Below are 56,749 nucleotides of genomic sequence, written 5' to 3'. Positions count from 1 at the left end.
ATGGTGTGCGCCAAGCCGCCGCCATCTGGTCGGTGCGCGATCCTGCGAAATTTGCCGAAATGGAACCCGGCATCCGCGCAGCCTGGCCAGAACTCACTGATTTCTGCGCCGATTATACCGGCGAATTCGCGGCCATCGCGCGAGCTGGCGGCAAGAGCCATGTAGTTATTTCTCGCGGTGTGCATGAGAGGCTCGATACGGCGCTCGAAGCCTATAAGCCCGCACCGTACGTCTGCCCCAGCACCGGCCTCGTTGCCATTGCCCATGTTCTTGAAAATGTCAGCGGCGATGATGACGAGGTGACGATTGCCGGTTTCAGCCACCAGGGCTGGAGCGGCCATCCCTTTACTGCCGAACAACAGCTGGTCGATGCCCTTGCGGGAACGGGCCGGCTGGCACGATTTTCCCCCATACCGATTTTCTCCGCGTCCGAAGGAGCCTGAACCCATGCCATACAAGATTTCCCGCGCCGCCTATGCCGGCATGTTCGGCCCGACCGTTGGCGACAAGGTGCGTCTTGCTGATACCGAACTCTTCATCGAGATCGAGAAGGACCACACGACCTATGGCGAGGAAGTGAAATTCGGCGGTGGCAAGGTCATTCGCGACGGCATGGGCCAGAGCCAGGCGACGCGGGCAGAGGGCGCTGTCGATACCGTCATCACCAATGCCGTCATCGTTGACCATAGCGGCATCTACAAGGCAGATGTGGGCCTGAAGAACGGCCGCATTCACGCCATCGGCAAGGCCGGCAATCCCGATACGCAGCCCGGCGTGACGATCATCGTCGGTCCCTCGACGGAAGCAATTGCCGGCGAAGGCAAGATTCTGACGGCCGGCGGCATGGATGCGCATATCCATTACATCTGCCCGCAGCAGATCGAAGAAGCGCTGATGAGTGGTGTGACCTGCATGCTTGGCGGCGGCTCCGGCCCGGCGCACGGCACGCTTGCCACCACCTGCACCGGCGCATGGCATATCGAGCGGATGATCGAAAGCTTCGATGCTTTCCCGATGAACCTCGCGCTTGCGGGCAAGGGCAATGCCTCTCTGCCGGCTCCGCTGGAGGAAATGATCCTCGCCGGTGCCTCCTCGCTGAAGCTGCATGAGGACTGGGGCACGACGCCCGCCGCCATCGACAATTGCCTGACGGTGGCCGACGAATATGACGTGCAGGTGATGATCCATACCGACACGCTGAATGAAAGCGGTTTCGTGGAAGACACGGTTGCGGCTATCAGGGGCCGCACCATCCATGCTTTCCACACCGAAGGCGCCGGCGGCGGGCACGCGCCTGACATCATCAAGGTCTGCGGTAAGCCCAACGTCATTCCGTCCTCGACCAACCCGACGCGGCCTTACACCGTCAATACGCTGGCGGAACATCTCGACATGCTGATGGTATGCCACCACCTGTCGCCGTCCATCCCCGAAGATATCGCCTTTGCCGAAAGCCGCATCCGCAAGGAAACCATTGCGGCGGAGGATATTCTCCACGATATCGGCGCGTTTTCGATCATTTCCTCCGATAGTCAGGCCATGGGCCGTGTCGGCGAGGTGGCGATCCGCACCTGGCAGACCGCTGACAAGATGAAGCGCCAGCGTGGCCGCCTGAAGGAAGAGACCGGCGAAAACGACAATTTCCGTGTTCGTCGTTACATCGCAAAATATACCATCAACCCGGCCATCGCCCAGGGTGTCAGCCACGAGATCGGCTCCATCGAAGTCGGCAAGCGTGCCGATCTGGTTCTTTGGAACCCGGCGTTTTTCGGCGTGAAGCCGGAAATGGTGCTGCTTGGCGGCTCGATCGCTGCCGCGCCAATGGGCGATCCTAATGCCTCCATCCCCACGCCGCAGCCGATGCATTACCGGCCGATGTTTGCCGCCTATGGCAAGCTGCGCACCAATTCCTCGGTGACCTTTGTCTCGCAGGCGTCGCTGGATGCCGGCCTTGCCCAGCGCCTTGGCGTCGCGAAGAAGCTGCTGCCGGTGAAGAATGTGCGCGGCGGCATTTCCAAGGCCTCGATGATCCACAATTCGCTGACGCCGCATATCGAGGTTGACCCCGAGACCTATGAAGTACGTGCGGATGGCGAGCTTCTGACCTGTGAACCGGCGACCGTGCTGCCGATGGCGCAGCGTTATTTCCTGTTCTGACGGCAGGCGCTCTTGAGACGCCTCACACGATGGATCGGCGGCGGCCTGCTGCTGCTCCTCCTGCTTCTTGTGCTGGGCACGGTTGCGCCGCGCCCGTTTTTTGCCGAGCAGGTGGGTGAAGGCGAAAAGAGCAGGGAAATCCTGCTCTTATCCAACCCGATCCACACCGATATCGCCCTGCCGGTTGATGACGATCTGCGGCGGGTCTTTGCCGCGTTGCAGGAGGGTGGGATCGCGGTCAATCATCCAGCTGCGGCCTATCTGGTGTTCGGCTGGGGCGGCCGCTCGTTTTACATTCAGACGCCCACCTGGGCCGATTTGAAACCGATGCCGGTTCTGCGCTCTTTCACGCTGGACAGCTCCGTCATGCATGTGGATGTGACAGGTGATTTTCCCGCTGATCTCGCCGGAGTGAAACGGCTTCGAATTTCCGAAGCGGGTTATCAGCGTCTCGTCGCGGGCATCCGGGCGAGTTTTGCCGGAAACGATGACGGTGTTAGTCCGATACCCGGCGCTGGCTACGGCCTGACGGACGCTTTTTTCGAGGCGAATGGCCAGTTCAATGCGTTCGCCGGCTGTAACACGTGGTCAGCCGCGATGTTGCGGGAAGCGGGCGTTCAAACCGGTTGGTGGACGCCCTTGCCGCCGCTGTTGCGCTGGTCGATAGACCTGCACAATTGATCCCCAATTCCGTGCGGCATTTCGCGCATTTGGTGGCTGGAATCCCATTTTTATGTTGCACCGCAGCGCGTCTTGCGCTATGGAAACGGCAAAAGAATTCCGCGCGGATCGATCCCAAGCGATGCCTCGCAAAACGCCAGAACAGGAGACAAGACATGCTCGGCAAAAAAGTGCCCGCCGTAACCTTCCGCACGCGCGTTCGCGATGAGGCCGTTGGCGGCCCGAACCCCTTCCGTTGGCAGGACATGACCTCCGACGATTATTTCAAGGGCAAGAAGGTCGTCCTCTTCTCGCTGCCCGGCGCTTTCACGCCGACATGCTCGACCTACCAGCTTCCTGATTTCGAAAAGCTGGCGCCGGAATTCCGCGCGCTCGGCGTCGATGAAATCTATTGCCTGTCGGTCAATGATGCTTTCGTCATGAACGCCTGGGCCAAGGGTCAGAACCTCGAAAACGTCAAGGTCATCCCTGACGGTTCGGGCGAGTTCACCCGCAAGATGGGCATGTTGGTCGCCAAGGACAATCTCGGCTTCGGCATGCGCTCCTGGCGTTACGCCGCCGTCATCAACGATGGCGTCGTCGAGCAGTGGTTCGAGGAAGAAGGCTATTCGGACAATTGCGATAGCGACCCCTACGGCGTTTCCTCGCCGCAGAACATTCTGGAAAACCTGAAAAGCCGCGCTGCGGCCTGATTTTGGTTTTGTTGTTTGAGAAAGGCCCGGCAGAGATGCCGGGCTTTTTGTTTTCCGAGGCATTGCCGCCCTGAAAACACACCTTGAAATCCCCCCGCCTATCCGTCAAAAATCAGACCCCAAAGACTGTTTCTGAAACGGATCATCCCATGCTGCGCGTCACCTCCTATCACCCGGCCGGAACCCCTGCCGACGAGCCCTCCGGCTATGTCACGCTGGCGCATGACCAGCGGCATCTGCGCCGCAAGCTTCTGCATCTGCAGAATGACGAGATGGTGATGCTGGACCTGAAGGAAGCCGTGCTGTTTGCCCATGGTGACCTTTTGATGGTCGAAAACGGCGATCTGATCGAGGTTCGTGCGGCGGATGAAAAGCTGTTCGAAATCAAGGCGAAGGACCGCCTTCACCTGATCGAGCTCGCCTGGCATCTGGGCAACCGGCATCTTTCGGCGCAGATCGAGGAGGAGCGTATTCTCATCCTGCGTGACCATGTCATTCGCGCCATGCTGGAAGGTCTGGGCGCCACAGTGCGCGAGGTGGAAGAGCCGTTTCAGCCGGCGCGCGGCGCTTATCACGCCCATGGCGGCCACTCGCATGGCCATGATCACGGGCACGGGCATGGCCACCACCATCATGATCACGGCTGAGGCGTGAGCGGGGAACGCGGCGTCGCCGCGCTGCTGCGCCTGATGGCCTGGATGTCGCCGGCGTTTCCTGTCGGCGGCTTTTCCTATTCGGGCGGGCTGGAAAAGGCGGTGGAGGACGGGCGTGTGCGTAATGCCGCCGAGTTGAGCGGCTGGGTGGAAACGCTGCTGCGCCACGGCAGCCTGTGGAACGACGCGGTTTTTCTGGCAGATGCTTGGCGAAGCTCGCAGGATGCCGCAGCACTCGGCGAAACCGCTGATCTTGGCCGCGCGCTCGCCGGCTCGGCGGAGCGTTATCGGGAGACCGTGCTTCTGGGGGACGCCTTCGTTTCCGCCGCCAGCGCCTGGCCGCATGCGGTTCTGGAGCTGTTGCCGAAAGAGGCTCCCTATCCCGTCGCCATAGGCGCTGTGGCCGCTGGCCACGGCGTGCCGCTGCGCGAGACGCTTGCCGCCTTTCTGCATGCAGGTGTTTCACAGATCGTTTCTGCCGGTATCCGTCTCGGCGTCGCGGGCCAGAAAGATGGCGTTGCCATTCTCGCCGCAAGCGAGGCTGGGATTGCCGAGGTGGCGGCACGGGCCGTCCAATCCACGCTTGATGACCTCGGCAGCGCCACGATCATCGCCGATACGGCGGCAATGCGTCATGAAACACAGGGGACACGGCTTTTCCGGTCGTGAAAGCGACGGCAATCCATGGGGCGAGCGCGTGCCACTTGTTTCTTCTCCCCACCGCGGAGAAGGTCGCGGCAGCGGGATGAGGGGGCTCCGGTAGAGATATACCGAGAGCCAGCCCCCTCACCGACCCTTCGGGCCACCTTCTCCCCGGCGGGGAGAAGAAACAAGTGGCATGATCCTTGCGTATATTTGAGCTGTTGAGTGGTTGTCGTAAGATTGGACCACAGCATAGTGAAGGGAACAGAGTGATGAAATCGGGTAATGGTCCGCTGCGCGTTGGGATTGGCGGGCCGGTGGGTTCCGGCAAGACGGCGCTGACGGAAAAGCTCTGCAAGGCGATGAGCGCCGATTATTCGGTCGCCGTCGTCACCAATGATATCTATACCAAGGAAGATGCCGAGGCACTGGTGCGCATGCAGGCGCTGCCTTCCGAAAGGATCGTCGGGGTGGAGACGGGTGGTTGCCCGCATACGGCCATTCGCGAAGATGCCACGATCAATCTGCAGGCGATTGCCGGGCTCAACCAGCGCTTTCCCGATCTCGACGTGGTCTTCATCGAATCCGGTGGCGATAACCTCGCCGCGACATTTTCACCCGATCTCGCCGATATCACCATCTATGTGATTTCCGTCTGCCAGGGCGAGGAAATTCCCCGTAAGGGCGGGCCGGGCATCACCCGTTCGGACCTGCTCGTCATCAACAAGAAGGACCTTGCGCCCTATGTCGGTGCCGATCTGACTGTCATGGACAGCGATGCGACGCGCATGCGCAACGCCATGCCCTTCGTGTTTACCGACATGAAACGGGGCGATGGCGTGGACCGCATCGTCGGTTTCCTGAAAGAGCAGGGCGGTTTCTGAAATATGACGATGCCCCGCCGTTTCGGCGCTTACGAAGTTTCCCGTTTTGTCGACGGTGTCTACAAGGCACCGGTCAGCCATCTCATTCACCGCCAGGGTGCCGAAGCGCTGGCTGCGGCCCTTGCCGGCCATCACGGCGAAACAGTGAATATGGACGTCAACTGCTTCACGCTTTCGGGACCTGAGGGCATCTGGCTGATCGATGCCGGCTGCGGCACGGCCTGGGGCGAGGCCTATGGCCATGCCCGTGCGGCTATGATTGCCGCCGGTATCCAGCCCGATGATGTCAGCCGTGTCATCCTCACCCATATTCACGGTGATCACGCGCTGGGCCTCATCGATGGCGACCGGCCTTATTTTCCCAAGGCGGAGATATGGGTGCCGGAGGCCGATCTTGCCTTTTTCACCGATGCAGAGGCGCGAAAGGCATTGCCGCCCGCCCGGCAGGGCGGTTTCGATCTGGCTGCCCGCCTGATCGATATTTGCGGCGCGATGTTGCGGCCGATCTCGGTGGGGACGGTTGCCGAGGACATAGAGGCAATCGCGGTGCCCGGTCATACGCCCGGACAGATGGCTTATCTCATAGGAAGAGACGATAAGCGGTTGATGTTATGGGGCGATGTGCTGCATGTCGGGGACATGCAGGCGGCCGATCCCGGAATTGCTTTTGTCTATGATATCGATTCCGAACTCGCCCATGCGACGCGTCTCGAAGCGTTGTCGGCGGCGGCTGACCATGGTTGGCTGGTGTCCGGCGGCCATCTCGGCGGCTTTTTTACGGTCGAGCGGCGGGGCGACAGTTTCGGTTTTATACCGCAGCCTGGATGACTTCCGTGCAATACCCCGAAGGGCGGAATGCCTGATGGCCTCCCGCCCTTCGTCCTCTCCCCGTATTTTCAGATCTGTTTCAGCGCCGCCACGTCATTGACCTGGACGATGCGACCGCGCACCGTGACGCCCGACTTTTTCAGGGTGGAGAAGGCGCGGGAGAGGGCCTCCGGCGCAAGGCCGAGCTTGCCGGCGAGCAGGCTTTTCTGGAACGGCAACCGCAGCGAGAAGGATGTCGCGTCGCGCGGGCCCTGATTGATGAGGTAATGGGCGACACGCTGCGGTGCCGTCTGCAGGCGGTCATTGGCAACGCAGTCCATGGCGGCCAGCAGGCTGTTGGACAGGCAGCGCATGACGGCCTTGGCGATGGCCGGTTCCTGATCGATCAGGCTGCGCAGCCTGGTGAGTTCGAAACGCGCCACGGTGCAGCTTTCCGCCGCCTGCGCGCTGTAACGATAGGTGTCGCTACCGAAGATCAGGCATTCATTGAAGGTATCGCCGGGGCCGCTGACGCGCACGTCCGCCTCGCGCCCGTGCCTGTCCAGCCGGTAGAGCCTGACGTAACCCGACAGCACGCAATAGAAATGCTGGGCCAGTTCGCCTTCCTTAAAAAGCACATGGCGGGCATTCACATTGGCAATGGTCGCCGCCTCCATCAGCTTCAGCGCCACCGCGTCATCCGCGATCCCGATCAAGGGCGCACGCAGCAGAATGTTCCTGTCCCTGTTGCTCAGCTTCACGGTCTTGTTCACGTCCATTCGGCTCCCGCTCAAACCTTTTGCCGGGCTGTCCGAAGCGATACGAAACCGGGGATGTTCCTTGCCCCTCACGCCCATCTGCACTGAACTCATCGCATTATCCTCGACCGGCAATTCCCGATGCGAGGGAGACTAGCAGTTCAGGTGGAAAGCGAATTGATTTCGATCAAACGGGGGTGCGGCCGTTGTGAGGAAGGAAATGATGGGGCTGCTCATGCTTCCAATCACAAGGGAAATATGGAGCGAGCGCGTGCGGCATATTTCTTCTCCCCGCCGGGGGAGAAGTCCGCGGCAGCGGGATGAGGGGGCGAGGGTCGAGATATCAGGAGAGCTTGCCCCCTCATCCCGCTGCCGCGGACCTTCTCCCCGGCGGGACCCGTTGCAAAATTCCGTGGTTGTGATTCACTCGGTCGAGGATAGCGGGCGAGGTTACGATGTCGGTGCGAGACAACAGGCAGTTCAGTTTCGTTGAGGCGCTGATGCCGCAGGCGAAGGGTTCCGGTCGGCTGGAGCGCTTGTCGGGCGTTGTGAAGTGGTATCGGTTCGAAAAGCTTCTGTCGCGTCTTCGTGATGAGAAAAGCGCCGGTCGTCCGGCCTATGAACCGCTGGTGATGTTCAAGGCCCTGCTGTTGCAGTCACTCTATGGGCTTTCCGACATGGAGCTCGAGGAGGCGCTTGGCGACCGGCTGTCGTTCAAGCGTTTCGTCGGCCTGACGCTTGAGGAGGCCGTTCCGGATCATTCCACGCTTTGCCGCTTCCGTAACCTTTTGATTGGCGAAGGTCTGCTGGAGAGGTTGTTTGGAGAACTCGACCGGCAGCTCGATGCCGCGGGCCTGATCCTGCGGCGCGGCACGATGCTGGATGCGACGATCATCGAAACGACGGCGTCGCGGCCACCCAGGGGGCGCAATGGTGACTTCGATGCGGCCGCTGGATTTGCAGATGGGCGCAAACCGGAAGAGCCGGATCATCCTGGTGCTGCCGGGAGCGATGAGCGGACAATCGATCCGGATGCCCGCTTTGTCCGGCATAAGGGCAAGCACGGCTCGGCCTATGGCTACAAGGCGCATGTCGGTGTCGATGAAGGGTCTGGCCTGATCCGCAGGATTATCACCACGCCTGCCAATGTGAACGATACGGTCGTCGCCGATCGGCTGATCGTCGGCGACGAGGCCTGCGTTCTGGCAGATGGGGCGTATCATACCCATGCGCGGGAGAAAGCCTTGAAGGCGAAAGGCATCAAGCCGCGGCTGATGCGCCGTCCGAACCGGCATCACCGCGTTCTGTCGCCGCGGCTTGCCCGGCTTAACCTGTTGATATCGAAACGGCGGGCGGCCGTCGAAACGACGTTTGCCACACTCAAGAACCGCATGGGGCTCGACGTGATCCGCTACCGTGGGCTGATCAAGGCCAGGGCGCAGGTGCTACTGGCAGCCATGGCCTTCAACATGCGCCGCTGGGTGACTTTGACAACACCTGCAAGGCCCCACTGCGCCTGAAAACCACCGAAAACATCCCCAACCCACCCAAAACCCGCCAAAGACAGAGGCGGGACGGGAAATCACGGCTGAAAATCTCCCGAAAGGGTCCCGTGATGAATTTTGCAACGGGTCCCGGCGGGGAGAAGAAACGATCCGCGATGTCGTGCTCTCCCAAAGTATATGGAAACGCCGGGCACATGACCCGGCGTCTCAATCTTCAAGCTGCAGCATTCACTCCGCGGCAAGCGGCGGCAGTCGCAATATATTGCTGCCCTTGTCCGCGGCCTTGTCGCCGCTGCCCTTTTCCATACTGGCCACCCGTGCCTCCAGCGAGGAAAGCGCGAGGCTGTTTTCGCGGGCGATCTCCGAGAGTTTCTCGTTGGAGAGGGCCTCTTCCTCCTCTTCCTTCTTGCCGACGAAACGGCCGAAGAGGTGGGCGAGCAGACGCGACAGGTCGTCCATGATCAGGAAGAAGGCCGGCACCACGATCAGCGACAGCACCGTGGAAACGATGATGCCGCCGATGACCGCAATCGCCATCGGTGCGCGGAACGAACCGCCTTCGCCGACGCCGAGCGCGGAGGGCAGCATGCCTGCCGACATGGCTATGGAGGTCATGATGATCGGGCGGGCGCGCTTGCGGCCGGCCTCCACCATGGCATGCACCCGCTCCATGCCGTGACGGCGCATTTCGATGGCGAAATCCACCAGCAGGATGGCGTTCTTGGTCACGATGCCCATCAGCATCAGAATGCCGATGAGAACCGGCATGGAGAGCGCGTTCTGGGTGATGATGAGCGCGACTGCCACGCCGCCGATGGCAAGCGGCAGCGAGAACAGGATTGTGAAGGGCTGGATCACATCCTTGAACAGCAGGATGAGCACGACCAGCACCAGCATCAGGCCAAGCAGCATGGCGTTGACGAAGCCCTGCTGCATTTCGCCCTGCACCTTGGCGTCACCGCTTTCGGCAAGCCGAACGCTTGCCGGCAGGTTGGTTTCCGAAACGATGCGCTTGAACTCGGCCGTCGACGTATCGAGCGCCGTGCCGAAAGGCACGTCCGAGCCGATGGAGACGACGCGGTTGCGGTCGTTGCGCTTGATCGAGCTCGGGCCTTCCGAGTAATCGATATCGGCCACGCTGTAGAGCGGCACCAGCGAACCGGAGGCGGTCTTGATCTTCAAGGCGCGGATGGTGGCGAGATCGCGGCGGGTATCGAGCGAAGCCTGCACGCGGATCGGGATCTGCCGGTCATCCAGCGAGATTTTCGTCAGCTGCGCATCGATATCACCGATGGTGGCGACACGCACGGTCTGCGAAATCTGCTGCGGCGTGATGCCCAGGCGGGCGATCTCATCCTTGCGCGGGCGGATCTGCAGTTCGGGACGGGGCAGAGCGCCTTCCGAACTGACATTGGCAAGGATGGGCGAAGCGCGCAGGCGGCTTTCGAGAATGCCCACGGCGTCGTTCAGATCCTTCTCGTTGGTTGAAAGGAAGTTGAAGGAAAGCTCGCGTTCCGCGCGGTCGTTCAGCTTGATGATGCGAACATCCGCAATGCCACGCACCTGCGCGAAAATATCCCGCTCGACATCCCATTGCGGACGTGTACGGCCCTTCTCCTCCAGCTTGGGAAGATATTGGCCTATGAGCGGAATGGAGCCGAGCCCCTTGTTCACGAGGGTTTTCAGCAGCGAGTGATCGATATGCTCAAGGATGACATTGACCGTGGCGCGGCGCAGCTCCAGGTCCCCCTTGGGCGAAGCGCCACCGAGGATGAAGACGCTTTCCACGCCGTTGATGTCACGGATCGCCTGGTAGATCTGCGTCGTCGTGCGGTCGGTCTCATCCAGCGTCGCATTGGGCGGCAGTTCAACGGACAGGGTGACGCGCGAGGCGTCATCAGGCGGCAGGAAGCTGCCGGGGACCTGGCTCAACAGCATCACCGAGGCGATGAGGAAGGCAATCGCTCCCAATAGCGTGAGATAACGCGCCCACCATTTCCGCGTGGTGGCGGTCACCATGCGCGTATAGGCCTTCATCAGCCTGCCGTCATTGTCGTGGTGATCGTCCATCGCGTCTTCGGCGCGCATCAGATAGGCCGCCATCAGGGGTGTGATGAGACGGGCCACTGCCAGCGAGAAGAATACCGAGAAGGCGACAGTGAGGCCGAACTGGATGAAATACTGGCCCGGAATACCCGGCATGAACGAGACGGGCACAAAGACGGCGATGATGGTGAAGCTGGTCGCGATGACGGCAAGTCCGATTTCATCGGCTGCTTCGAGGGCCGCGCGATAGGGCGTCTTGCCCATCTTGATATGGCGGGCAATGTTCTCGATTTCCACGATGGCGTCATCCACGAGAATACCCGTGGCGAGCGTAAGCGCGAGGAAGCTGACGAGGTTGAGCGAAAAGCCCATGATATCCATGATCCAGAAGGTCGGGATCGCGGAAAGCGGCAGCGCCACGGCGGCGATCAGTGTCGCGCGCCAGTTCCGGAGGAAGAGAAGGACCACGATAACGGCGAGGATCGCGCCTTCGATCAGCGTGTCGAGTGCGGCCTTGTAGTTGCCATAGGTGAAATAGACGGCGTCATCGACCATCTCAATCGAGACATCGGGGTGGTCCTTGCGGACCTGATCGAGACTTTGCGCGACGGTTTCGGCGACCGAAACCTCGCTCGCGCCCTTGGAGCGGAACACTGCAAAGGTGACGGCCGGATTGCCGTTGAAGCGCGAGAAGGACTTCTGCTCTTCATATGTGTCCGTAACCGTGCCGAGTTCGGAAAGCTTGACGAAGCGGCCGTTGGAAAGCGCAATCGTGGTGTTGGCAAGCTGGCTTACATCGCGTGTATCACCCAGCGTGCGGATGGTCTGCTCGTTGCCGCCCACCTGGCCGCGGCCGGAGCCGAGGTCGATATTGGTGCCGCGCAGCTGGCTGTTCACCTCTGTCGCGGTGATGCCATAGGCATCGAGCTTTTCGGGGCTGAGCGAAACGCGCACCTCGCGGTCCGCGCCGCCGTAACGGTCGACCTTGCCGATGCCGGACTGGCCCTGCAGCGAGCGCTTGATCGTGTCATCCACGAACCAGGACAGTTCCTCCAGCGTCATGTTCGGCGAAGAGACGGCGAAGGTCTGGATCGCCTGTCCCTCGACGTCGATCTTGCTGACGACGGGCACTTCGATATCGGAGGGAAGATCGCTGCGGATCTTGTCGATGGCGTCCTTGGTGTCCTGAACCGCTTCTTCCGTCGGTTTTTCGATGCGGAACACGACCGTTGTCGTCGATTGGCCGTCGACCACGGTGGACTGAATTTCGTCGACGCCACTGATGGCGGCAACGGCGTCCTCGATCTCCTTCGTCACCTGCATTTCCAGTTCGGAGGGCGAAGCCCCGCTCTGGGTCACGGTGACGGCGACGACGGGCACGTCGATATTCGGGAAACGGGTGATCGGCAGCGTATTGAACGCCTGCATGCCGAGCATCATCAAAAGCGCGAAGCCGAGAAGCGGCGCAATCGGGTTACGGATTGACCATGCGGAGAAGTTCATTTCATTCCCTCAGTCAGTTGGACGCAGCCGTCTGGGCTTCCACCGGTCTTATCCGGTCACCATCACGCACGAATGCTCCAGCTTTCTCGACAACCTTGTCTCCAGCGGCAAGGCCGCTGACGATCTCGATGAATCCACCGTCTTCTATGCCGGTCTCGATCTTCACCTGCTTGACGACGTCGCCCTCCACCTTGCGGGTGGTCGAGCCTTCACGCCCTGAAGTGACAGCCGAGAGCGGCAAGGCGAGCGCATTCGTCTCCTCGATCACGATCTCTGCGCTGGCATACATGCCCGATCGCGCCGGGCTGTTTTCCGGCAGCACCACATGAACGGAACCGAGGCGCGTCGTCGGATCGACGGTCGGCGAAACGAGGCGCACCTTGCCTTCTATTTTCGCTCTTCCGCCAGCAACCGTCAAATAGGCTTTCTGACCGACTTTCACGTTTTGAATGTCGGTTTCGGAAAGATCGGCAACAAGTTCGATGGCGCCGTCCTTGATAACGGTGAAAAGCGGGTTTCCGGCGCCGCTGGCAATCGCGCCCACCTTGGCGTTCTTGGCTGAAACGATGCCGGCGACCGGAGTTTTCACGCCGGTGCGCGTGAGCTTGAGATCGATATCGGCGATCTGCGCGTCAACCACCTTGATGTCGGCTTCGCCGGCGGAAACGGCCTGCTTGGCCGCATCGAGGCGAGCCTGCGCCACCTGCGCGAGGGCTTCGGTCTTTTCCGTTTCGGAAATGGAGCCTGAACCGGTCTGGCTGAGCTTGGCGGCGCGGTCGCGCTGGCGAAGGGCGTCGGCCAGATTGGCCTGCGCCTCCAGCACCTGCGCCTTGGACTGGGTGACGGAAGCTTCGGCCTTGGCCTTGTTGGCTTCGAGCTGGCTCTTTTGCAGGACGAGGCTATCGGAGGACAGGACGGCCAGAACCGCATTCGCCGCCACCCGGTCGCCGATATCGGCATTCAACGTGTCGATCGACAGGCCGTCGACCAGGGGCTGGACGTAGATTTCATCCACCGGGCGGATTGTGCCTGTCGCGATTACACGGTCCACGAGGTCGCGCTTTGCGACATGCGCGACGATGATCGAGGGCACGTTCTGCTGTTTCACCGGCGCCTGCGCCTCTCCCTCCGCGGCTGCTGGAAGGGGAAGCGCCGTTGCGGACAGAAGAAGAAGTAAAAGAATGCGGTTAAACGTGACTTTATGCTGCATATGTCTTGGCTCGCGCAATATCCGCTCACATGTCCTGCAGGCTGCGGCCCGTATCTTAAAAGGTCATGCGATGGCGAATGTGAAACAAGGGATCACAATACTCCCTTTTCGATCCTCCCGATTCGAACGCCCCTCAACGCGAATCTCAAGCACCTTTGCCCTGTGCTTTTTCTACAAGATCAAATTTGGCAGTCTTGTGGGCGGGACTGTAATTCTTGTTGTCGTGCAAATCAATCCGCATAGCCACGAGGGTTGATATACATTTTTGTATAGGCCGAGGTGTTGTAATTGATTTGATGGGTTACCAATGCGCGACGCGGCCTGGAATTCTGAGAACGCTTAATACGCCGTCATTCTCGGGCTTGACGCGGATCCAGGCACATCGCCGCAATCGAAACGTCGGTAGATCCTCGGGTCAAGCCTGAGGATGACGGAAGAGAGGTTGTCATTCAAGAAAATCGCGCGGTCATCGCCGCGCGATACAATCTTTTCGCCTGCGCCTACTTCAACGCAGCGTCGGTAATTTCGGTCGTATATGCGCCCGAGGGCTCCTTGGTGATAACGGGGTCGGAGCCGCCGCCGAGCAGGGTCTTTACTGTTCGCTCGTAATCCGCCTTGTCGAGAGCACCCTTCGAGCCGGCCGTCAGCTTTGCCACTTCGCCCATCATGCGCTTCTGGTGCTTTTCGGTCTGCGCGCCGGAGGCGTCGTTTTCGAGAACGATATCGGCGGCCTCGTCAGGGTTTTCCTCGGCCCATTTCCAGCCCTTCATGGAGGCACGGACGAATTTGACCATGTCCTCCTTGAACTTGGCGTCCTTCAGCTTGTCTTCGAGAACGTAGAGCCCGTCTTCCAGCGTCGCCACGCCTTCGTCTTCATATTTGAAGGTGACGAGGTCATCAGGCTTGATGCCGGCATCGAGGACCTGGCCATATTCATTATAGGTCATCGTCGAAATGCAGGCGGCCTGTTTCTGCAAAAGCGGATCGACGTTGAAACCCTGTTTCAGCACGGTAACGCCATCGGCGCCGCCGGTGGTCGGGATTTTCAGATGCGCCATCCACGACAGGAACGGATATTCATTGCCGAAGAACCAGACGCCCAGCGTCTTGCCCTTGAAATCCTCGGGCTTCTTGATGCCGGTTTCCTTCAGGCAGGTCAGCATCATGCCCGATGATTTGAATGGCTGGGCGATATTGACCAGCGGCACGCCCTTTTCGCGGGTGGCAAGCGCAGACGGCATCCAGTCGACGATGACATCAGCACCGCCGCCGGCCAGAACCTGCGCGGGCGCAATATCCGGGCCGCCCGGCTTGATATCGACATCGAGGCCCTCGGCTTCATAAAAGCCCTTGTCCTTGGCGACGTAATATCCGGCGAACTGCGCCTGGGTGACCCATTTCAGCTGAAGGGTGATCTTGTCGGCTGCCTGAGCGCTAAATGCGGTCAGCAGTGACGCCCCGGCAAGAAGCATGGATGCAAGTTTCATTTTCATCGCTGTTCCCTTTTTCGTTATTTACGTTCGTCCCCCACGGACGGACGGATGCCAGAAGGTGACGGCCCGTTCTGCGAGCGCCACAAGACCGTAAAAGCCCGAACCTGCGAGCGCCGCCACGGCAATCTCGGCCCAGACCATATCGACATTGCTGCGGCCCATTTCCGCCGAGATGCGGAAACCCATGCCGACGATGGGCGTGCCGAAGAATTCCGCGACGATGGCGCCGATCAGGGCGAGCGTGGAATTGATCTTCAGCGCGTTGAAGATGAAAGGCCAGGCGGCGGGCAGGCGCAGCTTTATCAGCGTCGGCCACCAGCCGGCAGCATAGGTGCGCATCAGGTCGCGCTCCATGTGGCTGGCGGCAGCAAGCCCCTGCACCGTGTTCACCAGCATCGGGAAGAAGGTCATGATGACGACGACGGCGACTTTCGACTGCCAGTCGAACCCGAACCACATCACCATGATGGGTGCGACGCCGACGACCGGCAGGGCGGAGACGAAGTTGCCGATGGGCAGAAGCCCGCGTTGCAGGAAAGGCGAGCGGTCGATGAGGATGGCGACGAGGAAACCGAGGCCGCAGCCAAGCACATAACCCGTCAGTACGGATTTGATGAAGGTCTGGCGGAAATCCGTCCAGAGGATCGGCAGCGAGCCGAGAAGGCGGGCGAGAATGGCGCTCGGCGCCGGCAGCAGGATGGGCGGCACGGAAAATCCGCGGACCACCCCTTCCCAGAGAACCAGAATGGCAAGGCCGAACAGCAACGGCACGGCGAGGCGGCTTATGCGTTTCGCGGTCTGGGAAATAAAGGCATGGCGTACCAGCCATTCGTTGAACGCCCAGGCGGCAAGCCAGAACAGGATAGCGCCGATAAACCAGCCGGGGTTCGTCATGGCCGTGCTCCCATTCGCTTGAGGACGGCGGCATGGGCGACGCCGATGATCGATACTAGAATGGCGGCGACACCGGCTGCCATGAACAGCGCCGCCCATATCTGCACCGTCTGGCCATAATAGGAACCGGAGAGCAGGCGCGCACCGAGACCCGCAACAGCGCCTGTCGGCAATTCACCGACGATGGCGCCGACAAGCGCGATGGCGATGGCGATCTTCAGCGATGTGAAGAGATAGGGCAGGGCGGCGGGCCAGCGCAGCTTCCAGAAGATCTGCGCTGGTGAGGCATTATAGGTGTGCATCAGGTCAAGCTGCAGGGTTTCGGGGCTTCTTAAGCCCTTCACCATGCCGACGACGATGGGGAAGAAAGAGAGATAGGTCGAGATCAGCGCCTTCGGCAGCAGTCCGGAAATGCCGATGGAGTTCAGGACAACGATGATCATCGGCGCGATGGCGAGAATGGGGATCGTCTGGCTGGCAATGATCCACGGCATGACGGAGCGGTCCATGGCGCGGTTATGGATGATCGCGACCGCCAGCAGGATTCCCAGCACCGCGCCGATGGCGAAACCGAGCAGCGTGGCCGAAAGCGTGACGCCGGCGTGGTAGACGAGGCTGCGCTTGGAGGTGACGGCCTTGTTGACGGTGGTATCCCAGAGTTCGGCGATGATCTGATGCGGCGCGGGGAGGACCGGGCGCTCCTGCGCGAAGGTTTGCGGCAGGAGTTCGAGGAAGCCCGGCGTCTGGCCAGCGCGGGTGGCCTGGTCGCGGGCGAAGGGCATGTTGAGGTAGATGACGGCGAGGTGCCAGAGAATGAGGATGGCGAGGAGGATGGCGAGGATGGGGAGGACGCGGTGGCGGAGGAGGGTCATGGGTTGGCCCTCAGTGGGTGAGGTTTATTTGCGCGTTGAGGGTGGGGCTTACCTCTAACTTGTGGGTGGAGCTTACCCCCTCTGTCCTGCCGGACATCTCCCCCTCAAGGGGGGAGATCGACTCGTGGTGGGGTCTCGCCCGTCTCAACGTTTGCGAATGAAGCGGTGGTCGCGCCTCTTGCCGATCTCCCCCCTTGAGGGGGAGATGCCCGGCAGGGCAGAGGGGGGTAATGCTGGCGCTGACCTCACCCCTCATAGCCATGCCCCGCCTTCAACCCCTCACGCACCCGATGCGCAATCGCCAGAAACTCCGGCGTCTCGCGAATTTCCAGCGGCCTTTCGCGCGGCAAAGTGGATTCAATCACATCGGTCACCCGGCCCGGCCGCGGTGACATCACGACGATCTTGGTCGAGAGATAAACCGCTTCCGGAATCGAGTGGGTGACGAAACAGATGGTCTTGCCGGTCGTATCCCAGAGTTTCAGCAGCTGTTCGTTCAGATGATCGCGTACGATCTCGTCCAGCGCGCCGAAGGGCTCGTCCATCAGAAGCAGGTCGGCATCGAAGGCGAGCGCACGGGCGATGGAGGCGCGCTGCTGCATGCCGCCGGAAAGCTGCCAGGGGTATTTCTTGCCGAAACCGTTGAGGTTGACGAGGTCCATTGTACGGTCGATGCGCTCGCGCTGCTCGGCCTTGCTGTAACCCATGATTTCGAGCGGCAGGGCGATGTTCTTTTCGATGCTGCGCCATGGATAGAGGGCGGCGGCCTGAAAGACGTAACCGTAGGACCGGTCCTTGCGGGCATTTTCCGGCGTGGTGCCGTTGACGGTGATGTCGCCTGACGTGTGTTTTTCCAGATCAGCGATGACCCGCAGAAAGGTGGTCTTGCCGCAGCCGGAAGGGCCGATGAAGGAGACGAAGTCGCCCTTTTTCACGTCGAGATCGACATTGGACAGCGCGTGAACCGAGCCGTCCCCCGTTTCGAAAGTGAGGCCCAGTTTTCTGGCGGAAACGACGGAGTAGGAAGAGGCCTGGTTCATCGCGGCTTGGTTTCACTTTCCGTAAGTGCGGCGCGCGCCAGCGGCAGCATCTGGGTTTCCGTCAGTCTGGCGATGGTGACGCCGGGGTTGCGGTCGAGATCGAGCCAGAGGACTTCCTCGATTTCCGCCTGCGGGGTGACCTCGGAATGAAGCCTGGCGGTAAAGGCATGGGCGACGACATCAGCGCCCGGCTCATTGGCGGCTTCCTCGCGAAAGACGCCCTCATAACGCGCGGCATTTTCGGGCAGCGTCAGGCCGATTTCTTCGGCCAGCTCGCGGCGAAGCGCCTGTTCCGGCGTTTCGCCCGGATCGATCTTGCCGCCCGGCTGCATGAACTGCGTGGTGCCGCGCTTGCGCACCACGAGCATCTGCCGCTTCTCGTTGAGCAGGATGGCGGCGGCGATGAGGATTTCGCGTTTCGGCTCGCTCATGATCACACGCCCGATGCCGGAATGCCCGTGCGTTCCACCTTGCGTGGCGATACGAGCTCCTTCCAGGTGGAAAGCGCCTGGCTGACGGCCGGATAGGGATCGCGGGCGATGAACTGGCCGTGGCCGGCCTGTGTCTCGATGGTGCCTTCCTCAACGCTCACCAGCCCGCGCGAGAGCGTGTAGCGCGGCAGGCCTTTTACCCTGTGTCCTTCGAACACGTTGTAATCGATGGCCGATTGCTGGTTTGCCGCACTGATGGTCTTTGTAAGCGCCGGGTCCCAGACAACGATATCGGCGTCGCTGCCGACAAGGATCGCGCCTTTTCTCGGATAGATGTTGAGGATCTTGGCGATGTTGGTGGAAGTGACGGCGACGAACTCGTTCATCGTCAGCCGGCCGGTTGCCACGCCATGGGTCCAGAGCAGCGGCATGCGGTCTTCCAGCCCGCCGGTGCCGTTCGGGATCTTGCGGAAATCACCGAGGCCGAAGCGTTTCTGCTCGGTCGTGAAGGCGCAATGGTCGGTCGCCACACATTGCAGCGAGCCGGAGGCGAGACCCGCCCAGAGGCTGTCCTGATGCTGACGGTTGCGGAAGGGCGGTGACATGACGCGGCGGGCGGCGTGATCCCAGTCGGGATTGGCATATTCGCCTTCGTCGAGGATCAGGTGCTGGATCAGCGGCTCGCCATAGACCCGCATGCCGTTTTGCCGGGCGCGGCGGATGGCTTCATGGGCCTGTTCGCAGGAGGTGTGGACGACGTAAAGCGGCGCACCGGCCATATCGGCGATGATGATGGCGCGGTTGGTGGCCTCGCCTTCGACGGAGGGCGGGCGGGAATAGGCGTGTGCCTCCGGCCCGACATTGCCTTCCGCCATCAGTTTTTCCTGCATCTGCGCGACGATATCGCCGTTTTCCGCGTGCACGAAGGGAATGGCGCCGAGCTCCGCGCAGCGCGAGAAGGAGGCGAACATCTCGTCGTCATTCACCATCAGCGCGCCTTTATAGGCCATGAAGTGCTTGAAGGAATTGATGCCCTTTTCCTGAACCACCGTCTTCATCTCGTCGAAGACCTGCTCGCCCCACCAGGTGACGGCCATGTGGAAGGAGTAATCGCAATTGGCGCGCGTCGCCTTGTTGTCCCAGCGTTGCAGGGCATCGAGAAGCGACTGCCCCGGCTCCGGCAGGCAGAAATCCACCACCATCGTCGTGCCGCCGGAAAGCGCCGCCCGCGTGCCGCTCTCGAAATCATCGGCGGAATAGGTGCCCATGAAGGGCATTTCCAGATGCACATGCGGATCGATGCCGCCGGGCATCACGTAACATCCGGTGGCATCCAGCACGGTGCCGCCGGTGATATCAGGGCCGATCTCGGTGATCCTGCCGCCCTCGATCTTCACATCGGCCTTGTAGGTGAGGTCGGCGGTGACGATGGTGCCGTTCTTGATGATGGTGGCGGTCATTCCACGATCTCCGCAGTCTCCAGCACGGCATGCAGCAGCACGTCGCAGCCGGCTTTTGCCCATTCGGGTGAAATTTCCTCCGCCTCGTTGTGGGAAAGCCCGGCCACGCAGGGGCAGAAGATCATGGTGGAGGGGGCGACTCTGGCCGTCCAGCAGGCATCGTGGCCGGCGCCGGAGATGATGCCCATGTGGCTGTAGCCCAGTCGTTCGGCGGCGGAGCGCACCCGGCCGACCAGCACGGGATCGAAGGTGACGGGGTCGAAATGGCCGATGGCTTCGATCGAGCAGCCGACGCCGAGTTCTTCGGCGATGGCGGGCACCTCGCGCTCGAAGATGGCGCGCATGCTGTCGAGCTTTGCCTGCGAGGGGGTTCTGAGGTCGATGGTGAAGACCACTTTGCCGGGCAGCACGTTGCGGGAATTGGGCGTGAAGATCATCTGGCCGACGCCGGCGACGGCTCCCGGCTGGTGAGCCATCGCCACTTCCTGCACCTTTTCCAGAATGCGGGCGGCGGCAAGGCCGGCATTAACGCGCATCGCCATCGGGGTGGAGCCGGTATGGGCTTCCTTGCCGGTCAGCGTCACTTCCAGCCACCAAAGGCCCTGGCAATGGGTGACGACGCCGATCTGCTTGTTTTCGGCCTCCAGGATCGGGCCCTGTTCGATGTGATATTCGAAATAGGCATGCATCTTGCGCGCGCCGACCTCTTCCTCACCCAGCCAGCCGATGCGTTTCAGCTCCTCGCCATAAGTCTTGCCGTCGGTATCCGTGCGGCTATAGGCGTAATCGAGATCGTGAATGCCGGCGAAGACGCCTGAGGCCAGCATGGCAGGCGCAAAGCGGGCGCCTTCCTCGTTCGACCAGTTGGTAACGACGATCGGGTGTCTGGTTTTGATGTTTAGATCGTTAAGGCTGCGCACGACTTCCAGACCGGCCAGCACGCCAAGCACGCCGTCATATTTGCCGCCGGTCGGCTGGGTATCGAGATGGCTGCCGATATAAACGGGGAGCGCGTCCGGGTCCTCGCCGGCGCGGGTGGCGAACATGGTGCCCATGCGGTCGACGCCCATCGTCAGGCCTGCCGCTTCGCACCAGCGCTGAAAAAGGCTGCGGCCTTCCGCATCCTCATCCGTCAACGTGCGGCGATTATTGCCGCCGGCGATACCGGGGCCAATCTTCGCCATATCCATCAGACTATCCCACAGACGGTCGCCATTAACCGTCAAGTTCTTACCCGCCGTCATGAAGTGTCGTCCTCACCTGTTTTGTTTTTATCAAAGCAAAGCTTGTGCCGTTCCCTTTTTTGCCGGTTAAGATAACAGCCATTGCCTTGTGGCGGCGATGATGGATAAATTGACCGGCTGGTAAACATTGCAAATTCGCGATGGCGTCAGCAAGGGAATTTGTGACGAAACGCAGTAATTTTGCCTAAGCTATGAACGTCGATTATTTTTTAAGCATACTGTAGCGGCAATTGCATTGAAAAGAAACAGAGAGCTGAGAATGGCCATACCGCGCGCAGCGAAAACACAGAAGCGGACCCGCATTCAGGAGGAAAAGCAGGAAGCGATTCTTGAAGCCGCGCTCAGTGTTTTTTCCACGAATGGGTTCCGCGGCTCCACCATCGACCAGATTGCGGAAGCGGCCGGCATGTCAAAGCCGAATGTGCTTTATTACTTCCGCACCAAGGAGGCGATGCATCGTGCGCTGATCGAGCGGGTGCTGGACACGTGGCTCGACCCGCTGCGCGCTTTCGATGCCGAGGGTAATCCTGAAAGCGAGATCCGCTCCTATATTCGCCGCAAGCTGGAAATGTCGCGCGATTTCCCGCGCGAAAGCCGGCTGTTTGCGAACGAAATACTGCAGGGCGCGCCGCATATCGAGGATGAACTGAAGGGCCCGTTGAAACAGCTGGTGGATGAGAAGGCCGAGGTGATCCGCGCCTGGGTGAAGGCCGGGCGGATGGCCAAATGTGACCCTTACCACCTTATTTTCTCGATCTGGTCGACCACCCAGCACTATGCCGATTTCGATGTACAGGTGCGGGCGGTTCTAGGCGACAAGAATGGCGGCGAGGGACGTTTCGAAGACGCGGCCCGCCATCTGGAACAGCTTTTCATGGGCGGGTTGCGGATAAACGGCTGATCGGCCTGCTTCTCGCGATTATGTGATAAGCCCTCCGCATAAAAACATGAGGAAATTTATCACCTTTATACTTTACTCCAAAACTCATCTTTATTATGGTGCCGGCATCCCGAACGTCGGGGCCCGATATCGGGGTATCAAAAACCAACCGGCAGGTGAGGGAATGGCACGCAAGGAAAAGAAGAAGGCCGAACGTGGCGGCAAGCAGGGCAAAGGCGCTCCCCAGACCGAGCGGGACGTGGCCGAACAGCAGCTTTCCGGTCCGAAAAGCTTTCTTTATGTCGGCGGCCGTGACTGTCAGGTTGCCCATCTTCGCCAGATCGCCAGCAATTTCGGCGCCGAACTGATCCACCACGACGGCGGCCTGCGTGAGGCGGTGTCGCGCATCGATACCGTGCTTCCTTCCGTCGACTGCGTTTTCTGCCCGATCGACTGTATCAGCCACGATGCGTGTCTGCGGGTGAAGTCGGGTTGCAAGAAATTCGGCAAGACGTTCATTCCGCTGCGCAATGGCAGCAAATCCAGTCTGGAGCGGGCGCTGCAGACGATGAATGAACGGAGCCCCAGCGATGAGCGACGAGCGCAATAATTTTCCCGACGAGCACCGCACGGCGGACAGGCCGTGTGGTGTGGAACTGCACAAGATGGCAGAACAGGCGAGCGATCCGGCCACGACGGAATTTTATGACATCATCGGCGAACGCGAAAGACGCAGCCGCGCTGCCGGAAGCGGCGGCAATGTGGTGACCTTTCCTCATCAGCGCGCCCGCCAGCCGGGTGAAACGACGGCCTTTCAAACAGGTATGGCGGCTGAAAAAGGCCGCAACATTCTGCCGTTTCGCTGGACGCGTGGTTAGCGTTAAATCCTTGCCGAGAGGGCAAGATGGCGCCACGTGTGAGCGAAGCTCCGCTCGCACTCCGGGTCACGATGCAGATGCCCTAAAACAATCAGCCTTTCGGCTTCAGAAACGCTCCCGCGCACAACACCAGCCAACCCGCGATCATGCCGATGCCGCCCAGGGGCGCAGCGTAAGGAAACAGGCTATGGCCGGAAAAATGCCTGATAACGAGATCGCCGGCGAAGATCGCCGTGCCGAGACCGAGGATCAAGCCCGCCGGAATGGCGGTCCTGATGCGATCCGCACCGATATGGAGCGCGATAAGAACCGGCGCATGCGCCAGCGCCATGGCGGAAGCATTACCGAGCATATAGGTTTCGCCGGTATGGGTGGCAGCGGCGGCAAGCATGACGCCGGCAGCACCCAGCAGGCTGCCAAGCAACAGAATGAAGGCCCGTAATCTGGCCCCGGGCACGGTCGCTATGGTCGCGTTCTGCGTGTTCATTGGCTGTCCGCCTCCCGGTTCTGCATGTGAAAGGCGAGCCTCTCGATCGGGGGCCAGATGATGTCGCGCAGCTTCGGGTTTTCGATCGTCTCCTCCATGGCGCGGCGGAAGCAGAGCAGCCATTCATCCCGCTCGGCAGGGCCGATGGGGGCGACGAAATGGCGGCGGCGCAGCATCGGGTGGCCGTGCTTCTCGACGTAGACCGGCGGTCCGCCAAGATATCCGGTCAGGTAATCGTAGAACTTCGCTTCGCTGCCGGAAAGATCGGCCGGATGGATGGCGCGGCAGCGGGCTGCTTCCGGCAGGGTATCCATCAGTTGATAGAAGCGCCGGGTGAGCGCCCTGACCGTCGCATCGCCACCGATCGCTTCATAAAGGGTAATGGTCTCGCCGCTCATAATCCGCCTCTTGTGGCCCTCCGGTCCTTATCGCTCCGTGGAGCCGGAAGAGCAACAGGGCACGGGCGGGGTGCGACATTTGGGACAGGTCAAACAGGAAAGATGCCGGGCAAGCCCGGCATCCTGCGAACATCACCCGAAATTACGGATGAGATCGAGCCCCTTGTTCAGCAGCGTTTCGGCCTCGTCCTGGTTGGCTGCCTCGACGTAGCAGCGCATTTCCGGAGCATTGCCGGAAGGGCGGAAGTGGATGGTGCTGCCATCGGTCAGTGCCACGCGCAGGCCGTCAATGTCGCTCAGCGCTTTGACGGTGCCCACCGGGGCGAGGAAGGCCTCGAGATTGGTCCGTGAGGCGCGCAGATGGGTCATCAGGGCGGCGCTTTTTTCCTGGGCGAAATTTTCCAGGCGGTCGGCCGCGGCCACCGGCAGATTATAGGCGGCGGCGATCTGCGACAGCGGTTTTTTCTGTTCTGCGGAGAGAAGCAGTACGGCGAGGATCGGGAGGAAGCTGTCACGCGTCGGCAGCGGTGAAAGCGGCCTGCCGTTGAGCGTGAAGGCCGATGCCGTCAGCAGGCCGCCATTGGCTTCAAAGCCCATGACGCCATTCTTGCCGGCGGCGAGCGCCTCTGCCATGCCGGCGATGACGAAAGGCGAGCCGACTTTGGTGCGGATGACTTCGAAGGAGCCGCTCGCCTCGATGCCGGAATTGGAGGTGACGGGGGTGACGACCACGCCGGCATCGAGGAAATTGGCGGTGATGAGGCCGATGAGGTCGCCGCGCAACGGCACGCCGTTTTCATCGGTCAGCAGCGGACGGTCGCCGTCGCCATCGGCGGAAACAATGGCGTCGAGACTGTGCTCAGGAGCCCATTTTTTGAGAAGCGAAAGCGTCTCCGGCGAGACCGCCTCCGTATCGACGGGGATGAAGGTCTCCGAGCGGCCGAGCGGAACGACATCGGCGCCGTAATGGGCGAGAACGTCGACAAAGAGATCGCGCGCCACCGTGCTATGCTGGTAAACACCGATCTTGAGGCCTGAGAGAGCCTTTTCCGGCAGCAGCGCGATGTTGCGCTCGTAGAATAGTTCGGCTGCGATGGCGGAATGGTCTTCGGCAGTCGCCGTTTCGTCGCTGATGCCTTCCGCTTCGATTTCGGCGGCGAGGGCTGCGATGGCCGTCTCGTCCTGCTTGTCGATTTCGCCATCCGGGCGGTAGAACTTGATGCCGTTGCGGTCGGCCGGGATGTGGGAGCCCGTGATCATCAGCGCGCCCGCCTTCAGCGACAGAGCATAAAGCGCCAGAGCCGGGGTGGGCACCGTGCCGCAATCGAACGGCGTGAGGCCTGCCTTTTTCAACGCCGCGATGCAGGTGGCGGACACATCGGGGCTCGAATCGCGGAAATCGCGGCCAACGAGAATGGGGTCGCCCGCCTTTGCCTGGCCCGATGTGAGAAGGTGCCTCGCAAATGCCGTGGCATAGACGGCCGACGCTTTTCCTTTCAGATCGACGGAGAGGCCACGAAGGCCGCTCGTTCCAAATTTCAGGCTCATTCTCAACTCCGCTTCCGTAAAATCCTTGAGGGCCAAATGGATAGTTCAAAAATGTAACGCTTGAAAGAACCGTATCGATCCATTCACGTCAATCCTCCCCTTCCCTGGAGGCCGCGAATAGGCGATGATGACGGCAATGATGCGGGTAACCTAAAATTCACCCGTCATATTTAAACTTGTCCGTCGATAGCGGCTATGGCGACGATGAGGATCATCGGTTGCCGGCTTTTTTTGGTTCGTTCGAGTTGGATTGGCTGATGTACAGGCTTCAAAAGGCGGGACATAAGCAGGTACGTCCGCTCGATGAAAAAACGGCGCCGGCCGCGAAAACTCATGGTTCCCTGCTGGATGATCTGGTGGATGACGACGAGGTTTTCGAGCGCACGGTGCTGAAAGAGCATCTCGAGCCGAAACCGGCCGCGGCTGCCGTCGAGCCCGCTCCGGCCGCGAGACCGGTGAAGGCGTCGTCGCCCAGCGGAAGTCTGGCCGCAGCATTGCCGGGCCTCAGCCATATCGACAGGATCGGCGTTGACGACGTCCTCATCTGGCTTCGCAGGGGCATCGTCTGGATCGTTCTGGCAATCATTCTCTGCGTCGCGGCTGCACTCAGCTATGCGTATATGACGCCGCCACGCTACACGGCCTATACGGATATCGTCGTCAATCCCTCCAATCTCAACGTTGTCAACGACGGCGTGTTCTCGCCGAACCAGCAGCGTGACACGCAGATTCTCGAAGTCGAAAGCAAGCTGCGCACGATCACGTCGCGCAACGTGCTGGCGCGGGTGGTGGAGGAACTGAAGCTCGATCAGGATCCGGAATTCATCAGCCCGCCGCCGCTCGCCCGGCTGAAGGCGATGTTTTCATCCAGGCCGGAAGATGGCGACAACCGGCTCGGTGCACTCCGCTCCCTCGGCGACCGGGTCGCAGCGGAACGCGACCCACGCTCCTTCGTGGTGACGCTTTCCGTCTGGACCAATGATGCCGACAAATCCGTGACGGTCTCAAAGGCCATCGTGAAGGCGTTTGAGACCGAGCTGTTCCAGACGACCTCCGACAGCAGCCAGCGTGTCGTCGACGATCTCAGGAAGCGGCTTGAGGAAATGCGCGAGAATGTTACTGCGGCTGAAAAGCGGGTGGCCGATTTCCGTCGCGAAAACGGCCTGCAGGAGAATAATGGCCAGCTTGTCAGCAACCTGGCCTCCGGTGAGCTCAATGCACAGGTTCTCGCGGCCCAGCAGCGCGTCATCCAGGAAGAATCCCGGCTGAAGCAGATGGAGGCGGCAATCGCGCAGAACCGCACGCAAAGCGATGCGATTTTCGATAGCCAGACCATGAACACGATCCGGGCGCAATACAGCACCCTGCAGCAGCAGATCGGAGCCATGACGCTGACTTACGGCGCGCGTCATCCGCGGCTGGCGACTGCAGGTGCGGAACGGGCCATGCTGGAACGCGGCATGGCCGACGAGGCGCGGCGCATTTTGCAGGCAGCAAAGACAAATGTCGCCGAAGCGCGCTCCTCGCTCGATGCCCTGCGACTGAAAGCCGTGGCGGAGCGTGCCAATGTCTTCACCGATAACGAAGCGCAGGTGCGGCTGAGGGATCTTGAGCGCGACGCCCGCTCGGCAGCGGCGATCTATGAGACCTATCTTACCCGGTCACGCCAGCTCGCCGAACAGCAATCGATCGATTCCACCAATGTCCGCGTTATTTCGCAGCCGGTTGCGCCGAACTCCAGAAGCTGGCCGCCGGGCAAGCTGGTCTTCCTCGTCGCTGGCGGCGCGGGTGGCCTGTTTCTCGGCCTCGCCATTGCGATCGCACTCGGGCTGTGGGGTTATCTGCGCCGGGACGATCATGCGGAAGCCGCGGCGCGTTAAATCTGGGACCCCGCGCCGACTTATTCTTCCGAGATCAGGCCATCATAAACTTCAAGGAGAGCGGCGGCGATGGCCGCACCCAGCGCATTGCCGGCATCGCGAATGCCTGCCTCGTCGCCATCACGGACGGAAACGGCGAGATCGGACGCCTCGTTGGCAACGATTTCCTTCGCACGTTCTATTGCCCAGAGGCCGAAATCGCCGCGGTTGTCGATTGAAATGGTTTCCATGGCCGGGACCTTTGTCATTGATGTTTCCGTCCATTAAACCATCGGACGCCAAACGGGAATAGGCGAGGGGAAGGTCATTCAACCAGCGGGCGTGCAATTTCCCCGCCTCAAGCGGCGGATTTATAAAAATATTAATGATAGTTCTTCGTAGTGTTTGAAGCCTTCTATTTTATGCATATGCGTGCCCATAACAATGAAACGATGCCTATCTTGGACGCCGGACAGATTATGACAGGGAGAGAGATGCCGCAGACGGAGGAGACTGGTCATTCCTGGCCGGTCATTTCTCTTGCGTCCCTACCCATTACTGACGCAACCATCGATGAAACCGCGCGGGATTTCATCCTGCGTGCAACGACGGAGCGTGCGCCGGGTGCAAGGCCGTTTTATTCGACATCCGCAAACGGTCAGGTCATCGCGCTCTGCCACCACGACCGCGAATTCGACGCCATGCTGCGGCAGGCGGACCAGATTCACGCCGACGGCATGTCGCTGGTGATCTTCTCACGCAAGTTCTGTGCCCGGGCGTTGAGAGAACGGGTTGCAACGACGGATCTCGTCCATGCGGTGGCCAAGCGCGCCGAAGAGACGGGCAGCCGGTTTTATTTCCTTGGCGGTTCCGAAGAGGTGAACCGTGCGGCGGTCGAGGAAATGCAGAGGCTTTATCCGCGCCTCGTCTTTTCGGGACGCCATAATGGTTATTTCAGCCCGGGTCGCGGGGACGAAATCATTGCCGATATTGTCGCCTCGAAGACCGATATTCTTTGGGTCGGCTTCGGCATTCCGCTCGAGCAGCGCTTCGTTTCGCGTAATCTGGACAGGCTTTCCGGCGTCGCCGTGATCAAGACCTGCGGCGGCCTTTTTGATTTCATTGCCGGCAAGAACAGCCGGGCGCCGCAGTGGATGCAGGATATGGGGCTGGAATGGCTCTACCGGGCGATGCTTGAGCCGAAGCGTCTTGGAAAACGTTACCTGCTGACCAATCCGATCGCCATATATTCGCTGCTGAAGTATCGCTTTGGCGCTTCGGGGCAGAACCGCTAGATCATTGCGCCGTCTTGCCCGATAAATGTAAGGTTTTTCTAACTTATTGAATCAGCGCGCTGCGGCGCCGAAACCCGTTGCAACTGCGAACGGCTGCGCTACACTGCACAAATATTACAAATTTATTCGAATCAGAGATATTTCGAGGCCATCAATGGTGATTACGTCCATTTCTCTTTTCATATATGGAATTGGCACCGTTACCTCTCTCGCCATGACCTATATTGAAGGCGCCCGCCGCGACAAGAACTGGGATTTTTATCGGGTAACCGGCATTGTCCTTTGTTTTTTCTGGCCGGTGCTCGTGCCGCTTCTCGTACTTGCGACGGCCTTTTCGTCTTTCGGTTTGCAGAAGCGGCCCGCGAACCCGATGCCGTTCGGCAGGCAAAAGACACTGGGTTAACCGTGACGGGAAGATCGGGCGTCAGCTCTTCTTCGCCGGCGCCTTATAGGGGGTGAGCGTGATGCCGAGGCTCGCCATTACCCGGCCCACGGACATGAGGGGCGGATGGGTGGCGGGCAGCAGCGAACCGGTTTTCAGCAATGCGGAAACGGCACGGAAGAGCGACAGGCACAGGCTGACGGCATTTTTGGCGGCGAGCAGCAGTCCGCCCTTCAGGCCGGGGCGGCGGGCGCGATCGATGCTGTAATTGATGATGCCGGTCCGGAGCGAGCGCTCCATGATCCAGCGCGGCGCCATGCGGCTTTCCGGCACGTATTCGATGATGAGGGCGTTCGCATTCCATGCGAATTTGAAACCGGCCTTGCGGCAGCGTGTGAAGAAATCCATGTCGCCGCCGCCGAGGAAGTTGAACCGCACGTCGAATTCCGGCTTCGGCAAGGTTTCGAACACTCGCCGTGAAATCAGGCAATTGCCCGAGCCGTGGATCTGGTCGAGCGGGCCGGTCGGTGCTTCTATGGAACCGAACAGCGGATGCGAAAGAACCGCCCTGGAAGCCGGGGCGTCGAATTCGCGATTGACGGGTCCGCCGACGATATCGGCGTCGAAGGATTTCGCCGCCGAGACCATTTGCCCAAGCCAGACGGGGGAGGCGGCCTCGTCGTCATCGATCATCAGAAACCATTGCGCCGAAGGATAGCTCTGCCGGGCGGTGCGGAACGCCGTGTTGATGGCGTAACAATTGCCCTGCGTCGGTTCTACCAGGGCCAGCCCAGCCATGTCGTTTTCGGCAAAAAAGGCGCGCGCAACAGCGAGACCCTGCTGGCCTGCACCATCATTATCGACCACGACGACCGCGAAGGGAAAATCGACCTTCTGAGCTGCAAGCGATGCAAGTGTCTTCTTCAGGCCTTCCGGCCGGCGGAAACTGGGGATGCACACCACCGCTTCCGGCATGATCTCGGACATGGAAACTCCTAAATTCCGGCAAGTGCTGCGGCGGAAAAAACGACGGCCCGGAGGCTCTGGCGCGGGCGATGGATGACGGTGTCGGCCAGTGCCGAAAAGGCTTCCCGGTAGCGGCGGGCACGAAACGCCTGGGCAACGGTATAGGCGTTCATATGGTTTTCGGATTTGCGGCGAAGCCGTCCGAGCTCCTGCGGGGGTATGGCTGCGACGATGGCGGGATCGGAAAACACGGCTTCGATTGCCGGTTCGCAATCGCGGAAGGTCAAGAGCCGGTTCATCATAACGCTCGTCCGGTGAACCCGATAATCGAGGACGTGGCGGCCGGGAAGATAAACAAAGCGGCCCGCGGCGGCCAGCCTGCACCAGCCGTACCAGTCTTCCGCATACCGCAGGGTCTCGTCGAAACCGCCGAAATCCTGGAAGATTCGGGTTCTGACCAGCATGATGCCGCCATTGACGATGAAGTTTCCGCCGAGCAGCGGCCGAAGGATGAAGCCGTCAGGCTTTTCGCGGCGACGGATGAGGTTGCGACGGCCGATCTTTGCACCGTTTTCATCGATACGCTCGTAATCGCCATAAACGGCAACGACATCCGGGCCGGTGACGCCGGCGCAAAGCGCCGCGACGGCGCCAGGCTTCAGGCGGTCATCTGCATCGAGAAACATCGTCCACTCGCCACGTGCCTGCGAAAGACCGAAATTGCGAACCGCGGAAACGCCCTGCCGTCCCTGCGGCCGGGCAAGCAGTTTAACGCGCGGATCGGAAAAACCCTGCACCTTTTGCGCCGTGCTATCAGTGGAACCGTCATCAACCACCAGCACCTCGCAGACGGTTTTGCCCTGAAGCAATGCGCTTTCGATCGCTTCCACGATGTAACGCTCGCCATTGCGAACGGGGATGACAATCGAAACGGATATCAAGCTTTAAACTCCGTGAGGCATGGGCCAAGAATTCGCATGGCGAAGTTACTACCGGATTAAGCGGCGCTGGCCAATTATGACGTGGTATAGCGGCGGTTAACCTTGCAAATCTTTAATATCCTTTTGGCATGATCAGAATGTTATGTTTTGAGAATGGAGCGTGCCGGGTCCATCCGGATGTGCGGAAACGCTCCGACATTTTGGGCTGCGCATCGTTGCTGGCGAAAATCGATCCCGGTTTTCCCTCGATGCGCCGGGGTTGTGGAGGCGGATGAATGCGGATCGGGCGGCGGAATTTTCTGGGCGGTGCGGCAAGCGCGGGCCTTTTGCACGCCGTGACCGGCACGGCCTCTGCCGCGCAGAAAAAAACCTCGACCAAAACCGCCCCTTACGGCGCGGCCATTTATCTGCCTGACCTCACCGCCGATAGCCGCATCGGCGAGGCGATCGTGAAATATTGCTCGCGCATCACCCCCGTGACTGAAATGAAATGGGAGGTCATGCGGCCATCGGAAGCGGTGTTCGATTTTGCGCCCGCCGATGCACTCGCCAACTTCGCGCGCCAGCACAAGCTTTCCATGCATGGCCATCCGCTGATCTGGTACGCCTCAAATGCCCCCTGGATTGCCGGCATCGGTGGCAGCGGCAAGGTCGAGAAGCTGATGGAAACCCATATCGTCAAGGTGATGGAGCGTTACGGGGATGTGGTCCATAGCTGGGACGTGGTGAACGAACCGATCCCGGATGTTCCCGGCAATGTGCGCGCCCGGCGTGACGCCTGGTATTACGGCGCCGGGCCGGACGCCATCAAGAAGGCCTTCGATATCGCACATCAGGTCGATCCGAAAGCGCAGCTCGTTCTCAATGAATATGACGTGGAATTCGCGGTCGAAAAATCGCCGGCCAAGCGCGAGGCGTTCCGCAATCTCATTCTCGAGCTTCTTGAAAAAGGGGCGCCCATCAATGCCATCGGTCTGCAGGGGCACCTGCGCGGCGGCTGGCCGATCGCCAAGGACGAGCTTGCCGCCTTCGTGACGGAAATGCGCGGTTACGGCCTTGCCGTTCTGGTGACGGAGCTTGATGTGATGGACCAGACGCTGCCCGGTCCGGAAGCGGAACGCGATTTACTGATCAACGGTCAGGTCCGGGATTTTCTTGAGGCGGCCTCGGCCGGCGGCCCGCTTTCCTCGATCACCACATGGGGTATTTCGGACCAGTATACCTGGATCCGCTGGGCCTATCCGCGTCGTGACGGCACGGCGAACCGGCCGTTGCCGCTCGACTGGAGCTTCAACGAAAAACCCATGATGGCCATCATCAATGAATTCCGGAACCGTGGTGCGTGACTATGAATGCTGAAATGCCGCTTCCTCCCGTCCAGAAAGCGCTGCAGGTCAATCTGCATCCCTTCGACGCTCCGCATGCCGCATTGACGTTGCCGCATCAGCTACGGGTCTGGGGCGGACAGGTGGACCGCATTCTGCTGACTGTCGATACCGGCCAGGTGGGGGCGGGTCGCTACAAGGGCAAAGGCTTCGAAGCGTCGCGCAAACGACTTTTCGACATGCTGGAGGAAATGCAGATCAACTATCCGCATCTCGTCGTCGATATCGTCGATTACAGCGATGAGGCGCGCAAGGCGGTGTCCGAGACCTTCTTTTCCCGGTCGGCGGTTCCCTATCCCGCCAAGGCTTTCGACGGCGGTCCTTTCCACGTCTATTTCCACGGTCTTAAACGGGCCAACGCCCGTTACGTGCTGCACATGGACAGCGACATGATGTTTGGCGGCGGCAGCCAGAGCTGGTTTTCCGAGGCGATCGCGCTGCAGAAAGCCAATCCGGATGCGCTGTGCATCACGCCGTTTTCCGGGCCGCCGACAGTGCGGGGCGATCTCGATATTTCCCGCCATGTCGGCATGCCCGGCGTGAAGAACATTCCCGAGCCGCGCAAGTTGCCGTCGCGTATTCCCACCTGGCGCTTCGCCACCGTTTCCACACGTCTTTTCATGATCGACATGGAACGCTTCGCCAAGCGGATCGGTTCGCTGGAACTGCTCAGGCCCGATGTCAAACGGCGCATCCGCTCCTATGCCTATAATCAGCAGCCCGTCTCGATGCCTGCTGAGGAGGTGTTGAGCACCAACATGATGCGCAGCGGCGTCTACAGGCTGGATTTTCTCGGTACGGGTAAAGGCATGTATTCACTGCACCCGCCTTATCGCTCGCCGGAATTCTATTCGGCGCTCGCTTCCATCGTCGAGCGGATCGAAAAGGGCGATATACCCGAAGGTCAGCTCGGCGATTTCGATATCAACGGATCGATGGTGGACTGGACCAGCGCGCTGGCGGCCAAGACACGCCCCAAACGTTACGCGAAGGCCCTGCGCCATCTGATATCGGCCAATGTGGGGCGTTTTACCAAGGCTTGAGGCGGCGGCCCGGCTGGTGCCGGTCTGCGCGGGCCTCAATAATCGGTGATGAGTTTGCTCCAGCTCTCCGAGCATAGTCCGCCTATATAGATATCCCCGGCCAGCGCCCTTTCCCTCAGCAGATCGTCCCGGGTGGCCATGCAGAAATATCCGTCATGGCGGAAGCTCATGTGGTTCTGGCGGTAAAGCGCGTTGATCAGAAAGGGCTGCGCCATGCCAGTGACATGGGCGTAATTCTCACCGTCAAAATGGTGGAACAGTGTGTTGAGGACATCGTTTTCTCGGCCGGCATCACAGACGAGATTGAGCACATAGGCGGTTCGCGCCGGCTGGCCGAAAAACAGGGCGGCTCCCATGACATGACCTTCGGCCGTCTCGATCGTCAGGCTTTTCAGTTCGCCCAGGCTCTCATTCGTCCTGCTCATGCCGATCAGCCAGTGAAATTCGTCATGGGACCATTCCGGGCGGACGGAAAAACGCTCGATCATCGGCAGCGCTGCGCGGCGGAAGGTTTCGAAATCCACTTCTTTTACCCTGGCGCCCGGAGCCTGCTGCGGCCTTAGGCCTTTTTTCCATTTGCGCAGGACGCCGTCCACGAAGCCGAGCGCTGCCAGGGCAAGCGTTGTCTTGGCCAGTTTCGAACGGCGCGGCATGCGCAGTGCGATGGTTGAGAAGGGCTTCAGCGCCTTGTGCCATTGCAGGCTTTCGATGGGCAGCATGTTGCCGCCGATCGCAACCCAATGGTCGGCGCTGACAGGCGAGGCTGTATCCGAAAACAGCATGTCGTGTTTCGATGCCCGCATGCCGCGCGACAGGCGCGCGGCCCCGAGTGCGCCAAGTTTTCCATCCGACGCGAAAGCACAGAGCAGGCGCGCCGTGACGGTTCTTCCATTGGCGACAAACCGCATGGGCACGGCCAGAATGACGCTTGTCACGCCATTCTCTCCCGCATCGTAAACCACGCTGCCGTAATCCGGATCAAAAACGGGGCTGCTGAAGAACAACGTCTCTACATAGGAGCGAAAATCGAAGCTCGTCGTGGGCCCTGTCTTCCTGAATGCGCTGTTCAGCACCCGCTCGACAGCCGGCACGTCGTCCCTGCGCATGGGGCGGACGCCGGTTGAGCTTTGCGGCGCCGGGCATCGCGTCAACTGACCGTTATCGCTATCGTCCATCCTGGTGTGCCTCGGAACGTCCACCCTGGGTCTCCAGCCTATGCGCATTTACGAAATCAACCCAAAGATATATCTTGAGTTGTTAATATACGCTAAATAGAGTATCTGCTGGCTGCGTGAGTATACCTCCGGCATGCGAAGACGGTTCTCTTGTCGTGCAAGTAGAGGCGGGCTTTCCGGCCAGGAGTTTCGTGGTAAATATTAAGGAAATCAGCGCATTAAATTTTCGATGCGAAGTTAACGCCTGAGAGCCGTTCTTCAGGGCGCAGCTTCTTTCCCGGCAGTCCTTCTCCGTTTCTAACCCTTTGACCTCGTTCCGGAAGCGCGGTCGGAAATGACAGAATTACTATTCTTCCGTGCATTATATATAACTAAAAAATAGGATTTTGGGAGGATATTCGGGTAACCGGATGAAGCATCGGACGGGATGCGGAGGCGGTGGAAAGAGGAAGAGAAAAACCCCTTATGGATGCACCGCATGACGGACAGGGGCGTGGCTACTGGCGGGACGCATTGTTTTATGTGACGTTCCTGTACTTCACAGTCGGTTTTTCGCCCTATATCTCGCTCTCCTCCACCTATCTGGGGTCCGCCATGGCGGCCGGGTCCAACCTGCTCAACCAGCTCACCGCAGTCATCCTGCTCTGCAGTTTTGTGGCATTCATGGCCAGGGAGCGCTCGTTCTCCATCATCCTTGCGCCGCGCCTGCTGACAGCGGCAATTTTCGGCTGGTTTGCCTTGACCTCGCTTCTCGGTGAAGCACCATCGTTTTCTCTACGTCGGCTTGTCATGTGCGCCATCATCTGCGTGCTCGCCGGCGGGTTCCTGCAGCTGCCGCGCACCGAGCGGCATTTCACCACGCTGCTCGCCACCTGCGTCCTCATCATATTATTCATGTGTTATTTCGGCGTCGTCGCCCTGCCTTCGCGGTCCATTCACCTGGCAAGCGATGCGCTGGAGCCGCTGCTGGCCGGCAACTGGCGCGGGGTCTTCCAGCACAAGAACGAGGCCGCATCGGTCATGGCGGTGCTGATCATCGTGTCGATTTATCTTTGCAGGCGCTGGTCCTTCATCGGCGGCCTCTCGGTGCTGCTGCTGTCGGTTTTCTTCCTGGTCAAGACAGGTGGCAAGACGGTGCTTGGCCTGATGCCGATCATCGTGGCAACCGGCTGGTTCATCGTTCGCTGGCCCCGGTGGCGTTATATGGTCGTGACCCTGCTTCTTTTGTTCTGCGCGGCCGTGACCGTGGGCACCACGGTAGACCCGGTGTTTTCACAGATGCTGACGAAAATGGGCATCGACGCCAGCTTTACGGGCCGAACCGATATCTGGGCTGTCGCCATCGATTACATCCGCAAAAGCCCGATCCTCGGATATGGCTACCAGGCCTTCTGGCGCAGCGATACGCTGATGTCGAGCTTCACCGAGGACAATAGCTGGGCGACCACCGCGCCGGCTTCCCATAGCGGCTATTTCGACCTGCTGCTGGAAGGTGGCGTGCCGGGGCTTGTTCTGGTGCTGATATGGATTTATCTGCTGCCGCTCCACAATCTCGGCAAAATGGACAGCGCCACGCGCAACAGTCCGTTGACGCGGCTTTATGTCGGCGTCTGGCTTTACGTCCTGCTATACGGCTTTCTGGAAACCCTGTTTCTTCTGAGCGCGGGTTTCGTCTGGTTTTTCCTGCTCGTCGCGATGATGGGCCTGCATCTGCAGGCCCATGCCAGCCTCGTCGAGGAAGAGGCGGAGCGGGAACCCGGCCAGTCCGGCGGCCCCGTGCGCAGTGTAGCGAAGCCGGGCGGGCCGCCTGCCGCACAACCGCAGGTCCTGCATTCCCGTTGACGGTTCGAGATGCGCCGCCACCGCCGGCCGCGCTGCGGTCGGGTAATGATGCAAGATCACTGCTCCATACTGGTTCCATCATTTGACGTCGCGGGCAGCAGCTGAACCGCGAATCCCTGTCGGTACCTGCAATTTTTCGGCGTGAAGAAATTATAAAGTTTTTGATCATAATTATTTTGCGATAAAAGGAATCGCGAGCAGCCATCGATCGGCTCTGCTCAGCTTTTCCTCAAGATGCGGCCTGGCGCCTGGCCTTTCAGGGGCGCCATGCCACGGGGGGAGACGACCTGTGCGTATTGCAGGGACAGGCCCGGACTTTCTTCGGCGTATGCATGATGCAGAGGCAATCCCAGCCGATGATGCGGCTATCGAAGCCCTGATGACCGGGGTCCTCGACGTGCCATGCCAGCCTTGCCGAACACCTCCTGTGGCACGGGGAAGGAGCGGTTTTTTCATGACGTGAGGTTTCCGTGTCCTTTCTTCAGAACGCCAGCATCCGCACCAAAATTCTTTCCCTCATTCTGCCGATCTGCATCGTCGGTCTTGGCGCCACCGGCTTCATGTCCGACCGCTATAAGCACGCGGACACGGCCTATTCCGATTTCTCGCCAAAGACAACGCAGCCCTGGTGGAGCTTGCCCGTGCGAACCGCAACCTGCAGGCCATGGCCTATGGTGCGTATCAGATCATGGCTTATGACACCAATAGCCCTGACTTCAAGATCGTGAAGCAGGGATATGCGGGGGACAGGGCAGAGGTGGTAACGCGCCTGGATGATGTCAAAGCCATTTTTCCGGAAGAGACAGCAGCACTCGACAGGCTGTTGCGAGACGTCAAGGCCATTATCGCCATCACGGACAAGGCCGTGGAATTCGGTTCGGCCAACCGCAACCAGGAATCCGCCGCGGAGCTTCTAAAGGCTGACGTCGCCATGCGCGCTACGGGCGCCGACATCGCCAATCTTCTTGACAAGCTTGCCAAGGGTGTCGCCAAGGGAAGCGACGATCTGAGCGATCAGACCAATTCGACCATCCTGACCTCGCTGATGGCTGTCGGCGTTGCTTTCGCGACCGGCATTATTCTGGCGCTTTTCGTGGCTTCACGCGGCATCACCACGCCGATTGCCCGGCTGCGCGAGCGCATGGTCGCGCTGGCCGCCGGTGAAACGACTGCGGAAATCGACGGAATGGCACGCAAAGACGAAGTCGGCCAGATGGCGCAGGCGGTTCAGGTCTTCCGCGAAAATGCCATCGAGCGCATTCGTCTCGAGCGGGAAACCGAAGCGAACCGCAGCCTGTCGGAACAGGATCGGATCGAACGTGAGCAGCAGAAGGCGAAGGAAGCGGCCGACGTCAAATTCGCCGTCGACAACCTCGCTGCCGGTCTCTCGAAACTCTCCGACGGCGATGTCTCCTACCGCATCCGCGAGCCGTTCACGACAACGCTCGATACCGTGCGCAACGATTTCAACACATCGGCGGAAAAGCTGCAGGCAGCCCTGACCCGTGTTGCGCAGAACGCCAACGGCATCGGCGCGGGGGCAAACGAAATCAAATCGGCCGCCGACGATCTGGCGAGACGGACCGAACAGCAAGCGGCGGCCGTGGAGGAAACCGCGGCGGCCCTGGAGGAGATCACCACGACCGTGCGGGATTCCACCAAACGCGCGCAGGAGGCGGGCCTGATCGTCAGTCGCGCCAAGGCGGGCGCGGAACAATCTGGCGAAGTGGTGCGCCGCGCCGTGGTCGCCATGGAGCAGATCGCCAATTCTGCCAATGAAATCAGCAATATCATCGGGGTGATCGATGAGATCGCCTTCCAGACAAACCTGCTTGCCCTGAATGCCGGCGTGGAGGCCGCCCGCGCCGGTGAGGCCGGCAAGGGCTTCGCCGTCGTGGCCCAGGAGGTGCGCGAGCTTGCGCAACGCTCCGCCCATGCTGCCAAGGAGATCAAGGCGCTGATCACCACCTCGAACGATCAGGTGCAGCAGGGCGTGCAGCTGGTGGGTGACACCGGCAAGGCGCTGGTGACGATCGTATCCGAAGTGCAGGAAATCAACCGCCACGTGGTTTCCATCGTGGAGGCTGCGCAGGAGCAGTCCTCGGGCCTGCAGCAGATCAACACCGCGGTCAACCAGATGGATCAGGACACCCAGAAAAACGCGGCGATGGTCGAAGAAACCAATGCCGCAAGCCACAGCCTGGCCAAGGAGGTGGCCTCTCTCAACCAGTTGCTGTCGCAATTCCGCCTCGGCGACAGCGCCTATCAGCCGCAGAGCCAGCCCGCGCCGGTGCGCACCGCCGCCGGCGGCGAAAGACCGGTGGCATCACCCGTGCGTGCGCTCGGCCACAAGCTCGCTGCCGCCTTCGCGGGCAATGCCGCCCTCGACACATCGAGAGACGAATGGCGTGAGTTTTGATCCTGCGACTTCATTCGCCTAAAACCAGCGCCCGGTGGTTCTGACCACCGGGCGGCTTTTTGCGTCGGGTTTGTCGAAGAACGGATAGCTTATCTCAGACCACCACTGATCCGCCGCCGCCAGCCTCGCCCATCGCCTTCAACGCTTCAGCAATATCGATCGGGACGGAGTCTAGCGGCGTTTTCGGGGAAGACTGTTGCGACGCGCAATTGTCCTAGCGGATGCGGCAACGCCATACATGCTTTCCGTAGGCTTCCGTCAAAAAAACGAAGAGTCGCAATCCGGGGTGATACGTTCTGCGAAAAATGGCGCACCCGACAGGATTCGAACCTGTGACCTTTGGAATCGGAATCCAACACTCTATCCAGCTGAGCTACGGGTGCAGCGGCCACGCTTGAATCGCGTGCAGCGGTTGGTTCATACCCTAGCTTTCTTTCCGCATCAATGACTAAAAATCCAAGATTTGCGAAACCTTGCCAGTTTTCGAGACCGCAGGGTGAAGAGGGCCGGAAGTGCGGGCGTGCGGTTTTTGGGCGTCTTTGCGCGCGGGACTGCGTCGTTTGGCGTCCCAGGTCTTGCGGAAATCGATTTCACTTATAAGTAGTAGCTTGTCACGGGTCCCGCATGCAGTTTCAGCATGTTCATCCGTCGTGGACCGGAGTGCCCGTATGCCTGCCAGACAAGGGTGGCTGCGCGGTTCCGGCCCCTCAAAATTGGCGGGTATATAGTCATGCTTTCGTCGTAGATTTTGTCGCCAGATGGCGGGCAGCATTGGGTTTCCGCCCATTAACTGTCAAATTCTTATACAATATTAGTATCATCTACATTTATTTAGGATACAGTTTCGTGACTTTGTCAGTTATGATTTCGGCAGGGTAAAGGACGAATCAGGCGGGGGATCGGATGGCTTTGCGATTGGCACATAGCAACGGGCCGCGGACGGAAAACGTCGAAAGCGGCAGCGCGCAAACGACGAATCTTACGGCGATCGATTACGGTTTGCTGACGACTGCGATCAGCTACCATTTGCGGCACTCGCAACTTGCCGTGGCAAACGGTTTTTCCGATGTGCTGGCGGAGCAGGGATTGCGGCCGGCCGATTTTTCCGTTCTCGTCATCGTCGGCGGAAATCCGGGTCTTAAACAAAGCGATGTGGCCGAGGCGCTCGGCATCCAGCGGGCCAATTTCGTTGCCATCGTCGACAGCATGGAAGAGAAAGGTCTGCTCGTCCGCCGCAGGTCGGAAGAGGACAGGCGCGTTCATTTCCTCGACATGACGGCCGAGGGTAGCCGTCTTCTCGACCGCCTTTCCGATGTCTGGCGCGACCGCGAGGAAAAGCTGATCGACCGTATCGGCGGCAAGAAGGCCCGCGACCAATTGCTGGCGCTGCTCGGCCGCCTGCGCGACTGACGTCCGGCGCCGGTGTTTCCCCATGCTCAGCTCGGCAAATGCTGGCCGGAAGGGCGCCGGATTTCATCCGTGGTCGCACGTTACCCCCGGTTATCAGGCAATCTCCATCACGGCAGCCTGATATCCCTCGGTCCGATTTGCGTTGCAATTTGTCTGCGAAACGGTCAAGACGCATGGAATTCCCGTGCCATGCGGTGCCCGCGCGGCAGCGAGCGACTGACCGGAAAGCCAGAGACGGAAACACCATGCTGAATATCGATACGAGTCATCCGCTTTATCGTCCCCTGTGGGTGCGGTTGCTCATCGTCGGTTTCTGTGTGGCATGGGCTGTCATCGAATTCGTCAATCGCGAGTTTTTCTGGGGAACCGTCGTGGGCGGCATAGGCGTCTATGCGGCCTATGAACTGTTGGTAAAATTCAAACCCGCAAGCGACGGCGACAAGGGTGGGGACGGGGCGGTTGCGCCCGCCGCCGAAAATCCACCCACCGATAAGGACGATGCCGGCTGACGCGTCGCGATTTTCCGTTCATCGCCTGTCTTGAGCTGCCCGCCTCTTACCGGAAATGCTCCCGCATCCGAAGCATGCGGAGCGCCTGGTCGATCAGGAGATTGGCTGCCGTCATGCGCAGTGTCGCATTGTGCCGGAACTGCGGTTTCACCCGGTCGGGATGATTGAGGCGGGCGAAGGCGCGGCGCTTTTCCGCGAGCGTTGCCGCAGTGTCGGTCTCCTGGATCGCCAGTTCCGCCGAAACATCGGCAAGTGAGGTCTTTTCGAGGTGGGCCGGCATCGGTTCCGGTTCGCTCTCCGGTTCCGGCTGGGGTTCCGCCGGTGGCGCGGGGTCTTCCAGGAAGGCGAGATAAGCGTCGAGATTGCCGTTCGCAGCCGCCGGCGCTTCGATATGCGTATCGACAACGAAGCCTGAGCTGAAGCCGGCAATGCGGTTATCCGCGGGCGGGGGCGGCTCTGCGCCTTCGTCTTCTTTCTCCTGCTTCAGTCTTTCGACGACAGACTGGAAAACGGATTGTCCGAAGAGCATACGGCTGTTCCTTCGCCGGTCACGATATCCGGCCCTTGTAGTGGATGAAGGTGGCGTCTGGCTTGCCGCCGTCACTGGGCAGTCAGCTTGCGGCTTTCATCCAGCACCAGATCGTAAAGCAGGCGGGCGCTGGGCGGCAGGACGCGCCCCTTGGTGGTGATGATGCTGTAGGGCTTGACGACCAGTTCGAAATCCGTCGGCAATATGCGGGTCCGGCCGATATCGGCCCGCTGGCCGGCCACGAATTCGGCCATGTCCTGCGCAATCGGCGCAATGGCATCGGTGTTGCAGACAAGCGCAAGCGTGAGAACCACGGATGGCGTGTTGATGACGTTGCGCGGCATGGCGACGCCGTGGGTAAGAAAGACATCCTCCATGGTGCGCCGCAAAAGCGCGCCAGGGGGCTGGAACACCCAGTCGTAACCGGAAAGATCCTGCAGGGTGACGGGATCGCCGCCCAGAAGCGGGTGACCTTCGCGCACCACCAGACAGGCGCGCTCAATGCCGATTTCGTGGATGGAGAACAGGCCTGGATCAAAGTCATCCGGTATGCGGCCGATGATGAAATCGTGGCGCGCAGCCAGCAATTCCCGCGCCAGCACGTTGCTGCTCTCCACCTGAACATTGATTTCAATGCCGGGATAGGTGTCCATGGCCCGTCTTATGGCGGGAACCACGAGGCTGATGGCGGGCGCGGTCACCGCGCCGATGAAAACGGATCCGCCGCTGCCGGACTTCATCTGATTGAGTTCGCGACTCGCCTCACGCAGCTCCAGCAATATGGTGCGCGCCCGTCGCGCCAGCGCCTCGCCGAACTTCGTCAGAACCACACCGCGCGATGCTCTCTGACAGAGCGGCGATTTGACGATCGCTTCCATTTCCGAGAGCATGCGCGAGGCCGCCGGCTGCGTCATGTTCATGGCGGCGGCAGCCGCGCTGACCTGCCCGTGCTCCTCGATCATGACCAGCATGCGCAGGTGGCTCATCTTCAATCCGGCCCGCAGCAACGGGTTGTCTTCAAAGACAAAAAGGGCATCCGTTGTTTGCGCCTGCTCATACACTTTCTGGTTGCTCATTCGCGATTTTATACCCCTCATCGGTTTTTGTATCGATTTAATATATCATAATTGATATATGGAAACTGATTTATTCTATTTGACAGTTATATGGATTCAGAACAATTTGCGGAATGCCGGGGAGGAGCGGCAGCTGTTCCATTTCGCAATTGCGAAAAGGGAGCGAGCAGGGCGCGGCTTCTTCCTCTGACGGCATGAATTTCCTGGTGCACCGCAACATGCGGGTCCAGAGAAGGGCTCAAGGGAGAGAGTTAATGAAGTCCATTATTTCGCTGATGGCAGCTTGTGCCATCGGTGCTGCGTCTTTCGCAGTGCCGGCTTTCGCACAGGACAAGGGCGCTGTTGGCATCGCCATGCCGACCAAGTCTTCCGCGCGCTGGATCGATGACGGCAACAACATCGTCAAGCAGCTTCAGGAAGCTGGTTACACGACCGACCTGCAGTATGCCGACGACGATATTCCGAACCAGCTTTCCCAGATCGAAAACATGGTCACCAAGGGCGTCAAGGTCCTCGTGATCGCCTCGATCGACGGCACCACGCTGTCGGACGTGCTGAAGCAGGCCGGCGAGCAGGGCATCAAGGTCATCGCTTATGACCGCCTGATCCGCAACAGCGGCGACGTCAGCTACTACGCCACCTTCGACAACTTCCAGGTTGGCGTTCTGCAGGCGACTTCGATCGTCGACAAGCTCGGTCTGAAGGATGGCAAGGGTCCGTTCAACATCGAACTCTTCGGCGGCTCCCCTGATGATAACAACGCCTTCTTCTTCTACGACGGCGCTATGTCTGTTCTCCAGCCTTACATCGACAGCGGCAAGCTCGTCGTGAAGTCCGGCCAGACCGGCATGGACAAGGTCGGCACGCTGCGCTGGGATCCGGCAACGGCCCAGGCCCGCATGGACAACCTTCTCTCGGCCTACTACACCGACGCCAAGGTTGACGCCGTTCTGTCGCCTTATGACGGTCTTTCCATCGGCATCATCTCCTCGCTGAAGGGCGTTGGTTATGGCACGAAGGATCAGCCGCTGCCGGTCGTTTCCGGTCAGGACGCTGAAATCCCGTCCGTGAAGTCGATCATTGCCGGCGAACAGTATTCCACCATCTTCAAGGACACCCGCGAACTCGCGAAGGTTACCGTGAACATGGTGAATGCCGTTATGCAGGGCAAGGAGCCTGAAGTGAACGACACCAAGACCTATGAAAATGGCGTCAAGGTTGTTCCGTCCTACCTGCTGAAGCCGGTTGCAGTAACCAAGGAGAACTACAAGCAGGTTCTCGTCGATGGCGGTTACTACAAGGAAGACCAGCTGAAATAAGCCTGATACACATGCGGGGATGGCTTGGCGTCATCCCCGTTTTTCCATAAAAATAAAAACGCCGGAATTAATCGGGCGCTGGATTGCGATATGGCCAATACCATTCTCGAAATGCGGAACATCACCAAGACGTTTCCGGGCGTGAAAGCGCTTGAGAACGTCAACCTCAAGGTTAAGGAAGGTGAGATCCACGCACTCGTCGGTGAGAACGGCGCGGGAAAGTCGACCTTGATGAAGGTCCTTTCCGGTGTTTACCCCGCCGGCACCTATGAGGGCGAAATCCACTATGAAGGCGCAGTGCGAAACTTTCGCGCCATCAACGACAGTGAAGATATTGGTATCATCATCATTCACCAGGAACTGGCGCTCGTGCCGCTCCTGTCGATTGCGGAAAACATCTTCCTTGGCAACGAGGTCGCCTCGAACGGCGTGATCAGCTGGCAGGAGACCTTCAACCGTACCCGCGAACTTCTGAAGAAAGTGGGCCTGAAGGAATCACCGGAGACGCTGATCACCGATATTGGCGTCGGCAAGCAGCAACTGGTCGAAATCGCCAAGGCGCTGTCGAAAAGCGTGAAGCTGCTTATCCTTGATGAGCCGACCGCTTCGCTGAACGAAAGCGATTCCGAGGCGCTGTTGAACCTGCTGATGGAATTCCGCAAGCAGGGCATGACCTCGATCATCATCACCCACAAGCTGAATGAAGTGCGCAAGGTGGCCGACCAGATCACCGTGCTGCGCGACGGCATGACGGTGAAGACGCTCGACTGTCACAAGGAAGAAATCAGCGAGGACGTCATCATCCGCAACATGGTGGGCCGCGATCTCGAAGATCGTTATCCGCCGCGCGACGTGCCGATCGGCGAAACCATCCTCGAAGTGAAGAACTGGAACGCCTATCACCAGCAGCACCGCGACCGCCAGGTTCTGCATGATATCAACGTCACCGTGCGCAAGGGCGAAGTCGTCGGTATTGCCGGCCTGATGGGGGCAGGGCGCACCGAATTTGCGATGAGCGTGTTCGGCAAGTCCTATGGCCACAAGATCACCGGTGAAGTGCTGATCAACGGCAAGCCAGTTGACGTCAGCACCGTGCGCAAGGCAATCGATGCCGGTCTTGCCTATGTCACGGAAGACCGCAAACATCTCGGTCTCGTGCTCAACGACAACATCCTGCACAACACCACACTCGCCAATCTTGCCGGCGTCTCGAATGCCAGCATCATCGACGACATCAAGGAAATGAAGGTGGCGAGCGATTTCCGCACGCGCCTGCGCATCCGCTCGTCGGGCATCTTTCAGGAAACGGTCAACCTTTCGGGCGGCAACCAGCAGAAGGTTGTGCTCTCCAAGTGGCTGTTCTCCAATCCCGACGTGCTGATCCTCGATGAACCGACCCGCGGTATCGATGTCGGCGCGAAATATGAAATCTACACCATCATCAACCAGCTCGCTGCCGATGGTAAAGGCGTTCTGATGATCTCATCGGAAATGCCCGAACTGCTCGGCAATTGCGACCGCATCTACGTCATGAACGAAGGCCGCATCGTCGCTGAATTGCCGAAGGGAGAGGCGAGCCAGGAAAGCATCATGCGCGCTATCATGCGCTCAGGGGAGAAGAACTCATGAGTTCGGCAAACACAACAAACGAAGAAAGTAACGTCGTCTCGGTCACATCCTATATTCGCTCCAATATCCGCGAATATGGCATGCTGATCGCGCTCGTCGCCATCATGGTTTTCTTCCAGTTCTACACCGGCGGCATCCTGTTCCGCCCCGTGAACCTGACCAACCTCATCCTGCAGAACTCGTTCATCGTCATCATGGCGCTGGGCATGCTGCTTGTCATCGTGGCCGGGCATATCGACCTTTCGGTCGGTTCCATCGTCGCCTTCGTCGGCGCGATCGCGGCCATACTGACCGTGCAATGGGGCATGAACCCCTTTCTGGCGGCATTGATTTGTCTCGTCATCGGCGGCATCATCGGTGCGGCCCAGGGTTACTGGATCGCCTATCACCGCATTCCGTCCTTTATCGTGACGCTGGCGGGCATGCTGGTGTTCCGCGGCCTGACGCTCTTCGTGCTCGGCGGCAAGAACATCGGTCCGTTCCCGACCGATTTCCAGATCATCAGCACCGGCTTCCTGCCCGATATCGGCGGCATTGAAGGTCTCAACACCACCTCGATGATCCTGACGGTGCTGATTACCGTCGTGCTGTTCTACCTCGCATGGCGTCGCCGTGTCGTGAATGTGAAGCATGGCATCGATGTCGAGCCTTTCGGTTTCTTCATCGCCCAGAACTTGCTGATTTCGGCCGCGATCCTGTTTCTTGGCTACCAGCTTTCCACCTATCGCGGCCTGCCGAACGTGCTGATCGTGATGCTTGCTCTCGTTGCGCTCTACAGCTTCGTAACGCGTCGCACGACCATCGGCCGTCGCATTTACGCGATGGGCGGCAATGAAAAGGCGACCAAGCTTTCGGGTATCAACACCGAACGCCTGAGCTTCCTGACCTTCGTCAACATGGGCGTTCTGGCTGGTCTCGCCGGCATGATCATCGCGACCCGCCTCAACTCGGCAACGCCGAAGGCCGGCGTGGGCTTCGAGCTTGACGTGATCGCGGCCTGCTTCATCGGCGGTGCTTCGGCATCCGGCGGCGTTGGCAAGATCACCGGTGCGGTCATTGGCGCCTTCATCATGGGTGTCATGAACAACGGCATGTCGATCGTCGGTCTCGGCATCGACTTCCAGCAGATGGTCAAGGGCCTCGTGCTGCTCGCCGCCGTGTTCTTCGACGTCTACAACAAGAACAAGGGCTGATCGGCTCACCCCTATCGCAGTCCAAAAAGTGGCCGGTTTCCGGCCACTTTCATAAGATGCAGGCGCAAGGCGCCGCGTAGAAGAGATAAAGGCGCACTGCGCCGGAGGAAGGAAATCCCGTGCTCATTTCACAGATTAAAGATGCCAGCGGCAACATCACTGTAGCGGTTCGCGAAGAAGGCGGAGAGGCACGCGCAGTCAAGGGCGCAGAGTCCGTTTATGCGCTTGCCATGGAAGCCGCCAATGGCGGCAAGAACCTTGCAGATGTCATTTCCGCCCATGGTCTGGGCGATGCCGTCGATCTTGAAAAGGCTTATGCCGAAGGTCGCTTCCTGCCGCCGATCACCCATCCCGATCCGGCTCATCTGCATCTGACCGGCACTGGCCTTACCCATCTCGGTTCGGCCGCGACCCGCGACAGCATGCACAAGAAAACCACGGAAGCCGCCGAGGAAAGCCTGACGGACTCCATGAAGATGTTCCGCATGGGTCTGGAAAACGGCAAGCCGAAGGCCGGTGAAAAAGGCGTTCAGCCCGAGTGGTTCTACAAGGGCAACGGCCATGTGGCGGCAGCGCCCGGTGCGGCGCTCACCTCGCCTTCGTTTGCGCTGGATGGCGGCGAAGAGCCTGAGATGGCAGGCATCTACGTGATTTCCGACAAGGGTGAAGCCGTGCGTATCGGCTTTGCCGTCTCGAACGAGTTTTCCGATCACGTCACCGAGCGGATCAACTATCTCTACCTCGCCCATTCCAAGCTGCGCCCGGCAAGCTTCGGCCCGGAAATTCGCGTCGGCGCTCCGCCGTCCGATATTCGCGGCACCTCGCGCATCCGTCGCGGTGATAAGGTCATCTTCGAAAAGCCGTTCGTATCGGGTGAAGACAACATGTCCCATACCTTCGCGAACCTCGAATATCACCACTTCAAATACGGCCTGTTCCGTGCGCCTGGCGATGTGCATGTGCACATGTTCGGCACGGCAACGCTTTCCTTCGCCGAAGGTATCAAGCCGGAAGCGGGCGACGTCTTCGAAATCGAAGCCGCCGGTTTCGGCCTGCCGCTGAAGAACCCGCTGGCGGTCGATGCGGAAGAAGACATCGTGGTTCGGCAGATCTGATCTGCGAGAGTAGCACGTAAAGGGTTGAGGTGCGGTCTCGGAGTATTCCCACCTGTCAACGTCATCCTCGGGCTTGACCCGAGGATCCACAACCCGGCGCTCACATGGATCCTCGGGTCAAGCCCGAGGATGACGCTAGAGTTTAGGTTTTGTGACCAATCGTCCCTTTGCGAGGACGATTTTCAAGCGGGCTCTTGTCAGCCATCACCGTTAGTCAGATGCGAAACATCCGCCAGTGAAACGACGGCGCGGTTCTGCCAGTAATCGTCTTCCTTCAAATGCGTTATGCTGCCGGAGCGCGCTGGAAAGCTGACATAACCGGCGCTGTCGATCGGCATCTTGATCCATGCCGCGATGACGAAGGTCAGGGCGAAGCCATGGGTCACGATGATCTGCGTGGCGCAGGGCCGCGCGATGATCATGTCCACGGCCCGATATACCCTTTCAGCAAATTCGCGTCTCGTCTCGCCATCGGCAATACCGCCACGATGGTCAAGGCGATTATGGTGCGGTGCCGGGATTTGACGCTCATCAAGCCATTGCTGCGGCATGCCTTCGGCCTCACCGTAGCTCATTTCCCTGAGGCCACGCATGGTCTCCATTGGCTGCCCGAAGCGTTCCGCGATGATTTCTGCGGTCTGCGAGGCGCGAAGCAGGTCGGAGGTGAAGATTTCCACGGGCTCACCACCGACCAGCGTCGCCAGTCTGCCAGCCGCCGCCCTGGCATCGGTCCTGCCGTGCGGCGTCAGTTCGGTATCATACCAGCCGCCGACCCGGTTCTCGACATGGTGGACCGACTGAGGATGAGTTACGACATAGATGGTCTTCACGGTGGTGTCCTGCTTCTTTGCGGTCAGCCCTGTTCAAATCCCCAGAGCTTGCCTTCTCCTACTTCCACCGAGTTCCCGGAGGGGTCGCGGATATAGACGGAATAGCTATCATTCGGCCAGCGGTGATAGTGCTCGATAGGAATCCCGAGCGTTTCGAAGTGCGCTTTCCAGCCGTCTACCTCCGATTTGTCCCTTGCGTAAAAGCAGAAGTGGCCTTCACCTGCCGTGCCATGGCGAGGGATGGGATTATCGGGATCGGCTTTGCGCGACTTCTCGGGGTCGAAAACCAGCAGTACCTGCTGCCCGCATCTGAAAAAGACGAAGCTTCCGGGCACCTTGCGGATGATCTCCAGCCCGAACACATCGCGGTAAAAAGCCTCGGCGGCTTCGAGATCATTCACATAGATCGCGGTTTCCATGATGGCTGTTGGCGGTTGCATGGTGCCTCCTATGGTCGAGATGTGGTGAGGAATGATGGGTAGGCGGCGGGCGGCGTCATGTCTTGTAGGTCAGCACCGTCAGATCGTGCTTGCCGACGCCCCGTTCGAGGATGGTCCAGCCGCAGTTGAGGTAATAGTCCTCAAGACCTGCCTCGCAGCAGAGGTAGCACGTCTCGTGACCGAGTTCGGCGGCACTCTTTGTTGCGGCCTGCATCAGCGCGCGCGCCACGCCAGAGCGTCGGCGGTCTTCTTCCACCCACAGGGCCGCGACCCAGGGAAGATAGTGCGGGCGCTCCTCGAGATCGCAATGAATGAGAAAAGCGGAGCCGACATAGGCGTCGCCATCATGGGCGACGAAACCGGTGGGGAGGGCGTGAGGATTTGTCATCTCTTTCAGGTGCTCGAGGACATCGCCCACCTTGAGGCCGCTATCTTGCCACCACGCCGTCCAGACCCTTTCTGCTATGATGGGTCCATGCGACTGGCAGTCGCGATAGTCGGAAATGCTGTACAATGCCGTCTCCCGGCCGGTTTTGTCCCAAAAGGATAAACCGGATCATGCTTTCAACTGAGAACGGCGATTAAAACGGGTGCTGCGCCTTTTTGCAACCGTGAACCTGTCGCGGTTGGTTAGCGCTTTTTGGCCATGACATGCAGCCAGTCTGTCGGCAGCTTGTCGTAACCGCTTCCCTGCCGGGCTTCGATCTCTACGCCCGTCCAGTCATATTGCCCGTAAAGCTCCTCAAGCCATGACCTGGACGGATAATTGTAATAGCGGCCGAACGTATCGCGTCCTTCAGCCTCTCCGGCCTTGAAGCTCGCATAAAAGACGCCGCCCTGTTTCAGTGCCGTGTGGATACGGCCGATGATGCCGCGCAGGGCAGGGCGTGGCACGTGGAGCAGGCAGGCATTGGCCCAGACGCCGTGATAGCGCCCGAACTCATCGATATTTTCGAACAGCAATGTCCTGACAGGAATGCCGAGTCGGGCTTCCGCAGCCTTCGCTATATCGGGCGTTCCATCCGTGGGATGCACGTCGAAACCGGCTGCCAGCATATATTCGCTGTCCTGCCCGCCGCCGCATCCTAGCTCGAGAATGCTGGCGCCTTTTTCCAACTGCGACAGGAATGTTTCCAGATGCGGGCGGTCCGCCGCCTGTCCGCGGGTGGTGTAGGCGGTTGCGTTGTCAGTATAGAAACCGATCGTATCGTCGTCTCTGGCGGCCATGATCTCAGCTCTGGGACTGGCTCTGGCTCTGCGATTGCTGCACCGTAACTGAAACGCTCAGCGTCTCACCGGCCGGGCCGATGCGCATGCCAGATATAGGCGCGCAATCGCGATAGCAGAGACCGGATGCGATGCGGACATAACGGTCATCGGGGCAGATATTGTTGGCGGCGTCGAAGCCGACCCATCCAAGGCCCTGAAGATGCACCTCGGCCCAGGCGTGGGTAGCGGTTTGTTCCTCCACCGCCTCCATCATCAGATAACCGGATACATAACGGGCAGGCAAGCCCATCTGACGGGCGGCGGAAATCAGGATGTGGGCGTGGTCCTGGCAGACACCCTTGCCGGCTTCCAGTGCCGCTTCGGCCGTAGTTTCGATGTCGGTCGCGCCGGGCACATACTCCACCTTGCCGTGGATGGTCTCCATGAGATTGTGGAGGCGGGCAAGCTCGCTTTCGCCGGCGCTCACCTTCACCAGTTCGCGTACCAGTTTTCCCGGTTTGGTCCGCGGCGTTTCCCGCAGGAAAAGCCATAGCGGCGCGTTGCCGATGTGGTGACCGAACACGCCGGCCTTGTCCTGCGTGTTCACCGTGCCGCTCGCCACCACTTTGACCCGCTGCTGCGGGCCTTCCGTTTCCACCAGCGCGACGCGATTGCCGAAATGGTCGTCATAGGTCACTTCCACGGTCGCGCCATCGACCGAGACATCCCAGTCCTCCACCGTCTGGCTCGGGCCGGTCTGCGGTGTCAGGCGCAGCCGCTGCAAGGCATAGGGCATCGGCTCGTCATAGACATATTCCGTCGTATGGGTGATTTTCAGACGCATAAGCTGTCCCCGTCTACGCGCTCATTGATAGAAGCGGTAGCCTTCCGTGATTTCCTGTCCCAGTTGCCCGTTGCGATGGACGAATCTTTCCAGAAACTCGTGCAGGCCCTCGTCCATGACCCGGGCGATGGTGGTCGCGCGCAGGCTGTCGCGGATGCTTTCCGCCGTATCGTGTGCCTTGTGCCGCTCGCTGTAGTCCTCGGCGATGTAATTGAGGTTGCTGGCGATCTTCTCGTAACAATAGGCAAGCGAACGCGGCATGCGTCCATTGAGAATGAGGAAGTCGGCGATGTTGGCCGGTTTGTATTCCGCATCATAGACCCAGCCATAGGAACGGTGGGCCGAAACCGAGCGCAGAATGGATTCCCACTGCGCATTGTCGAGCGATGAGCCGACATGTGCCACAGCTGGCAGCAGCACGTAATATTTGACGTCGAGAATGCGCGCCGTATTGTCGGCGCGTTCGATGAAGGTGCCGATACGGGAGAAATTATAGAGATCGTTGCGCAGCATTGAACCGTGGAAGGCGCCGCGCACCAGACCGGCGCGGTGTTTGATCACGTCGATGGTCTGCGGCAGTTCCGCATGGTTGAGCTTGCGGCCGAGGATGTTCTTCAGCTCGATCCAGAATTCGTTGGTCGCTTCCCATGTCTCGCGCGTCAACGCCGTGCGCACCATGCGGGCATTGTTGCGCCCCGCTTCGATGCAGGACATGACGCTGGATGGGTTCGATTTCTCGCGAAGAAGATAATCGATAGCATTTGCCGCCGTCACCTTTTCGCGTGTTTCGAGGAATTCCTCATGCACGCCCGCGCTTTGCAGCACGCCGTCCCAATCCTCGTCGCCGCTGCCTGAGCGCGTCAGTGAAACGCGCAGGCCCGCATCGATGAGCCGGGCGATGTTTTCAGCGCGCTCGATATACCGGAACATCCAGTAGAGCCCGTTTGCCGTTCTGCCCAGCATGGCTTAATCCTCCAGTACCCACGTATCCTTGGTGCCGCCGCCCTGGCTGGAATTGACCACCAGCGAGCCCTGCTTGAGCGCAACGCGGGTCAGGCCGCCGGGAATGATCTGCACCTTGTCCGAAACAAGCACATAAGGACGCAGATCGACATGGCGCGGCGCGATGCCGTTCTTGACCATGATCGGCACGGTGGAGAGCGACAGCGTCGGCTGCGCAATATAGTTGGATGGGCGTGCTTTCAGCTTTTCGGCAAACAGCGCCCGTTCCTTTTTCGATGCGGTGGGGCCGACCAGCATGCCGTAACCGCCTGAACCGTGGACCTCCTTGACGACGAGATCGGCAAGGTTGTCGAGAACGTATTTCAGGCTGTCCGGCTCGGAACAGCGCCAGGTCGGCACGTTTTCAAGGAGCGGCTTGCGGCCGGTATAAAATTCGACGATCTCGGGCATGTAGGAATAGATCGCCTTGTCGTCGGAAATGCCGGTGCCGGGGGCGTTGGCGATGGTGATGTTGCCGGCGCGATAGACATCCATGATGCCGGGAACGCCAAGCGCCGAATCCGGCCGAAAAGTCAGCGGGTCGAGGAAGTCGTCGTCGACGCGGCGGTAGAGAACGTCGATGGCCTCATAACCGCGCGTCGTGCGCATCTTCACCTTGCCGTCCATGACGCGAAGGTCGGAACCTTCCACCAGTTCCACACCCATCATGTCGGCGAGGAACGAGTGCTCGTAGTAGGCGGAATTATAGATGCCGGGGGTCAGCACCGCGACGCGCGGCTTGCCGGTGCAGCCCGGAGGTGCGAGCGAGGCAAGCGACTGGCGCAGCAGATAGGGGTAATCCTCCACCCGTCGCACGCGGTTTTCATGGAAAAGTTCCGGGAACATCTGCATCATCGTTTCGCGGTTTTCCAGCATGTAGCTGACACCGGAAGGCGTGCGGGCATTGTCTTCCAGAACATAGAACTGGTCTTCGCCGGTGCGGACGATATCGGTGCCAACGATATGGGTGTAGACGCCGCCAGGCGGCGTGAAGCCGATCATTTCCGGCAGGAAGGCTTCGTTCTTTTCGATGATCTCACGGGGGATGCGCCCGGCGCGGATGATTTCCTGTTTGTGGTAGATATCGTCGAGGAAAGCATTGAGGGCGAGAACACGCTGTTCGATGCCCTGGGCCAGTTTGCGCCACTCACGGCCGGAGATGATGCGCGGGATAATATCGAAGGGTATCAGTTTTTCTGAACTATCGGCGTGGCCATAGACTGCGAAAGTAATGCCGGTTTTTCTGAAGATGTTTTCCGCGTCTTTTGATTTCTGGATCAGGTGTGCCCTGTCCTGCCGGCTGTACCATTCGTTATAGTTTTCATATGGGCTTCGCGGCGTGTTGTCCGCATTTATCATTTCGTCAAATGCCAACTTCGATGTCCCCTTTTTTGCCATATGAATACAACGACAAATGCAATGCAAGAACTATGCAGGCCTCCCCGAGAAGATTTTTTGTCGCCCTAGAGTTTTAAAAAAGAAGCGTTTTTTCGGCTTCCGCCTATAAATGCGGCATTGGCAAATTGGTTGCGGGGCGACGAGCGGTGTAAGCGGGCGGTGGCGCTGTGTGCGCCGTGGGCGAATGCATAAATTTTGTTCGCTCGCTTTCGGTTGATGAATGTCCGGCGTCGCATCAGAAAATCTTAAAGATGTGATCACCAAAACGCCTTTGACCTTTTGCCGGGATGCGGATACCGCCATGCTGAACACCCGGCTCGACTATTCGCCGGTTTGCGTGAAGCCGCAGAAACATCAATTCGCCGTCTGTTCCGCACCGGTAGCGGACACCATGCTACACAGAGGACGCGCCCATGTCGCTCGACCGTTTGGCTCCGGCCATCTTCGTCTTTCTCTGGTCGACGGGCTGGGTCACCGCCAAATATGCGGTCTATTATACCGGGCCGCTGACCTTCCTCTGTCTGCGCTATCTTCTGGCGGGCGTTTTGCTGTGGGCGATCTGCCGCTTTTCGTCCATCCAGTGGCCCGAAAGTCGTGTCGATATCTTCCGGGCGATCCTGTCAGGCGTCTTCCTGCACGGTCTTTATCTCGGCATGATCTGGTGGGCGATAGGGCAGGGCGTGCCGGCGGCGATCGGCGGCATTATCGCCGGCCTGCAGCCGCTGATGACGGCGGTGGCCGCCCGTTTCATGATCGGCGAAAGGATCTCGCCGCTGCAGCGCGCCGGCCTGCTCATCGGCTTTGCCGGCATCGCCATCGCGGTGCTGCCGAAGGTCATGGCCGCGGGTGCTGGCGGGCTGTCGGTGCCGCTTTACGCCGTGGCGGTGAATGTGCTGGGCATGACCTCGGTCACCTATGGCACGCTCTACCAGAAGAAGTACGTGCATGGCGGCAACATCATGGCGGTGGCAACGCTGCAATATGTCGGCGCACTGCTGATAACGGTTCCCTTCGCGCTTCTGCTGGAAGATGGGCATGTGGACTGGAGCCTCGGCCTTGCCGCCACGCTCGCCTGGTCTGTCGGCGCGATTTCCATCGGGGCCGTGGCGCTGCTTCTTTATCTGATCCGGCGCGGCCAGGTTTCGCGCGCCGCTTCGCTGATCTATCTCGTGCCGCCGCTTGCCGCGGTGGAAGCCGCCCTGCTTTTCGGCGAGACGCTGACGCCTGCGATGATTGCAGGTACGGTTCTGGCGGTGACAGGCGTTTATCTCGCCAATCGCAAACCTGCCGCATCGGTTGCGGCTGGTTAATTACTGCAACCTCATATTAGGGGTTTGTTAACCATAAAATTATACCTCTCGTTAATCACATGATTTGGCGGGGGTTACATGTCTATTTCACGTCGTGGTGTTCTGTTTGGATTGCCGCTGTTTCTGGCTGGCTGCGCAAACACCGGCATCGGCCAGCACAGGCTGGATTACGCGGCGAAGCCGGAGGAAAAATTCCCGCTTCCCGCCATGCATCTCGATAAGGTGAAGCCCGAACTGCGCCGGCAGGAGGTGGCCTATGATACGCGCCATCCGGCTGGAACGGTGGTTGTGGATACGCCGGCGCGGCGGCTTTATTATGTTCTCGGCGACGGTCGCGCAATGCGCTACGGCGTCGGTGTAGGCCGCCAGGGTCTTGCCCTGAAGGGTGACGCCTATATCGGTCGCAAGGCGGAATGGCCATCCTGGACACCAACCGCGAACATGATGCGCCGCGATCCGCGCAATCTGAAATTCGCAGCCGGCATGCCCGGCGGCCCGAACAATCCGCTTGGCGCCCGCGCGCTCTATCTTTATCGCGGCGGCAACGACACCATGTTCCGCCTGCATGGCACCAACCAGCCGCAGTCCATCGGCCACGCCATGTCGAGCGGCTGCATCCGCATGCTGAACCACGACATCATCGACCTCTATAGCCGCGTGCCTGTCGGTTCGAAGGTGGTGGTGCTGCAGGCGTGAGGCGGGACGGTTTTTCCGCCTGTTGCGATCGAAAAAATGTCTGAAGCCCTGAGTTGATTTTTCTGTAAGAAAGTCAATTTTCTATGGTGAAATCAACTATTTGTAGAAAATGGCGTTTTGAGTATTTTAGGTAGTTCTGCAATATCGGAAACGTGATTTCCGCTATTTCGGAGGTGTATCCATAAACGTGCCATCGCGCTCTTATCGGCGCTTCACCACTTCAACGGGGACACATCAACATGGCAATTTTCGATTCTCTCTCCCGCTATCGCCCACAGGCACTCGGGGCGTTGCGCATCATGACGGCGCTGCTTTTCATTTCGCATGGAACGCAGAAACTGTTCGGTTTTCCGGCATCGCAGATGGAAGGCTCCCTGCCGACGATGCTGCTGGTGGCGGCGATTCTGGAATTCGTCGGCGGCATTCTCGTGCTGATCGGTCTTTTCACGCGTCCGGTCGCATTCATCCTGTCCGGCCAGATGGCGGTTGCCTATTTCATCGCGCATGGGCCGAAGAGCTTCTTCCCGGCACTCAACGGGGGTGATGCCGCCATCCTGTTCTGCTTCATCTTCCTCTATCTGTTCGTGGCCGGTCCGGGCGCTTTCTCGGTGGATGAGCGCCGGGCCTGATCTGCCTGACCGGACATCGATTTGTTTTGCCGAAGCCCCGCGTGGCCAACGCCGCGCGGGGCTTCTTTTTAGAGCAGGATTGATACTTCGGCCGCGGCCGAAGCATAGGCGCCTGTTTTCCGGTTAAGAACGGGTCACCCTCAATCTAGTTGGAAATCGATCCGTGTCCTCTGAGAACCCCATCGCCCGCGAATTGCTGCTTCTGGCCCTGTTGTCCACGCTGTGGGCCGCATCCTACACTTTCATCAAGATCGGGGTGGAGACCATTCCGCCCCTTACCTTCATCGCATCGCGCACAATGATCGCCGGTCTGCTGCTCTTCGCGGTGATCCGGCTGCGCGGGTTGCGTTTGCCCACGGATTTAGCGACGTGGCGGCTGTTCTTCATTCAGGCCTGTATCAACAGCGTTCTCCCCTTCACGCTGATCGCCTGGGCTGAACAGAGCATCGATGCCGGCCTCGCCGTCATTCTCAATGCCACGACGCCGATCTTTACCTTTCTTCTCACGGCGCTCGTGATCCGGCATGAGGCAGTCAGCGGGCGCAAGCTGTTCGGCACGATTGCCGGCATGACGGGCGTTTGCCTCATTATCGGCATGGAGGCACTTGATGGGGCGGGCGAGGCGATATGGAGCCAGCTCGCCGTGCTGACAGCGGCATTTTCTTATGCCTGCGCGGCCATTTTCAGTAAAAATTTCAAAGGGCTCGATCCGATCATGCCGGCCGCCGGCTCGCTTATCTGCGGTGCTGTCCTGCTGCTGCCCGTGAGCCTGATTGTCGACCGACCCTGGACCTTGTCGCCTTCGGCGGCATCACTGGCGGCGCTGTTGTGCCTCAGTGTGTTTTCGACCGCGCTCGCCTTCATGATCTATTTCCGGCTGATGCAGACGCTCGGTTCGGTCGGTACCACCTCGCAGGCCTATCTCAGGGTGCCGGTCGGGGTCGCCATCGGCATGGCGTTTCTGGGGGAAATGCCGACGCCCGCCATGTGGGGTGGGCTCGTCTGCGTGATTGCGGGCGTGCTGGCGATGACCCTGCCGTCACGGCGTCGTCCGGTCGCGCAGGGGAACTGAAGGCGAAGAAAAGCCCCGCTACCGGGTGTGGCTGCGGGGCTTGATTATTGGCGAGCGCGTGCCGCTTGT

The 56,749-nt window shown here is 59.8% G+C and carries 53 protein-coding genes, 1 tRNA gene and 2 pseudogenes (1 of these 56 cut by a window edge); 29 read left to right on the top strand and 27 right to left on the bottom strand.

Annotated features, from left to right (window positions below; translation table 11 throughout):
- From AGR2A_RS14115 to aidB, 8 genes are all read left to right on the top strand, one after another.
- On the top strand, window positions 1-443 hold the 3' portion of the coding sequence (locus AGR2A_RS14115; RefSeq protein ID WP_072494770.1) for a Urease operon accessory protein. Its footprint begins 202 nt before the window's first position; 443 of the gene's 645 nt are visible here — the last part of the coding sequence; its start codon lies off the left edge, out of view; its stop codon occupies window positions 441-443.
- Window positions 444-447: 4 nt separating this feature from the next.
- Entirely contained in the window at window positions 448-2,157 is a 1,710-nt protein-coding gene (gene ureC / locus AGR2A_RS14110; protein ID WP_072494769.1) for an urease subunit alpha, read from the top strand.
- A 12-nt stretch (window positions 2,158-2,169) separates the two neighbouring features.
- A complete protein-coding gene (locus AGR2A_RS14105) occupies window positions 2,170-2,838 on the top strand; it encodes a TIGR02117 family protein (RefSeq protein ID WP_072494768.1) in 669 nt (222 codons plus the stop codon).
- 155 nt (window positions 2,839-2,993) lie between these two features.
- On the top strand, window positions 2,994-3,530 hold the full coding sequence (locus tag AGR2A_RS14100) for a peroxiredoxin (protein WP_006699556.1): 537 nt from the start codon (window positions 2,994-2,996) through the stop codon (window positions 3,528-3,530).
- 149 nt (window positions 3,531-3,679) lie between these two features.
- Window positions 3,680-4,177, top strand: a complete 498-nt coding sequence (gene ureE / locus AGR2A_RS14095; RefSeq protein WP_022556801.1) for an urease accessory protein UreE — start codon at window positions 3,680-3,682, stop codon at window positions 4,175-4,177.
- A gap of 3 nt (window positions 4,178-4,180) precedes the next feature.
- Complete coding sequence (locus AGR2A_RS14090; protein WP_072494767.1) at window positions 4,181-4,852, top strand: urease accessory protein UreF; 672 nt, start codon at window positions 4,181-4,183, stop codon at window positions 4,850-4,852.
- Window positions 4,853-5,097: 245 nt separating this feature from the next.
- Window positions 5,098-5,709 carry an urease accessory protein UreG gene (gene ureG / locus AGR2A_RS14085; protein ID WP_072494766.1) on the top strand — a complete coding sequence of 204 codons (612 nt, stop codon included), beginning with the start codon at window positions 5,098-5,100 and terminating at the stop codon, window positions 5,707-5,709.
- A 3-nt stretch (window positions 5,710-5,712) separates the two neighbouring features.
- Window positions 5,713-6,537 (top strand): AidB family quorum-quenching N-acyl homoserine lactonase, encoded by an 825-nt coding sequence (gene aidB, locus AGR2A_RS14080; RefSeq protein WP_072494765.1) that lies wholly within the window; start codon window positions 5,713-5,715, stop codon window positions 6,535-6,537.
- A 68-nt stretch (window positions 6,538-6,605) separates the two neighbouring features.
- On the opposite strand, the gene AGR2A_RS14075 is transcribed toward aidB, so the two are convergent.
- The gene (locus AGR2A_RS14075; RefSeq protein ID WP_004443275.1) at window positions 6,606-7,295 is read right to left on the bottom strand and encodes a Crp/Fnr family transcriptional regulator; all 690 of its coding nucleotides are present in this window, start codon (window positions 7,293-7,295) and stop codon (window positions 6,606-6,608) included.
- 434 nt (window positions 7,296-7,729) lie between these two features.
- Here AGR2A_RS14075 and AGR2A_RS14070 point away from each other — a divergent pair, with 434 nt between their 5' ends.
- Complete coding sequence (locus tag AGR2A_RS14070; RefSeq protein WP_080822424.1) at window positions 7,730-8,794, top strand: IS5 family transposase; 1,065 nt, start codon at window positions 7,730-7,732, stop codon at window positions 8,792-8,794.
- Window positions 8,795-9,007: 213 nt separating this feature from the next.
- Here AGR2A_RS14070 and AGR2A_RS14065 read toward each other — a convergent pair whose 3' ends face one another.
- The 9 genes from AGR2A_RS14065 to AGR2A_RS14025 all read right to left on the bottom strand — a co-directional run bounded on the left by AGR2A_RS14065 (window position 9,008) and on the right by AGR2A_RS14025 (window position 20,972).
- Window positions 9,008-12,328, bottom strand: coding sequence for an efflux RND transporter permease subunit (locus tag AGR2A_RS14065; RefSeq protein WP_004443274.1), 3,321 nt, complete (start codon window positions 12,326-12,328; stop codon window positions 9,008-9,010).
- A 13-nt stretch (window positions 12,329-12,341) separates the two neighbouring features.
- Complete coding sequence (locus tag AGR2A_RS14060; RefSeq protein ID WP_072494764.1) at window positions 12,342-13,538, bottom strand: efflux RND transporter periplasmic adaptor subunit; 1,197 nt, start codon at window positions 13,536-13,538, stop codon at window positions 12,342-12,344.
- 500 nt (window positions 13,539-14,038) lie between these two features.
- A complete protein-coding gene (locus tag AGR2A_RS14055; RefSeq protein WP_072494763.1) occupies window positions 14,039-15,031 on the bottom strand; it encodes an ABC transporter substrate-binding protein in 993 nt (330 codons plus the stop codon).
- Between the two features lie 21 nt (window positions 15,032-15,052).
- Window positions 15,053-15,925, bottom strand: coding sequence for an ABC transporter permease (locus AGR2A_RS14050; RefSeq protein ID WP_072494762.1), 873 nt, complete (start codon window positions 15,923-15,925; stop codon window positions 15,053-15,055).
- The gene (locus AGR2A_RS14045) at window positions 15,922-16,797 is read right to left on the bottom strand and encodes an ABC transporter permease (RefSeq protein WP_072494761.1); all 876 of its coding nucleotides are present in this window, start codon (window positions 16,795-16,797) and stop codon (window positions 15,922-15,924) included. Before AGR2A_RS14045 ends, AGR2A_RS14050 begins: the two co-directional genes overlap by 4 nt.
- 245 nt (window positions 16,798-17,042) lie before the next feature.
- On the bottom strand, window positions 17,043-17,837 hold the full coding sequence (locus AGR2A_RS14040; RefSeq protein ID WP_072494760.1) for an ABC transporter ATP-binding protein: 795 nt from the start codon (window positions 17,835-17,837) through the stop codon (window positions 17,043-17,045).
- Window positions 17,834-18,268 carry an NUDIX hydrolase gene (locus tag AGR2A_RS14035; protein ID WP_035210621.1) on the bottom strand — a complete coding sequence of 145 codons (435 nt, stop codon included), beginning with the start codon at window positions 18,266-18,268 and terminating at the stop codon, window positions 17,834-17,836. The genes AGR2A_RS14040 and AGR2A_RS14035 overlap by 4 nt, the downstream gene beginning before the upstream one ends.
- Window positions 18,269-18,270: 2 nt before the next feature.
- Complete coding sequence (hydA, locus tag AGR2A_RS14030; protein WP_072494759.1) at window positions 18,271-19,728, bottom strand: dihydropyrimidinase; 1,458 nt, start codon at window positions 19,726-19,728, stop codon at window positions 18,271-18,273.
- On the bottom strand, window positions 19,725-20,972 hold the full coding sequence (locus AGR2A_RS14025) for a Zn-dependent hydrolase (RefSeq protein ID WP_072494758.1): 1,248 nt from the start codon (window positions 20,970-20,972) through the stop codon (window positions 19,725-19,727). The genes hydA and AGR2A_RS14025 overlap by 4 nt, the downstream gene beginning before the upstream one ends.
- A 259-nt stretch (window positions 20,973-21,231) precedes the next feature.
- Between AGR2A_RS14025 and rutR the strand changes: the two genes are divergently transcribed.
- From rutR to AGR2A_RS14010, 3 genes and pseudogenes are all read left to right on the top strand, one after another.
- Entirely contained in the window at window positions 21,232-21,873 is a 642-nt protein-coding gene (gene rutR, locus AGR2A_RS14020; RefSeq protein WP_004443251.1) for an HTH-type transcriptional regulator RutR, read from the top strand.
- Window positions 21,874-22,138: 265 nt separating this feature from the next.
- Window positions 22,139-22,462 (top strand): annotated as a pseudogene (locus AGR2A_RS14015) (DUF2325 domain-containing protein); the annotation flags it as partial.
- Window positions 22,443-22,730: a hypothetical protein gene (locus tag AGR2A_RS14010; protein WP_072494757.1), complete on the top strand. Its 288-nt coding sequence runs from the start codon at window positions 22,443-22,445 to the stop codon at window positions 22,728-22,730. The pseudogene AGR2A_RS14015 and the gene AGR2A_RS14010, both read left to right, overlap by 20 nt.
- Before the next feature lie 91 nt (window positions 22,731-22,821).
- Here AGR2A_RS14010 and AGR2A_RS14005 read toward each other — a convergent pair whose 3' ends face one another.
- The 3 genes from AGR2A_RS14005 to uppO form a co-directional block, all read right to left on the bottom strand.
- Complete coding sequence (locus AGR2A_RS14005; protein ID WP_072494756.1) at window positions 22,822-23,217, bottom strand: DUF423 domain-containing protein; 396 nt, start codon at window positions 23,215-23,217, stop codon at window positions 22,822-22,824.
- Window positions 23,214-23,615, bottom strand: coding sequence for a group II truncated hemoglobin (locus AGR2A_RS14000; RefSeq protein ID WP_072494755.1), 402 nt, complete (start codon window positions 23,613-23,615; stop codon window positions 23,214-23,216). The genes AGR2A_RS14005 and AGR2A_RS14000 overlap by 4 nt, the downstream gene beginning before the upstream one ends.
- A gap of 132 nt (window positions 23,616-23,747) precedes the next feature.
- Entirely contained in the window at window positions 23,748-25,163 is a 1,416-nt protein-coding gene (gene uppO, locus AGR2A_RS13995) for a polysaccharide biosynthesis phosphomannomutase UppO (protein WP_080822970.1), read from the bottom strand.
- A gap of 257 nt (window positions 25,164-25,420) precedes the next feature.
- Here uppO and uppM point away from each other — a divergent pair, with 257 nt between their 5' ends.
- On the top strand, window positions 25,421-27,043 hold the full coding sequence (uppM, locus tag AGR2A_RS13990) for a polysaccharide biosynthesis protein UppM (RefSeq protein WP_045532332.1): 1,623 nt from the start codon (window positions 25,421-25,423) through the stop codon (window positions 27,041-27,043).
- Between the two features lie 20 nt (window positions 27,044-27,063).
- Here the strand turns inward: uppM and AGR2A_RS13985 are convergent, their stop codons facing one another.
- Window positions 27,064-27,273 carry a hypothetical protein gene (locus AGR2A_RS13985; RefSeq protein ID WP_003491679.1) on the bottom strand — a complete coding sequence of 70 codons (210 nt, stop codon included), beginning with the start codon at window positions 27,271-27,273 and terminating at the stop codon, window positions 27,064-27,066.
- 243 nt (window positions 27,274-27,516) lie between these two features.
- Here AGR2A_RS13985 and uppL point away from each other — a divergent pair, with 243 nt between their 5' ends.
- Window positions 27,517-28,317 (top strand): polysaccharide biosynthesis UDP-hexose transferase UppL, encoded by an 801-nt coding sequence (gene uppL, locus AGR2A_RS13980; RefSeq protein WP_072494753.1) that lies wholly within the window; start codon window positions 27,517-27,519, stop codon window positions 28,315-28,317.
- A gap of 154 nt (window positions 28,318-28,471) precedes the next feature.
- Complete coding sequence (locus tag AGR2A_RS13975) at window positions 28,472-28,720, top strand: hypothetical protein (protein ID WP_072494752.1); 249 nt, start codon at window positions 28,472-28,474, stop codon at window positions 28,718-28,720.
- 21 nt (window positions 28,721-28,741) lie between these two features.
- On the opposite strand, the gene uppJ is transcribed toward AGR2A_RS13975, so the two are convergent.
- Both uppJ and uppH read right to left on the bottom strand, forming a co-directional pair.
- On the bottom strand, window positions 28,742-29,686 hold the full coding sequence (uppJ, locus tag AGR2A_RS13970) for a polysaccharide biosynthesis UDP-hexose transferase UppJ (RefSeq protein ID WP_072494751.1): 945 nt from the start codon (window positions 29,684-29,686) through the stop codon (window positions 28,742-28,744).
- 8 nt (window positions 29,687-29,694) lie between these two features.
- Window positions 29,695-30,606 (bottom strand): polysaccharide biosynthesis endo-1,4-beta-xylanase UppH, encoded by a 912-nt coding sequence (gene uppH, locus AGR2A_RS13965; protein WP_004443231.1) that lies wholly within the window; start codon window positions 30,604-30,606, stop codon window positions 29,695-29,697.
- 275 nt (window positions 30,607-30,881) lie between these two features.
- Here uppH and uppI point away from each other — a divergent pair, with 275 nt between their 5' ends.
- Window positions 30,882-31,952: a polysaccharide biosynthesis UDP-hexose transferase UppI gene (gene uppI, locus AGR2A_RS13960; RefSeq protein WP_006699578.1), complete on the top strand. Its 1,071-nt coding sequence runs from the start codon at window positions 30,882-30,884 to the stop codon at window positions 31,950-31,952.
- A gap of 2 nt (window positions 31,953-31,954) precedes the next feature.
- On the top strand, window positions 31,955-33,034 hold the full coding sequence (gene uppG / locus AGR2A_RS13955; RefSeq protein WP_072494750.1) for a polysaccharide biosynthesis glycosyltransferase UppG: 1,080 nt from the start codon (window positions 31,955-31,957) through the stop codon (window positions 33,032-33,034).
- A gap of 35 nt (window positions 33,035-33,069) precedes the next feature.
- Here the strand turns inward: uppG and AGR2A_RS13950 are convergent, their stop codons facing one another.
- Complete coding sequence (locus AGR2A_RS13950; protein ID WP_072494749.1) at window positions 33,070-34,140, bottom strand: GNAT family N-acetyltransferase; 1,071 nt, start codon at window positions 34,138-34,140, stop codon at window positions 33,070-33,072.
- 534 nt (window positions 34,141-34,674) lie between these two features.
- Here AGR2A_RS13950 and uppW point away from each other — a divergent pair.
- Window positions 34,675-36,051, top strand: coding sequence for a Wzy-type polysaccharide biosynthesis protein UppW (uppW, locus tag AGR2A_RS13945; protein ID WP_072494748.1), 1,377 nt, complete (start codon window positions 34,675-34,677; stop codon window positions 36,049-36,051).
- A 470-nt stretch (window positions 36,052-36,521) separates the two neighbouring features.
- Window positions 36,522-38,470, top strand: a pseudogene (locus AGR2A_RS13940) (methyl-accepting chemotaxis protein).
- A gap of 306 nt (window positions 38,471-38,776) precedes the next feature.
- Here AGR2A_RS13940 and AGR2A_RS13935 read toward each other — a convergent pair.
- Window positions 38,777-38,853, bottom strand: a tRNA-Arg gene (locus AGR2A_RS13935).
- Window positions 38,854-39,373: 520 nt separating this feature from the next.
- On the opposite strand from AGR2A_RS13935, the gene AGR2A_RS13930 reads away from it, so the two are divergent.
- Window positions 39,374-39,880: a MarR family winged helix-turn-helix transcriptional regulator gene (locus AGR2A_RS13930; RefSeq protein WP_072494747.1), complete on the top strand. Its 507-nt coding sequence runs from the start codon at window positions 39,374-39,376 to the stop codon at window positions 39,878-39,880.
- Window positions 39,881-40,125: 245 nt separating this feature from the next.
- Entirely contained in the window at window positions 40,126-40,389 is a 264-nt protein-coding gene (locus tag AGR2A_RS13925) for a hypothetical protein (RefSeq protein ID WP_006699583.1), read from the top strand.
- A gap of 46 nt (window positions 40,390-40,435) precedes the next feature.
- Here the strand turns inward: AGR2A_RS13925 and AGR2A_RS13920 are convergent, their stop codons facing one another.
- Together AGR2A_RS13920 and AGR2A_RS13915 are read right to left on the bottom strand one after the other, a co-directional pair.
- Entirely contained in the window at window positions 40,436-40,918 is a 483-nt protein-coding gene (locus tag AGR2A_RS13920) for a hypothetical protein (RefSeq protein ID WP_004443152.1), read from the bottom strand.
- 71 nt (window positions 40,919-40,989) lie between these two features.
- The gene (locus tag AGR2A_RS13915) at window positions 40,990-41,994 is read right to left on the bottom strand and encodes a LysR family transcriptional regulator (protein WP_004443150.1); all 1,005 of its coding nucleotides are present in this window, start codon (window positions 41,992-41,994) and stop codon (window positions 40,990-40,992) included.
- A 254-nt stretch (window positions 41,995-42,248) separates the two neighbouring features.
- Here AGR2A_RS13915 and chvE point away from each other — a divergent pair, with 254 nt between their 5' ends.
- The 4 genes from chvE to araD1 all read left to right on the top strand — a co-directional run bounded on the left by chvE (window position 42,249) and on the right by araD1 (window position 47,250).
- Complete coding sequence (gene chvE / locus AGR2A_RS13905) at window positions 42,249-43,313, top strand: sugar ABC transporter substrate-binding protein ChvE (RefSeq protein ID WP_004443148.1); 1,065 nt, start codon at window positions 42,249-42,251, stop codon at window positions 43,311-43,313.
- 90 nt (window positions 43,314-43,403) lie between these two features.
- Window positions 43,404-44,942 carry a sugar ABC transporter ATP-binding protein GguA gene (gene gguA, locus AGR2A_RS13900; protein WP_022556773.1) on the top strand — a complete coding sequence of 513 codons (1,539 nt, stop codon included), beginning with the start codon at window positions 43,404-43,406 and terminating at the stop codon, window positions 44,940-44,942.
- Window positions 44,939-46,135, top strand: a complete 1,197-nt coding sequence (gene gguB, locus AGR2A_RS13895; RefSeq protein ID WP_004443145.1) for a sugar ABC transporter permease GguB — start codon at window positions 44,939-44,941, stop codon at window positions 46,133-46,135. Before gguA ends, gguB begins: the two co-directional genes overlap by 4 nt.
- A 119-nt stretch (window positions 46,136-46,254) precedes the next feature.
- Window positions 46,255-47,250: a 2-keto-3-deoxy-L-arabinonate dehydratase AraD1 gene (gene araD1, locus AGR2A_RS13890; protein ID WP_072494746.1), complete on the top strand. Its 996-nt coding sequence runs from the start codon at window positions 46,255-46,257 to the stop codon at window positions 47,248-47,250.
- Between the two features lie 197 nt (window positions 47,251-47,447).
- On the opposite strand, the gene AGR2A_RS13885 is transcribed toward araD1, so the two are convergent.
- The 7 genes from AGR2A_RS13885 to AGR2A_RS13855 form a co-directional block, all read right to left on the bottom strand.
- A complete protein-coding gene (locus AGR2A_RS13885; RefSeq protein ID WP_072494745.1) occupies window positions 47,448-48,080 on the bottom strand; it encodes a histidine phosphatase family protein in 633 nt (210 codons plus the stop codon).
- 23 nt (window positions 48,081-48,103) lie between these two features.
- The gene (locus AGR2A_RS13880; RefSeq protein ID WP_004443141.1) at window positions 48,104-48,520 is read right to left on the bottom strand and encodes a VOC family protein; all 417 of its coding nucleotides are present in this window, start codon (window positions 48,518-48,520) and stop codon (window positions 48,104-48,106) included.
- Window positions 48,521-48,575: 55 nt separating this feature from the next.
- A complete protein-coding gene (locus AGR2A_RS13875; protein ID WP_072494744.1) occupies window positions 48,576-49,034 on the bottom strand; it encodes a GNAT family N-acetyltransferase in 459 nt (152 codons plus the stop codon).
- A 116-nt stretch (window positions 49,035-49,150) separates the two neighbouring features.
- Window positions 49,151-49,747: a class I SAM-dependent methyltransferase gene (locus AGR2A_RS13870; RefSeq protein ID WP_072494743.1), complete on the bottom strand. Its 597-nt coding sequence runs from the start codon at window positions 49,745-49,747 to the stop codon at window positions 49,151-49,153.
- A gap of 4 nt (window positions 49,748-49,751) precedes the next feature.
- A complete protein-coding gene (locus AGR2A_RS13865) occupies window positions 49,752-50,573 on the bottom strand; it encodes a transglutaminase family protein (RefSeq protein WP_072494742.1) in 822 nt (273 codons plus the stop codon).
- Window positions 50,574-50,594: 21 nt separating this feature from the next.
- A complete protein-coding gene (locus tag AGR2A_RS13860; protein WP_004443135.1) occupies window positions 50,595-51,536 on the bottom strand; it encodes an alpha-E domain-containing protein in 942 nt (313 codons plus the stop codon).
- A 3-nt stretch (window positions 51,537-51,539) separates the two neighbouring features.
- Window positions 51,540-52,949, bottom strand: coding sequence for a circularly permuted type 2 ATP-grasp protein (locus AGR2A_RS13855; protein WP_006699591.1), 1,410 nt, complete (start codon window positions 52,947-52,949; stop codon window positions 51,540-51,542).
- Between the two features lie 437 nt (window positions 52,950-53,386).
- Here AGR2A_RS13855 and AGR2A_RS13850 point away from each other — a divergent pair, with 437 nt between their 5' ends.
- From AGR2A_RS13850 to AGR2A_RS13835, 4 genes are all read left to right on the top strand, one after another.
- Window positions 53,387-54,283, top strand: coding sequence for a DMT family transporter (locus AGR2A_RS13850; protein ID WP_072494741.1), 897 nt, complete (start codon window positions 53,387-53,389; stop codon window positions 54,281-54,283).
- 78 nt (window positions 54,284-54,361) lie between these two features.
- A complete protein-coding gene (locus AGR2A_RS13845) occupies window positions 54,362-54,979 on the top strand; it encodes a L,D-transpeptidase (RefSeq protein WP_004443131.1) in 618 nt (205 codons plus the stop codon).
- 239 nt (window positions 54,980-55,218) lie between these two features.
- Entirely contained in the window at window positions 55,219-55,608 is a 390-nt protein-coding gene (locus tag AGR2A_RS13840; protein WP_004443130.1) for a DoxX family protein, read from the top strand.
- Between the two features lie 163 nt (window positions 55,609-55,771).
- Entirely contained in the window at window positions 55,772-56,680 is a 909-nt protein-coding gene (locus tag AGR2A_RS13835; protein WP_072494740.1) for a DMT family transporter, read from the top strand.
- Window positions 56,681-56,749: the final 69 nt, after the last annotated feature.

Origin of the sequence: Agrobacterium genomosp. 2 str. CFBP 5494 (genome assembly GCF_900013495.1) — a bacterium.
Taxonomy (GTDB): Bacteria; Pseudomonadota; Alphaproteobacteria; order Rhizobiales; family Rhizobiaceae; genus Agrobacterium; species Agrobacterium pusense.
The sequence above is the reverse complement of the archived record's forward strand: the minus strand, read 5'-3'. Positions and strand labels throughout refer to the sequence as shown.

Coding starts and splice junctions, on each gene's coding strand:
- ureC (WP_072494769.1), top strand. CDS start 448: ATGCCATACAAGATTTCCCGCGCCGCCTATGCCGGCATGTTCGGCCCG.
- AGR2A_RS14100 (WP_006699556.1), top strand. CDS start 2,994: ATGCTCGGCAAAAAAGTGCCCGCCGTAACCTTCCGCACGCGCGTTCGC.
- ureE (WP_022556801.1), top strand. CDS start 3,680: ATGCTGCGCGTCACCTCCTATCACCCGGCCGGAACCCCTGCCGACGAG.
- ureG (WP_072494766.1), top strand. CDS start 5,098: ATGAAATCGGGTAATGGTCCGCTGCGCGTTGGGATTGGCGGGCCGGTG.
- aidB (WP_072494765.1), top strand. CDS start 5,713: ATGACGATGCCCCGCCGTTTCGGCGCTTACGAAGTTTCCCGTTTTGTC.
- AGR2A_RS14075 (WP_004443275.1), bottom strand. CDS start 7,295: ATGGACGTGAACAAGACCGTGAAGCTGAGCAACAGGGACAGGAACATT.
- AGR2A_RS14070 (WP_080822424.1), top strand. CDS start 7,730: ATGTCGGTGCGAGACAACAGGCAGTTCAGTTTCGTTGAGGCGCTGATG.
- AGR2A_RS14065 (WP_004443274.1), bottom strand. CDS start 12,328: ATGAACTTCTCCGCATGGTCAATCCGTAACCCGATTGCGCCGCTTCTC.
- AGR2A_RS14060 (WP_072494764.1), bottom strand. CDS start 13,538: ATGCAGCATAAAGTCACGTTTAACCGCATTCTTTTACTTCTTCTTCTG.
- AGR2A_RS14055 (WP_072494763.1), bottom strand. CDS start 15,031: ATGAAAATGAAACTTGCATCCATGCTTCTTGCCGGGGCGTCACTGCTG.
- AGR2A_RS14050 (WP_072494762.1), bottom strand. CDS start 15,925: ATGACGAACCCCGGCTGGTTTATCGGCGCTATCCTGTTCTGGCTTGCC.
- AGR2A_RS14045 (WP_072494761.1), bottom strand. CDS start 16,797: ATGACCCTCCTCCGCCACCGCGTCCTCCCCATCCTCGCCATCCTCCTC.
- AGR2A_RS14040 (WP_072494760.1), bottom strand. CDS start 17,837: ATGAACCAGGCCTCTTCCTACTCCGTCGTTTCCGCCAGAAAACTGGGC.
- AGR2A_RS14035 (WP_035210621.1), bottom strand. CDS start 18,268: ATGAGCGAGCCGAAACGCGAAATCCTCATCGCCGCCGCCATCCTGCTC.
- hydA (WP_072494759.1), bottom strand. CDS start 19,728: ATGACCGCCACCATCATCAAGAACGGCACCATCGTCACCGCCGACCTC.
- AGR2A_RS14025 (WP_072494758.1), bottom strand. CDS start 20,972: ATGACGGCGGGTAAGAACTTGACGGTTAATGGCGACCGTCTGTGGGAT.
- rutR (WP_004443251.1), top strand. CDS start 21,232: ATGGCCATACCGCGCGCAGCGAAAACACAGAAGCGGACCCGCATTCAG.
- AGR2A_RS14010 (WP_072494757.1), top strand. CDS start 22,443: ATGAGCGACGAGCGCAATAATTTTCCCGACGAGCACCGCACGGCGGAC.
- AGR2A_RS14005 (WP_072494756.1), bottom strand. CDS start 23,217: ATGAACACGCAGAACGCGACCATAGCGACCGTGCCCGGGGCCAGATTA.
- AGR2A_RS14000 (WP_072494755.1), bottom strand. CDS start 23,615: ATGAGCGGCGAGACCATTACCCTTTATGAAGCGATCGGTGGCGATGCG.
- uppO (WP_080822970.1), bottom strand. CDS start 25,163: ATGAGCCTGAAATTTGGAACGAGCGGCCTTCGTGGCCTCTCCGTCGAT.
- uppM (WP_045532332.1), top strand. CDS start 25,421: ATGTACAGGCTTCAAAAGGCGGGACATAAGCAGGTACGTCCGCTCGAT.
- AGR2A_RS13985 (WP_003491679.1), bottom strand. CDS start 27,273: ATGGAAACCATTTCAATCGACAACCGCGGCGATTTCGGCCTCTGGGCA.
- uppL (WP_072494753.1), top strand. CDS start 27,517: ATGCCGCAGACGGAGGAGACTGGTCATTCCTGGCCGGTCATTTCTCTT.
- AGR2A_RS13975 (WP_072494752.1), top strand. CDS start 28,472: ATGGTGATTACGTCCATTTCTCTTTTCATATATGGAATTGGCACCGTT.
- uppJ (WP_072494751.1), bottom strand. CDS start 29,686: ATGTCCGAGATCATGCCGGAAGCGGTGGTGTGCATCCCCAGTTTCCGC.
- uppI (WP_006699578.1), top strand. CDS start 30,882: ATGCGGATCGGGCGGCGGAATTTTCTGGGCGGTGCGGCAAGCGCGGGC.
- uppG (WP_072494750.1), top strand. CDS start 31,955: ATGAATGCTGAAATGCCGCTTCCTCCCGTCCAGAAAGCGCTGCAGGTC.
- AGR2A_RS13950 (WP_072494749.1), bottom strand. CDS start 34,140: ATGCGCAGGGACGACGTGCCGGCTGTCGAGCGGGTGCTGAACAGCGCA.
- uppW (WP_072494748.1), top strand. CDS start 34,675: ATGGATGCACCGCATGACGGACAGGGGCGTGGCTACTGGCGGGACGCA.
- AGR2A_RS13930 (WP_072494747.1), top strand. CDS start 39,374: ATGGCTTTGCGATTGGCACATAGCAACGGGCCGCGGACGGAAAACGTC.
- AGR2A_RS13925 (WP_006699583.1), top strand. CDS start 40,126: ATGCTGAATATCGATACGAGTCATCCGCTTTATCGTCCCCTGTGGGTG.
- AGR2A_RS13920 (WP_004443152.1), bottom strand. CDS start 40,918: ATGCTCTTCGGACAATCCGTTTTCCAGTCTGTCGTCGAAAGACTGAAG.
- AGR2A_RS13915 (WP_004443150.1), bottom strand. CDS start 41,994: ATGAGCAACCAGAAAGTGTATGAGCAGGCGCAAACAACGGATGCCCTT.
- chvE (WP_004443148.1), top strand. CDS start 42,249: ATGAAGTCCATTATTTCGCTGATGGCAGCTTGTGCCATCGGTGCTGCG.
- gguA (WP_022556773.1), top strand. CDS start 43,404: ATGGCCAATACCATTCTCGAAATGCGGAACATCACCAAGACGTTTCCG.
- gguB (WP_004443145.1), top strand. CDS start 44,939: ATGAGTTCGGCAAACACAACAAACGAAGAAAGTAACGTCGTCTCGGTC.
- AGR2A_RS13880 (WP_004443141.1), bottom strand. CDS start 48,520: ATGCAACCGCCAACAGCCATCATGGAAACCGCGATCTATGTGAATGAT.
- AGR2A_RS13870 (WP_072494743.1), bottom strand. CDS start 49,747: ATGGCCGCCAGAGACGACGATACGATCGGTTTCTATACTGACAACGCA.
- AGR2A_RS13865 (WP_072494742.1), bottom strand. CDS start 50,573: ATGCGTCTGAAAATCACCCATACGACGGAATATGTCTATGACGAGCCG.
- AGR2A_RS13860 (WP_004443135.1), bottom strand. CDS start 51,536: ATGCTGGGCAGAACGGCAAACGGGCTCTACTGGATGTTCCGGTATATC.
- AGR2A_RS13850 (WP_072494741.1), top strand. CDS start 53,387: ATGTCGCTCGACCGTTTGGCTCCGGCCATCTTCGTCTTTCTCTGGTCG.
- AGR2A_RS13845 (WP_004443131.1), top strand. CDS start 54,362: ATGTCTATTTCACGTCGTGGTGTTCTGTTTGGATTGCCGCTGTTTCTG.
- AGR2A_RS13840 (WP_004443130.1), top strand. CDS start 55,219: ATGGCAATTTTCGATTCTCTCTCCCGCTATCGCCCACAGGCACTCGGG.